At 58.8% G+C, this 57,671-nt stretch carries 40 protein-coding genes and 2 tRNA genes (1 of these 42 running past the window's edge); 17 read left to right on the plus strand and 25 right to left on the minus strand.

The window, feature by feature from the left end:
* Positions 1-170 precede the first annotated feature (170 nt).
* Positions 171-1,304: an AGE family epimerase/isomerase gene (locus tag FGA82_RS12560; protein WP_141127309.1), complete on the plus strand. Its 1,134-nt coding sequence runs from the start codon at positions 171-173 to the stop codon at positions 1,302-1,304.
* A 109-nt stretch (positions 1,305-1,413) separates the two neighbouring features.
* On the opposite strand, the gene FGA82_RS12565 is transcribed toward FGA82_RS12560, so the two are convergent.
* The 9 genes from FGA82_RS12565 to amaB form a co-directional block, all read right to left on the minus strand.
* On the minus strand, positions 1,414-2,319 hold the full coding sequence (locus FGA82_RS12565; protein ID WP_141127310.1) for a cation diffusion facilitator family transporter: 906 nt from the start codon (positions 2,317-2,319) through the stop codon (positions 1,414-1,416).
* A gap of 174 nt (positions 2,320-2,493) precedes the next feature.
* Positions 2,494-3,258, minus strand: coding sequence for an SDR family oxidoreductase (locus FGA82_RS12570; protein WP_141127311.1), 765 nt, complete (start codon positions 3,256-3,258; stop codon positions 2,494-2,496).
* Positions 3,259-4,097: 839 nt separating this feature from the next.
* Positions 4,098-4,814 (minus strand): ABC transporter ATP-binding protein, encoded by a 717-nt coding sequence (locus FGA82_RS12580; protein ID WP_025111825.1) that lies wholly within the window; start codon positions 4,812-4,814, stop codon positions 4,098-4,100.
* Positions 4,811-5,683, minus strand: coding sequence for an ABC transporter ATP-binding protein (locus tag FGA82_RS12585; protein ID WP_016985385.1), 873 nt, complete (start codon positions 5,681-5,683; stop codon positions 4,811-4,813). The genes FGA82_RS12580 and FGA82_RS12585 overlap by 4 nt, the downstream gene beginning before the upstream one ends.
* On the minus strand, positions 5,680-6,981 hold the full coding sequence (livM, locus tag FGA82_RS12590) for a high-affinity branched-chain amino acid ABC transporter permease LivM (protein ID WP_141127312.1): 1,302 nt from the start codon (positions 6,979-6,981) through the stop codon (positions 5,680-5,682). The genes FGA82_RS12585 and livM overlap by 4 nt, the downstream gene beginning before the upstream one ends.
* Positions 6,982-6,984: 3 nt before the next feature.
* A complete protein-coding gene (locus FGA82_RS12595) occupies positions 6,985-7,899 on the minus strand; it encodes an ABC transporter permease subunit (protein WP_008078282.1) in 915 nt (304 codons plus the stop codon).
* Between the two features lie 241 nt (positions 7,900-8,140).
* Positions 8,141-9,274 carry an ABC transporter substrate-binding protein gene (locus FGA82_RS12600; RefSeq protein WP_064117213.1) on the minus strand — a complete coding sequence of 378 codons (1,134 nt, stop codon included), beginning with the start codon at positions 9,272-9,274 and terminating at the stop codon, positions 8,141-8,143.
* Positions 9,275-9,642: 368 nt separating this feature from the next.
* The gene (gene amaA, locus FGA82_RS12605; RefSeq protein WP_141127313.1) at positions 9,643-10,926 is read right to left on the minus strand and encodes an L-pipecolate oxidase; all 1,284 of its coding nucleotides are present in this window, start codon (positions 10,924-10,926) and stop codon (positions 9,643-9,645) included.
* A gap of 90 nt (positions 10,927-11,016) precedes the next feature.
* Complete coding sequence (gene amaB, locus FGA82_RS12610; protein ID WP_007915887.1) at positions 11,017-12,507, minus strand: L-piperidine-6-carboxylate dehydrogenase; 1,491 nt, start codon at positions 12,505-12,507, stop codon at positions 11,017-11,019.
* A gap of 162 nt (positions 12,508-12,669) precedes the next feature.
* On the opposite strand from amaB, the gene FGA82_RS12615 reads away from it, so the two are divergent.
* Entirely contained in the window at positions 12,670-13,566 is an 897-nt protein-coding gene (locus FGA82_RS12615; protein ID WP_141127314.1) for a LysR family transcriptional regulator, read from the plus strand.
* Positions 13,567-13,662: 96 nt separating this feature from the next.
* Here FGA82_RS12615 and FGA82_RS12620 read toward each other — a convergent pair whose 3' ends face one another.
* Positions 13,663-14,472, minus strand: coding sequence for a helix-turn-helix domain-containing protein (locus tag FGA82_RS12620; RefSeq protein WP_141127315.1), 810 nt, complete (start codon positions 14,470-14,472; stop codon positions 13,663-13,665).
* 174 nt (positions 14,473-14,646) lie between these two features.
* On the opposite strand from FGA82_RS12620, the gene FGA82_RS12625 reads away from it, so the two are divergent.
* From FGA82_RS12625 to nadE, 5 genes are all read left to right on the plus strand, one after another.
* Positions 14,647-16,113 carry an alanine/glycine:cation symporter family protein gene (locus FGA82_RS12625; protein WP_141127316.1) on the plus strand — a complete coding sequence of 489 codons (1,467 nt, stop codon included), beginning with the start codon at positions 14,647-14,649 and terminating at the stop codon, positions 16,111-16,113.
* A gap of 134 nt (positions 16,114-16,247) precedes the next feature.
* Positions 16,248-16,517: a hypothetical protein gene (locus FGA82_RS12630; RefSeq protein WP_038360420.1), complete on the plus strand. Its 270-nt coding sequence runs from the start codon at positions 16,248-16,250 to the stop codon at positions 16,515-16,517.
* Positions 16,510-16,764: a hypothetical protein gene (locus FGA82_RS12635; protein ID WP_141127317.1), complete on the plus strand. Its 255-nt coding sequence runs from the start codon at positions 16,510-16,512 to the stop codon at positions 16,762-16,764. Before FGA82_RS12630 ends, FGA82_RS12635 begins: the two co-directional genes overlap by 8 nt.
* Positions 16,765-16,814: 50 nt before the next feature.
* Positions 16,815-18,038 (plus strand): nicotinate phosphoribosyltransferase, encoded by a 1,224-nt coding sequence (gene pncB / locus FGA82_RS12640; protein WP_141127318.1) that lies wholly within the window; start codon positions 16,815-16,817, stop codon positions 18,036-18,038.
* A gap of 4 nt (positions 18,039-18,042) precedes the next feature.
* A complete protein-coding gene (gene nadE, locus FGA82_RS12645) occupies positions 18,043-18,870 on the plus strand; it encodes an ammonia-dependent NAD(+) synthetase (RefSeq protein WP_122599297.1) in 828 nt (275 codons plus the stop codon).
* 153 nt (positions 18,871-19,023) lie between these two features.
* Here nadE and azu read toward each other — a convergent pair whose 3' ends face one another.
* Positions 19,024-19,467, minus strand: a complete 444-nt coding sequence (azu, locus tag FGA82_RS12650; RefSeq protein WP_008078296.1) for an azurin — start codon at positions 19,465-19,467, stop codon at positions 19,024-19,026.
* 340 nt (positions 19,468-19,807) lie between these two features.
* On the opposite strand from azu, the gene FGA82_RS12655 reads away from it, so the two are divergent.
* Both FGA82_RS12655 and FGA82_RS12660 read left to right on the plus strand, forming a co-directional pair.
* On the plus strand, positions 19,808-20,395 hold the full coding sequence (locus tag FGA82_RS12655) for a TIGR00730 family Rossman fold protein (protein WP_141127319.1): 588 nt from the start codon (positions 19,808-19,810) through the stop codon (positions 20,393-20,395).
* 67 nt (positions 20,396-20,462) lie between these two features.
* On the plus strand, positions 20,463-20,651 hold the full coding sequence (locus tag FGA82_RS12660; protein ID WP_034151625.1) for a hypothetical protein: 189 nt from the start codon (positions 20,463-20,465) through the stop codon (positions 20,649-20,651).
* A 205-nt stretch (positions 20,652-20,856) separates the two neighbouring features.
* On the opposite strand, the gene FGA82_RS12670 is transcribed toward FGA82_RS12660, so the two are convergent.
* From FGA82_RS12670 to FGA82_RS12685, 4 genes are all read right to left on the minus strand, one after another.
* Positions 20,857-21,747: a transglutaminase family protein gene (locus FGA82_RS12670; RefSeq protein ID WP_141127320.1), complete on the minus strand. Its 891-nt coding sequence runs from the start codon at positions 21,745-21,747 to the stop codon at positions 20,857-20,859.
* Entirely contained in the window at positions 21,747-24,233 is a 2,487-nt protein-coding gene (locus tag FGA82_RS12675; protein WP_141127321.1) for a circularly permuted type 2 ATP-grasp protein, read from the minus strand. The genes FGA82_RS12670 and FGA82_RS12675 overlap by 1 nt, the downstream gene beginning before the upstream one ends.
* 88 nt (positions 24,234-24,321) lie before the next feature.
* On the minus strand, positions 24,322-27,597 hold the full coding sequence (locus tag FGA82_RS12680) for a DUF2126 domain-containing protein (RefSeq protein WP_141127322.1): 3,276 nt from the start codon (positions 27,595-27,597) through the stop codon (positions 24,322-24,324).
* 453 nt (positions 27,598-28,050) lie between these two features.
* Entirely contained in the window at positions 28,051-30,363 is a 2,313-nt protein-coding gene (locus FGA82_RS12685; RefSeq protein ID WP_007915855.1) for a YgiQ family radical SAM protein, read from the minus strand.
* Positions 30,364-30,569: 206 nt separating this feature from the next.
* On the opposite strand from FGA82_RS12685, the gene FGA82_RS12690 reads away from it, so the two are divergent.
* The 4 genes from FGA82_RS12690 (at position 30,570) to FGA82_RS12705 (ending at position 42,855) form a co-directional block, all read left to right on the plus strand.
* Positions 30,570-32,801 carry a hypothetical protein gene (locus tag FGA82_RS12690; RefSeq protein ID WP_141127323.1) on the plus strand — a complete coding sequence of 744 codons (2,232 nt, stop codon included), beginning with the start codon at positions 30,570-30,572 and terminating at the stop codon, positions 32,799-32,801.
* Positions 32,802-32,865: 64 nt separating this feature from the next.
* On the plus strand, positions 32,866-35,427 hold the full coding sequence (locus FGA82_RS12695; protein ID WP_141127324.1) for a hypothetical protein: 2,562 nt from the start codon (positions 32,866-32,868) through the stop codon (positions 35,425-35,427).
* 266 nt (positions 35,428-35,693) lie between these two features.
* Positions 35,694-38,087, plus strand: coding sequence for a hypothetical protein (locus FGA82_RS12700; RefSeq protein WP_432767147.1), 2,394 nt, complete (start codon positions 35,694-35,696; stop codon positions 38,085-38,087).
* 100 nt (positions 38,088-38,187) lie between these two features.
* Complete coding sequence (locus FGA82_RS12705; RefSeq protein WP_249384243.1) at positions 38,188-42,855, plus strand: NEL-type E3 ubiquitin ligase domain-containing protein; 4,668 nt, start codon at positions 38,188-38,190, stop codon at positions 42,853-42,855.
* Between the two features lie 42 nt (positions 42,856-42,897).
* Here the strand turns inward: FGA82_RS12705 and dnaB are convergent, their stop codons facing one another.
* The 7 genes from dnaB to rnr all read right to left on the minus strand — a co-directional run bounded on the left by dnaB (position 42,898) and on the right by rnr (position 50,192).
* On the minus strand, positions 42,898-44,295 hold the full coding sequence (dnaB, locus tag FGA82_RS12710; RefSeq protein ID WP_008078305.1) for a replicative DNA helicase: 1,398 nt from the start codon (positions 44,293-44,295) through the stop codon (positions 42,898-42,900).
* Between the two features lie 119 nt (positions 44,296-44,414).
* Complete coding sequence (gene rplI / locus FGA82_RS12715) at positions 44,415-44,861, minus strand: 50S ribosomal protein L9 (RefSeq protein WP_003221136.1); 447 nt, start codon at positions 44,859-44,861, stop codon at positions 44,415-44,417.
* A gap of 19 nt (positions 44,862-44,880) precedes the next feature.
* Positions 44,881-45,774, minus strand: coding sequence for a hypothetical protein (locus FGA82_RS12720; protein ID WP_016983782.1), 894 nt, complete (start codon positions 45,772-45,774; stop codon positions 44,881-44,883).
* Positions 45,775-45,810: 36 nt separating this feature from the next.
* On the minus strand, positions 45,811-46,041 hold the full coding sequence (gene rpsR / locus FGA82_RS12725) for a 30S ribosomal protein S18 (protein ID WP_002551829.1): 231 nt from the start codon (positions 46,039-46,041) through the stop codon (positions 45,811-45,813).
* Between the two features lie 29 nt (positions 46,042-46,070).
* Complete coding sequence (rpsF, locus tag FGA82_RS12730) at positions 46,071-46,490, minus strand: 30S ribosomal protein S6 (RefSeq protein ID WP_007915844.1); 420 nt, start codon at positions 46,488-46,490, stop codon at positions 46,071-46,073.
* Positions 46,491-46,797: 307 nt separating this feature from the next.
* On the minus strand, positions 46,798-47,565 hold the full coding sequence (gene rlmB, locus FGA82_RS12740; RefSeq protein WP_141127326.1) for a 23S rRNA (guanosine(2251)-2'-O)-methyltransferase RlmB: 768 nt from the start codon (positions 47,563-47,565) through the stop codon (positions 46,798-46,800).
* Positions 47,562-50,192, minus strand: coding sequence for a ribonuclease R (rnr, locus tag FGA82_RS12745; protein WP_095120626.1), 2,631 nt, complete (start codon positions 50,190-50,192; stop codon positions 47,562-47,564). The genes rlmB and rnr overlap by 4 nt, the downstream gene beginning before the upstream one ends.
* A 225-nt stretch (positions 50,193-50,417) precedes the next feature.
* Between rnr and FGA82_RS12750 the strand changes: the two genes are divergently transcribed.
* The 4 genes from FGA82_RS12750 to FGA82_RS12765 all read left to right on the plus strand — a co-directional run bounded on the left by FGA82_RS12750 (position 50,418) and on the right by FGA82_RS12765 (position 53,536).
* Positions 50,418-50,504 (plus strand) — tRNA-Leu (locus FGA82_RS12750).
* Between the two features lie 181 nt (positions 50,505-50,685).
* Positions 50,686-50,772, plus strand: a tRNA-Leu gene (locus FGA82_RS12755).
* A gap of 188 nt (positions 50,773-50,960) precedes the next feature.
* On the plus strand, positions 50,961-51,971 hold the full coding sequence (locus tag FGA82_RS12760; protein WP_141127327.1) for an extracellular solute-binding protein: 1,011 nt from the start codon (positions 50,961-50,963) through the stop codon (positions 51,969-51,971).
* Positions 51,971-53,536: an ABC transporter permease gene (locus tag FGA82_RS12765; protein WP_141127328.1), complete on the plus strand. Its 1,566-nt coding sequence runs from the start codon at positions 51,971-51,973 to the stop codon at positions 53,534-53,536. Before FGA82_RS12760 ends, FGA82_RS12765 begins: the two co-directional genes overlap by 1 nt.
* 80 nt (positions 53,537-53,616) lie before the next feature.
* Here the strand turns inward: FGA82_RS12765 and FGA82_RS12770 are convergent, their stop codons facing one another.
* The 3 genes from FGA82_RS12770 to FGA82_RS12780 all read right to left on the minus strand — a co-directional run.
* The gene (locus FGA82_RS12770; RefSeq protein WP_141127329.1) at positions 53,617-55,551 is read right to left on the minus strand and encodes a methyl-accepting chemotaxis protein; all 1,935 of its coding nucleotides are present in this window, start codon (positions 55,549-55,551) and stop codon (positions 53,617-53,619) included.
* 140 nt (positions 55,552-55,691) lie between these two features.
* Positions 55,692-56,981: an adenylosuccinate synthase gene (locus FGA82_RS12775; RefSeq protein WP_027921980.1), complete on the minus strand. Its 1,290-nt coding sequence runs from the start codon at positions 56,979-56,981 to the stop codon at positions 55,692-55,694.
* Between the two features lie 54 nt (positions 56,982-57,035).
* Positions 57,036-57,671 carry the 3' portion of an ATP phosphoribosyltransferase regulatory subunit gene (locus FGA82_RS12780; RefSeq protein ID WP_007915833.1) on the minus strand. Its footprint extends 552 nt past the window's final position, so 636 of the gene's 1,188 nt are visible here — the last part of the coding sequence; the start codon falls outside the window, past its right edge — the gene reads right to left on this strand; its stop codon occupies positions 57,036-57,038.

Here is a 57,671-nt window from a genome sequence, read left to right on the forward strand (position 1 = left end):
GAACTGGCCCCTTCGCGAGCAAGCTCGCTCCCACATTGGATTTGTGGCATACACAAAACCTGTGGGAGCGAGCTTGCTCGCGAAGGCGGCCGATCAGACGCCGCATCTCTGATGCCGGTCTCTCTGCTACCATGTCGCGCAATCGCCCCAGCCCGTGACGACGTCCGCCCATGCCCCACGCTTCCCGCTCCACCTCCCTGCCCGAATTGACCGCCCTGTTCGGCGCTGTGCAACAGCACTTCGTCAACGTGATCGTGCCGCTCTGGCAAGGCCCGGGCTGGAACGCCGACATGGCGCTGCCCTACGAGGCGCTAGACGCCGCGCATCAGCCGCTGCCACCGCAACGCTATCGAGCGATGGCCTGTGCACGGCAGTTGTATCTGTTTTCCAGTCTGATCGGGGTTGTGGATAACGCTGAAATCCGTGCGGCGGCGCTGTTCCGCTCGCTGCAACGGCACTTCCATGATGCCGAACACGGCGGCTGGTTCTACAGCATCGACGCACAAGGCAAGCCGCTGGATCAGCGCAAGGACCTCTATACCCACGCCTTCATCCTGTTTGCCTGCGCGCATTACTGGGAGAAGTCCGGCGATCCGTTGGCTGAGTCGACGTTGAATGCGGCGCTGGAAATCATTGGCCGACGCTTTGCCACCGGCGATGGCTTGTACGAAGCCTGCCTGGAGCGCGACTGGATCACCCTGCAAACCGGTCCGCTGCAGAATCCATTGATGCATCTGGCCGAAGCGTTTCTGGCCACCCTGGCGGTTCGCGAAGATGCCCAGACGCAGCAGGTATTGCTGGAGTTATGCACGGCCATGCACAAGCAGTTCGTCGATCCGCAATATGGCGTGTTGATGGAGAAGCCGCTCGGCGCTGTGGATAACTGGTATGAGCCGGGGCATCAGTTCGAATGGTATTTCCTGCTGGAATCGTCGCCGTTGTTGCGCGGTTCGAAACTGCATGCGGCGCTGGATCGGGCGTTTGCCTTTACCGAGCAATACGGTGTGGTGCAGTCATCCGGCGCGGTGCGGGCGATGCTCGATCTGGAAACGGACGGGCGCCCGCGAGACTCGACTCAGCGGATCTGGGCTCAGGCGGAATATCTGCGCGCGCTGACGTTGCGTCAGGGCAGTGAAGCGGTGGTGCTGCGCCAATTGCAGGCGTTGCAGCAGCGGTTTCTGCATGCAGGTGGCTGGCATGAGTGTCGGGATGAATTGGGCGAGGTGAGTCGCAAGGACATGCCTTCTACTACGCCGTATCACCTGGCGACTTGCTATAGCGGCCTGGCTGAATATCTGCGCTGACGGATAAATAGCTATCGCGAGCAGGCTCACTCCTACAGGGGAACGCATTCCAAATGTAGGAGTGAGCCTGCTCCGGGCGGCGATCCGACGATTAGCCGTTATGCGGTCTCTAGGCGATCCACTTCTTGTCCCCGGTAAAGCTGATGGTCAACCAGCGCGCCGCATCCGGCTTGCCCAGCTTCGCCGATATCTCTTCGCGTAACGCGTCCAGCTGTCCGACATTGCTCAACGCATAATCCGCCGGCAACACCACATGAATCTCGATAAACCGCGCCCGACCGTGCTTCTGCACGTACGACACGTAATCGTCGAAACCATGTTCGGATTTCGCCGCCTCCATCACCTGGCGCACCTGATCATCCAGCGTATCCGGGGCGATCCCCAGCACATCGCGCAGCGCCGGGCCAAGGATCTTGAACGCCGGTGGCAACATGGTCAGCGCCAGCACGATCAGGATCAACGGGTCGACATACACCGCCCACTGACCATAGCCCTGAGACTTGAGCAGCAGCGCCGCAAGGAAACTGATCAACAGGCCCACAGACAGCATCGCATCCACCAGCCAACTGATGTTGTCGAACTGGATCAGGCTCGATTTTAGCTTGCGATTGCGGTGCCGTACGTAGAAGAAGTAGGCGAATTCGACCATGGTAAACACCGCGGCATAAATGATCACCAGCCCCAACTCGATGTCGCGGCCACCGTTGATGATGCCGAACACGCCGTTGAGGAACGCGTAGATCGCGATCAACATCAGGAAGCTGCCTTCGATCAGCAGCACCATCGGCTCCAGATGCCAGAACCCGAACTGGAAGCGGTGGTTGCTTTCCTTGGCAATCAACTTGGCGGTGATCAGCATCAAGACCTTGATGAACGTTGCGATCAGCGAGAAAAAACCATCAAACAGGATGGATTGCGAACCTGAAACAAAACCGGTGACGATCCCGGCAATCGCCACGGCGAACATCAGAATGGTCGATTGTTTGAGCAGTGCCTGCTCACCTCGGTTACTCACTTTGACTCCTCGAAAACCTTGAAAACCGCGGGGTGCGGTTGGGTTGTTGCGAGGGGAGTTTACCTTATCGGAATTTATTGCCTGTGGCGGCCCCTTCGCGAGCAAGCTCGCTCCCACATTTGATCGCGGTCTCATGTGGGAGCGAGCTCGCTCGCGAAGAACGATGACGCGGTGTCAGGCCTTATTACGCTCGATGGCAAAACCGGCCCAGGTCTGGCTCACCGGCATCAACTCAAGGCTGTTGATATTGATGTGCGCCGGCGCATTCATCACCCAGAAAATCGTCTCGGCAATGTCCTGTGGCTGGATCGGCTCGGCACCCGCGTAGGTCGCGTTGTAACGCTCCTGATCACCAGCGAAACGCACCAGCGAGAACTCGCTTTCGCACAGCCCCGGCTCAATGTTGCTGACCCGCACGCCGGTGCCCTGCAAATCGCAACGCAGGTTCAGCGAGAACTGTTTAACGAACGCTTTGGTCGCGCCATACACGTGGCTGCCCGGGTACGGATAGTTGCCGGCGATAGAGCCAAGGTTGACGATGCCGGCGCCACGACCATGGGCGATCAGGCGTGGCAGCAGCAAGCGCGTGGCGTACATCAGGCCTTTGACGTTGGTGTCGACCATGGTGTCCCAATCGTCCAGATCGCACTTCGGCGCCGGGTCCACGCCCAGTGCCAGACCTGCGTTGTTGATCAGACCACGCAGTTTGGCGAACGATGGCGGCAGATTGGCAATCGCCTCTTCCATCGCCTTGCGGTCACGCACATCGAGCACCAGGCTATGCACTTCGGTCTGCTTCGACAGTTCGGCGCACAGCGCATTGAGGCGTTCTTCACGACGACCGGTCAGCACCAGTTTCCAGCCAGCCTCGGCAAAACGGCGGGCACAGGCTTCACCAAATCCGGACGTCGCGCCGGTGATAAACAGGGTGTTGGACATCGTGTTCTCCTTGCTTCGGCCGCCGGGGCAGCCCTTGGAATAGAAATTCAGCAGGCAGCATGCCCGCCCGCGCTTTCACGGGCAACACCCACAAGCTGTACAAAAAACAACCAAGCGTACCAACACCATAGCCACCGTGGCCTGTAGCCATGTGCACGCATGTTATCCACAGTCCCTTCCACAGTTTCCGGGGGCAAGTGCAAACACGTAAAGCCGCGCCACACAAGGCTTTGCGTGCGAAATAGAAAGTTTTTTGCTTGACCCTGAAGCGGCGGATGTGCCGGAGATGGCATTTTGCACGACTGACGCGTCAACGCAGTGATTGCGCGAGGCCAGTAATTACGGCCCTCAGCGCAGTCTTTCCAGAGTTTAATCACAGACTTATCCACAGGATTGTTCACCCGGAATCACTGCTATCCGCGACGCTATAAAATGGTTGACAACGAAGACTTCAAGCCCCGCAAAAACGCCTGATCAAAAAACAACCACACACTTGCAGGCCACGGTTTACATGGCGCGCAGCCAGATACACCCACGTTATTCACAGCCAGCTCCACAGCAAACGGGGACAAGTCAAATCTGTGGAAAAACAGCCATTTGCAGCGTCTATATGTCGCGCTTTCACAGCTTGGGGAATTTGTTTTCCACAATTTCATGCAACACTTGAAATCACTGATCAATTCCCTGTAGGAGCTGCCGAAGGCTGCGATCTTTTGATCTTTAAAGACAACATCAAAAGATCGCAGCCTTCGGCAGCTCCTACACAGGCGTGCGGTATGTTTGAGGAATGAAAAAGCCCCGGGACTTGCGTCGCCGGGGCTGTGCATAACGTCGAGGAATCAGTGCCCGCCCAGATAGGCGTTACGCACCTCCTCATTCACCAGCAACTCTTTACCCGTGCCCGTCAGGCGTATCTCGCCGTTAACCATCACATACGCCCGGTCCGACAGCTTCAGTGCATGATTGGCGTTCTGCTCGACGAGGAAAATCGTCATCCCGGTTTTCGCCAATTCGCGCAGGGTCGCGAAAATCTGCTTCACCACAATCGGCGCCAACCCGAGGCTCGGCTCATCGAGCAGCAACAACTTCGGCCGACTCATCAGTGCTCGGGCAATGGCGAGCATTTGCTGCTCACCGCCGGACATGGTCATCGCCCGCTGGGTGCGCCGCTCTTCCAGCCGTGGAAACAGCGTGAACATGCGCTGCATGTCCTCTTTGGCGTACTTGTCGCCAATCGGGATGGTGCCCATCAGCAGGTTTTCCTCGACGGTCATGTCGGGGAATACCCGCCGTCCTTCCGGCGACTGCGCAATGCCGTTGGAAGCGATGTAGTGCGAGGACTTGTGGGTAATGTCGACGCCTTGATAGAGAATCTGCCCGCCCGCCGCCCGTGGCTGACCGAAGATCGACATCAGCAACGTCGATTTGCCGGCGCCGTTGGAGCCGATCAGGCTGACGGTTTCACCTTCGTTGATCTGCAGCGAAACACCTTTGAGCGCCTGGATCGGTCCGTAGAACACGTCGAGGTCTTTGAGTTCGAGGATCGGTCGGGTCATACCAGCTCCTCTTCGTCGGCGCCCAGATAGGCGGCAATCACTTTCGGATCGTTACGGATCGCTTCAGGCCCGCCTTCGGCGATGACGATGCCGTGGTCCAGCACCACGATGTGGTCGGAAATGCTCATAACCATGCCCATGTCGTGTTCGATCAGCACCACGGTCAGATCGTGCTCGTCACGCAGCAGACGGATCATCGCGCTCAGCGCTTCGGTTTCCTGAGGGTTGAGGCCGGCGGCCGGTTCGTCGAGGCAGATGATCTGTGGCCGCGTGCACATGGCCCGGGCGATCTCCAGACGGCGCTGTTGGCCGTAGGAAAGTTCACCGGCGAGACGGTTGGCACAGTCCACCAGATCGACCACTTCCAGCCAGTAGAACGCGCAGTCCAGCGCATCGCTTTCGGCCTTGCGATAGCCCTTGGTGTTGAGGATGCCGGCGAGCATGTTGCGGTTGACCCACATGTGCTGAGCCACCAGCAGGTTTTCCAGCACCGACATTTCCTTGAACAGGCGAATGTTCTGGAAGGTCCGCGCCAGGCCTGCACGGTTCACCAAGTGCGTACCGCCGAACATCTTGTAGTACATGCGGCTGAGGAAAGATTTCGGCGAGACGAAATCGGTCGGTTTGAACGATTCGCCCAGCAACTGGATAACGTTGGTCTGCTGGCCGCGCACGTTGAGTTCGATCTTGCCGCCGGAGGCTTTGTAGAACCCGGTCAGGCAGTTGAACACCGTGGTCTTGCCGGCGCCGTTGGGGCCGATCAAGGCGAAGATCGAGTTGCGTTTGACCTTCAGGCTGACATCGCTCAACGCCTTGATGCCACCGAAATGCATCATCAGTTTTTCAACAGAGAGTACGACTTCACTCATGGCGCAGTCCTCTCATAGTGAATGGCACCTTTGCGTGGAGTGACCCCGGTACGGCTGATGCGAATCAGCCCGCGTGGTCGCCAGATCATCATCAACACCATCAGGATGCCGAACAGCAGCACGCGATATTCGGCGAAGCCGCGCAGCAATTCCGGGGCGACGGTCAGCACGAACGCGGCGATCACCACACCGATGGTCGAGCCCATGCCGCCGAGTACGACGATGGCGAGGATCAATGCCGATTCGAAGAAGGTGAACGAGGTCGGGTTGACGAAGCCTTGGTAGGTTGCAAAGAACACACCGGCGAGACCGGCCGTCGATGCACCGATGGTGAACGCCGAGAGCTTGACCAGCACGTGATTAAGGCCCATCGAGCGGCAGGCGATTTCATCTTCACGCAGAGCTTCCCACGCACGGCCGACCGGCATTTTCACCAGCCGATGCTTGATGTACAGCACGGCCAGCACCACGAGGAACAACACCGCGTAGATGAAGTAGTACTTCACGTCCGGGTTATAAGCGATGCCGAAGAACTCGTGAAACGGCACCCCGCCATCCTTCGCCCGTTTGCCGAACTCCAGACCGAAGAACGTCGGCAGCGGTGCCGGCATGCCATTCGGGCCGCCGGTCAGCGACAACCAGTTATTGAGGATCAGGCGAATGATTTCACCGAAGCCCAGCGTCACGATCGCCAGATAGTCGCCGTGCAGGCGCAGCACCGGAAAACCGAGGATGCACCCGGCAAGCCCCGCCGTGATTGCCGCCAGCGGCAGCACCGTCCAGAAACCCAGGCCCAGGTACTGATAACCGAGCGCCAGACCGTAGGCGCCGATGGCGTAGAACGCCACGTAACCGAGGTCGAGCAGGCCGGCCAGACCGACCACGATGTTCAATCCCAGCCCCAGCAGCACATAGATCAACCCGAGGATGACCACGCCCAGCAGATAGGAGTTGGAGACAAACGGCACGATGATCGCCAGCACAATCAACAGCGGGATGATCCAGCGCAGGCGTGTTTTGTGATCGGCCGGCAGCACATGCACACCGGAACCGGTGCTCTCGAATCCATCGAGAATCTTCAGGCCCTTGGGCGTTTGCAGGAACAGGCTGAGGGCAAAACGGCCGATCATGACGATGCCGATCAGCCACGCTACGCGGGTCGGCTCAAGATTGAAGCTGTAACCTTCGAGTACGACGCCGACAATCGGCCCGAAAACAATCAGGGCAATCAGGCCGGCCAGAATCGCCTCAACCAGGCTTTTTTTGATATCAATGCTTTTTTGAGTGGTTGAAGACATCGCTTACACCTTCGACACAAGAGGACGGCCCAACAGGCCCTGCGGCCGGAAGACCAGAACAAGTACGAGCAGCGAGAAGCTGAACACGTCTTTGTAGTCGGAGTTGACCAGGCCGGAGAACAGCGACTCGGAGATACCGAGAATGATCCCGCCCAGCATCGCACCCGGCAGCGAACCAATCCCCCCGAGTACCGCAGCAGTGAAGGCTTTAATACCGATGACGAAGCCGGCGTAGAAGTCGAACGTGCCGTAGTTCATGGTAATCAGCACGCCGGCCAATGCCGCCATGGCTGCACCGATGATGAACACGTAGGAGATAACGCGGTCGGTGTTGATCCCCAGAATCGAGGCCATCTTGCGATCTTGCTGAGTGGCGCGGCACATGCGGCCGAGCTTCGTGTACTTGATCACGTAGGTCAGCAGCCCCATGCCGACGAACGCGGCCACCAGGATGAAGATCTTGGTGTAAGTGAGCTGAACGAAGCCGGTGCCGATGTCGACGCGCCAGGCGCCGGTGAGCAGCGTCGGAACACCCTGTTGGCGGGCGCCCTGGCTGATCTGGGCATAGTTTTGCAGGATCAGGGAAATACCGATGGCGCTGATCAGCGGTGCCAGTCGGGTGGAGTTGCGCAGGGGTTTGTAAGCGACTCGTTCAATGACCCAGCCATACACCGCCGTAACGACGATGGTGAAGATCAGAGTGCCGAGCATCAGCAGCGGGAAGGATTCAATACCGAAGTACGCCAGCAGAGCCAGACTGATTGCCGCCAGGTAAGCAGAAATCATGTAAACCTCGCCGTGGGCGAAGTTGATCATGCCGATGATGCCGTAGACCATTGTGTAGCCGATGGCGATCAGGCCATAGACCGACCCGAGGGTCAGGCCGTTGACCAGTTGCTGCAGGAAAATACCATCCATAACGCAATCTCACGCAGTGAGAACCTGCACACCTGTGATGTGCGGTTCTTCTAGGAAAAATACAGATTTACGTCGGAGCAATGTCAGCCACGATCAGAACGACCACCCCGGCCCCTTGTGGGAGCGAGCTTGCTCGCGAAAGCGGTGTATCAGCTACCAGCGACGGCGACTGACACCCCGTATTCGCGAGCAAGCTCGCTCCCACAGGGGATCGGTGGGGGTTAACTGATCGCGTCAGCCCTTACTTCTGTTTTTCCAGCTGGTGATATTTGCCAGTCGCGTCCCACTGGTACACCACGTAGTCGGAGACTTTCAGGTCGCCCTTCTTGTCCCAGGCTTTCTCACCCATGACGGTTTTCACCGGATTGGCCTTCAGCCACTCGGCAGCTTTCTCGCCACTGTTGGACTTGGCGCCGTTGAAAGCGGCAGCCAGGGTTTGAACAGAAGCGTAGGCGTACAGGGTGTAGCCTTCTGGTTCGGTGCCGGCCTTGCGGAAGGCATCGACGACGGTTTTACTTTCCGGCAGCAGACGCGGGTCGGCGCCGAAGGTCATCAGCACGCCGTCGACGTATTGCGGGCCGCCCGCGGTGGTCACCAGTTCGTCGGTGACGATGCCGTCATCGGACATGAACTTGACGTCTTTCAGGCCTTCGGTACGCAATTGTTTGACCAGTGGACCGGCTTCCGGGTGCAGACCGCCGAAGTAGACGACATCGGCGCCAGCCGCGCGGATCTTGGTGACCACGGCGCTGAAGTCTTTCTCGCCACGGGTCAGGCCTTCATACAGCACTGGCTTCACGCCGCGCTTCTCAAGCTGAGCCTTGGTGGCATCCGCCAGGCCTTGGCCATAGGTGTCCTTGTCGTGCAGCACGGCAACCTTCTTGCCTTTGAGCACGTCGACAATGTAGTCACCGGCGACGATACCTTGCTGGTCGTCACGCCCGCACATACGGAACATGGCGCTAAGGCCGCGCTCGGTCACTTGCGGGTTGGTGGAACCCGGGGTGATCGCGATCACACCGGCTTCGTCGTAAATTTCCGAGGCTGGAATGGTTGAAGAAGAGCAGAAGTGACCGACCACGCCAGCAACTTTCTGGTTGACCAGGTCCTTGGCGACCGTCACGGCCTGCTTCGGTTCGCAGGCGTCATCGCCCTTGACCAGTACGATTTTCTCCCCGTTGACGCCGCCCGCCGCGTTGACTGCGTCAGCCGCCGCCTGTGCACCCTTCATGTACTGCTCGCCAAATGCCGCGTTGGCGCCAGTCATTGGACCCGCTACACCGATTTTCACATCAGCTTGAGCAAACGCAGAAACACCCAACGCAGTAGCCACTGCGAGGGCCAGAAAGCCTTTCTTGTAAAACGTCTGGGACATGAGGTGGTGCTCCAAGGTTTTTTTTAGTTGGCACTGCGACTTCACTTCACTGAATGCTCTGAGCAAGGGCCGTGCCATCGGTTTTTTATTCTTCAAAAAGTCGCTGCTTTCTTGTTATTTCGACTGTTTCGTTCCCATTTTCATTGGGCGTGCAACCGTCTAAACCGCGGAAGGTAAAACCATTTATTTTTTCAGGCGCAACCCGCACGCGCCATCATTGCAACCGCGGCGCCAAACGACGTGCAACCAGCCTGTAACAGCCCGCGTCACCGAACTGCACACTGCTGGTGCGGGACTGCTACAACCCGCACCATTACAGGCTAGTCGCTACATCGAAAAGCGCCGCTTCCGGCAACATATTTCAACACTCAAATCACAATGCGCAGGCACTGGCCCGCGTGATACAGCGAGAATCCGGCCTCGTACAGGCAACTGCGCAAGCCCACACCCGCCAAGGGCTGCATCGGTGCGAAAGGAATCGGCAAAGCATGAGGATCGCCGTTACACAGGTAGTCGGCGAAGGCTTTGCCGACCACGGTGCCAGTAGTGACGCCACGGCCGTTGTAACCGGTGACGGCCACCAGACCCGGTGCCGGCTCGAACAGGCGCATGAGGTGATCAGGCGTGAATGCGATGCGCCCGGTCCAAGTGCATTCCCACTCGACCGGTTTCAGATTGGGGAAGTAATGCTGCTGCACGCGGTCGGCCCAAGCCTTGAGAAACCACGTCGGTTTCTGATTGCCATTGCCCAGGCTGCCGAGCAACAAGCGCCCTTCTTTGTCACGGCGGATGCTGCTCAATACTTGGCGTGTATCCCACGATCCCTGCCCGCCCGGGAGGATTTCCTGGGCGGCGTCTTCGCTTAGCGGCACCGAAGCGACCTGATAGTAATAACCGGGGAAGAAGTTGCGCTTGAGTTCGGTCCAGTCGCCTTCGGTGTAGGCGTTGGAGGCGATGACCACTTGTTCGGCCAATACTGAACCGTGCTCGGTCTGCACTGACCAGTTCGAGCCCTGACGCTCAAGCCGAGTGACCGGCGAATGATCGAACATTTGCCCACCGAGACCGCTTACCGCATTGGCCAGCCCGGTGACATACGCCATCGGATTGAGCGTACCGGCGCGGCGATCGAGCAAAGCCGCAGCGATCTTTTGCGTGCCGGTGGCTTGTTCGCAAGCCTTGCCGGTCAGCAGTTCGACCGGCGCACCACGGCGTTTCCATTGTTGTTCACGACTGCGCAGATCCGCCTCGCCCTTGGCGTTGTGCGCCATGTGCAACGTGCCTTCGCGGCGTAACTGGCAATCGATGTTGTACTTGTCCACAAGGCTGAACACCAGTGCCGGCGCGGCCCCGAGCATGCGGTTGAGCTGGCTGCCAACCGCCTCGCCGAAACCGGCCTCGATCTCGTCCGGCGGGATCCACATGCCGGCATTGACCAGCCCGACGTTGCGCCCCGAACCGCCGTGACCGGCGCGATGAGCCTCCAGCACACAGACGCTTTTGCCTTTTTCCAACAGATGCAGCGCCGCCGCCAATCCGGTGAACCCGGCGCCGATCACACAGACATCGACTTTGACTTCGCCCTTCAGCGCGGTGTTATCCGGCCTTTGCGGCGTAAGCTTTTCCCACAGACATTCTTCGCGTAACGGCATTGCCAAGCTCCTGTCGGAGCAGCTGCAAGCTTTGAGCTACAAGCAGCAAGCCGATCTGCTTGTAGCTTGGGGCTTGAAGCTCGCTGCTGCTTAATCGAATGTGATGCCCTGCGCCAGCGGCAACTCTAACGAGTAGTTCACGGTGTTGGTTTGACGGCGCATGTAAGCGCGCCATGCGTCGGAACCCGACTCACGACCACCACCGGTTTCTTTCTCGCCACCAAACGCGCCACCAATTTCCGCACCGCTCGGGCCGATGTTGACGTTGGCGATGCCGCAGTCGCTGCCGACCGCCGACATGAACTGCTCGGCTTCGCGCACATCCGTGGTGAAGATGCACGACGACAGGCCTTGTGGCACAGCGTTGTTCAGGCGCAGCGCTTCCTGGAAGTCGCTGTAACCGACCACGTACAGAATCGGTGCGAAGGTTTCGCTGCAGACCACGTCACTCTGCTCCGGCATTTCAACGATGGCCGGCGACACGTAATAGGCGTTAGGGAACTGATCTTCGAGCTGGCGCTTGCCACCAAACACCCGACCGCCCTCGCTCAACGCCTGCTCCAGCGCGTCCTGCATGTTTTCGAAGCTGTGTTTGTCGATCAGCGGGCCGACCAGATTGCCTTCCAGCGGGTTACCGATACGCACTTTCGAGTACGCGGCTTTGAGGCGGGTGACGATTTCTTCTTTGACCGACTCATGGGCGATCAAACGGCGCAAGGTGGTGCAACGCTGTCCGGCAGTGCCGACGGCGCTGAACAGAATTGCACGTACCGCCATGTCGAGATCGGCACTTGGGCCGAGGATCATCGCGTTGTTGCCGCCCAGTTCCAGAATGCTGCGAGCAAAACGAGCGGCAACCTTCGGCGCCACTTCACGACCCATACGTGTGCTGCCAGTGGCGCTGATCAGCGCGACACGCGGGTCATCGACCAGCGCTTCGCCTGCGTCGCGACCACCAATAATCACCTGGCAAAGATTCGCTGGGGCGTCGGTGAAATTCTTCACTACACGATCAAACAGTGCCTGACAGGCCAACGCGGTCAGCGGGGTTTTCTCTGACGGTTTCCACACCACCGGGTTGCCGCAGACCAGCGCCAGCGTGGTGTTCCACGCCCACACTGCGACCGGGAAATTGAACGCGCTGATGACCCCGACCACGCCCAGCGGATGCCAGGTTTCGCGCATGTGGTGGCCCGGACGCTCGGAAGCGATGGTCAAACCGTACAGCTGACGGGACAGACCCACGGCGAAGTCGCAGATGTCGATCATCTCCTGCACTTCACCGAGACCTTCCTGAGTAATCTTGCCGGCCTCCCAGGAAACCAGTTCGCCGAGGTCGGCTTTGTATTCACGCAACACTTCACCAAACTGACGCACCAGTTCGCCACGACGCGGGGCTGGCACCTTGCGCCACTGCTCGAACGCATGATCTGCGCGACTGATGTGCTGCTCGACTTCGGCCGGGCCTTCCCAGTTCACGGCGGCGATGCGGCTGCCGTCGATCGGCGAATGCACCGGCACTTTGCCGTTCTGGTAAAGGGCCGGGTTCACACCAAGACGATCAAGCAATGCGGCAACCATGGGTCACTCCTCAAGCAAAAAACTGAATGTGTGCGGGCGCTTTTTCGCGACCGGGCAGGCCTTTAGTTGTAGCGTCACAATGGCGAGGCAACAAACGACCTTTACGCGAGATATCATTCCGTTTATTCATGCAGCGCTAGAAAGACAAGAAAAGGATCGGCCATGCTGAACAAACGCCACTTGCCCTCGTTCACTGCATTGCAGTGCTTCGAAGCCGTGACCCGGCACTTGAGCTTCACCCGCGCCGCCGAGGAACTGAACCTGACCCAGAGCGCGGTGAGCAAGCAGGTCGCGCAGTTGGAAGAACTGTTGCAGCATTTGTTGTTCCGCCGCGTACGTCGGCGTTTACAAATGACCCCGGCCGGGGATTTGTACTTGGTCGAAGTACGAAAAATTCTCTCGCAAGTGGAGATGTCGACGCATTACCTGCGTTCCTACGGCGGCGAAACTGAAGTCCTGCGCGTGTCTACACCATCGACATTCGGCGCGCGCTGGCTGGTGCCGCGCCTGAAAGGCTGGCGGCTGCGCCATCCGTCGATTCATCTGGATTTGTGCAACGAGCAGGAAGCGGATGATCTGCTGCAAGGGCGCAGTGATCTGGCGTTTTATTTCGGTCAGGGCTCACGGCCGGGCACGGAGTGCCTGAAGTTGTTCGGCGAAGAACTGGTGCCCGTCTGTGCGCCTGGCAGCCTGCCGGACACACCGTTTACTGACCCGACGCAACTTACCGATCTGGTGCTGCTGCAAAATGCCTCGCGCCCACAAGCCTGGCACGACTGGTTCGACAGTCAGGGTTACCAGACCGAACACAGCTATCACGGGCCGCGTTTCGAAACCTTTTATATGTGCATTCGTGCCGCGCAGGTCGGCTGCGGTGTGGCGCTGTTGCCGCGGTTTCTGGTGGAAGAGGAATTGGCCGACGGCAAACTGGTCATTCCCTTTGAGCATGCCATGCCCAGTACCGACGCTTATTACCTGGCGTACCCGGAGCATGCGGCGGAAGTGCCGAAGGTGCGCGACTTCGTCAAATGGATGCTGGAGCAGATCGACAATCCCTGATCGATCTCCCCGTAGGAGCTGTCGAGTGCAACGAGGCTGCGATCTTTTGATCTTAAAAGGCCGACATCAAAAGATCGCAGCCTGCTATGGGTTCTGTCAGGCGATAACAAACAGGCCCTCAACAACCTGAGCCTGAGCCAGACGCGCGCGCAGATCGTCATCGATAGCGCAATCATCAGGCTTGTACAACCGAACGCGTCGATAGGCATCGACGCGATTGATTTCCTGTCCCAGATATTCCCAGACAACCCTTGAGCACGCTGGAGCACGATGATCCGCCGCTGAAACCCCTATTTTCAAACCATTGAGCCGTGTAATACAGCTTTTAAAACTTGGGATGAGAATGGTCTGGCTGATTTCGTTGGAGGTAAGCGACTCATAGTCGATGAAAAACAAGCGATCACGCAGGTAATAAGCAACACCCAGATATTGATACCGTTCAAAATCTTCCCCCGCCCCGGCTATCTGTAAGCGCTCGTTTCTCTCGTAGACGACGTCATCCCCCTCCCCCCGCACATGCACGAGCGAACACAGAATGGAGCCGGGGTCAGTCATTGCGTGGTAATACTCGTAGTAATAACCGATGTGGGCTTTCAGTTCCGCTGAGGACTTCTGACGCAGATGCTCATGCATTATCTGTGGCGCAGTTACCTCGCCCAAGGCTGGGTTCTTACGGGCTTTCACGCCAATCAGGTTGATGAATTGCTCCGTTGGAAGTCCAATCTCAAACTCCTCCACACCAAAGAAGTCGCAGATTCGTTTGAGATTAAAAGGTGTCGGAACGCTTTTCCCACAAAGGTACTTATTGAATTGCCCACGATTAATGCGAACTTTCCTACAAACCTCCGCGACAGATCGGTAGTGACTACACAGCAGTCTCAAGTTTGCCGGAAGAAACTCACACATACAGTAATCCAACAAAAATCAAGAAGAGGCAACCATAGCAGCAACTCGCATCACTTTTAAGCAACTTGCGAAATTGCGCCGGATGAAATATGGCTGGATATTACGACATCTGAAAGCCTTCAGGACTGACGACACCATTAATTCGCCAGCACTCTATATAGCAAGGAGCTTTGAATGCTAGACGTCATCAACGATTTTTTGTCGGGCAAGGTATTAATACCTTTAGTTCTTGGATTGGGAAGCTATTTCACTATCCGATCGGGATTTGTCCAGATTAGATATTTCCGCCACATGTTCGGTGTTTTACACGGAAGTTGGCGCGCAGGCAGCCATCAATTGAGTTCATTTCAGGCACTCACACTCAGTCTTGCCGGACGCGTGGGCACCGGCAATATCGTTGGGGTCGGGATTGCCGTCAGCATGGGTGGGCCCGGCGCCGTATTCTGGATGTGGATGACCGCACTTTTGGGTATGTCAAGCAGCCTCTTCGAATGCACGCTGGGCCAGCTCTATAAACGCAACGACGAAAACGGTCTCTATCGAGGGGGTCCGTGTTGGTACATCCAGCACGGTCTGGGCAAACGCTGGCTCGGGATAATAGCGGCTGTATTAATGCTGGTGACCTTCGGCTTTGCAATCAATGGTCTCGAGTCCCATGCAGTATCTCACTCGCTAAAGGATGCGTTTGGTCTGCCACCCATGTGGTCAGGACTCGCACTTTCCTTGATGCTGGGAGTCGTCTTCATCGGCGGGATAAAGCGCATAGCAGCAGTAGCCGACCTTTTGGTTCCTATCAAGGTCCTCGCCTATATCGGCGTAACGGGCTACGTGTTGATTCTGCAGTTCGATCAAGTTCCGACAATGCTGGTCACCATTGTCAAAAACGCCCTCGGCCTGGATGAGGCGCTTGGCGGTCTGATTGGCAGTGCAATCATCATGGGGGTCAGACGCGGAGTATTTTCCAACGAAGCAGGTCTGGGAAGTGCTCCCAACGTTGCGTCAGTAGCGACGGTCAGTCATCCGGTTGCACAGGGCGTCGTACAAGCACTGAGTGTTTTCATCGATACATTCGTGATCTGCACATGCACTGCACTAATGATTTTATTATCCGGTTTCTACACTCCGGGCCTTGAAGGTGACGGTATCGCTCTGGCACAAAACTCGCTGGCAGCCGTTGTAGGAGAATGGGGGCGGATGTTTATCAGCGTGGTGCTTGCGTTGTTTGTATTCACGGCGATGCTTTACAACTATTACTTGGGAGAAAACAGTTTGCGCTTCATGTTTGACGAACCTCGCAAAGTGCTGATTCTCTATCGCGCGCTGGTGTTGACTCTAGTGTTCTGGGGATCGGTCGAAGATCTTTCCACTGTTTTGGCTTTTGCAGATATCACCATGACGTTACTGGCACTCGTCAACCTGATAACGATGGCCTTGCTTTTCAAGATATGCCTGCGCATCTTGCGTGATTACGATGACCAACGCCGCGCTGGAGTCGAGACACCCATTTTCGATTCAAAATTATTTCTTGATCTGGATCTTGATCCTGTGGCGTGGCCACCGCTAGCTTGCCGCTCAAGCACAATGAAACTTGGCGAGTCCTCTGACTCCCCGGAAATCAGCAAACAGATTGCTCAGGCATAGATAGAACAGATGCAGAGCCATTAAACCAGGTAATGGCTCTGCAGAAGGCAAACCAAAAAACCCAATCTTCAAACTAAAACAATATTAGATTCCTCGATCTGTCACGTCTAAAACAACCTGAAGGAGCTTATCCCATGAATCGATTTCATCCGCTCAAAGCAAACGCAACTAATATCCCCACCTTCTTTATAGACTCGCACGCCGCACCTGATCAGTTATTTGAAGACGCCTGCTTCAGAATCCGCGCCGCGGCCAGTCTCTTGGAGACTTTCACATCAGTCACCATTAAAGGCACCAACGACTCCGACTTCTATCGCCTGATACTTCCTGCCTATGTATTACTTCAGGATGGCGTTGATACGCTGGAACAGATCTCCTTCAAAGGAAGTTTCATCCATGTATAAAATTGCCACCAACGAAATGATAAGAGCTGCCATGATTAAAGCAGTTGAAACCAAGCTGATACCAAGACACTCTCTGCTCGCCGAGTATATAAAGAGCTGGGACTGTCTTGAACAAGTGCTTCAAGCCGCACTTGAGGTACAACCGAAAATGAACAATTTTTGCGGGCTAAGGTGTATGGCCTCAGCGGATCTTTCACCTGAAATCAAAAAAGCACTGGCAATCCCCACCGCTGATATGCGCCACTAGCGCCATTGATTGAGACCGCGCACAGGCGCGGCGCACCTGGAGACCCCGTTATGAGCGAGAGTGTGTTTGCCGATCGCATCGTGCAGAACCTGCTCGACACCGACTTCTACAAACTGACGATGATGCAGGCGGTGCTGCACAACTACCCCAACGTCGAAGTCGAATGGGAGTTCCGTTGCCGTAACAGCGAGGATCTGCGCCCGTATCTGGCCGAGATCCGTTTTCAGATCGAGCGGCTGGCCGAGCTGAGCCTGAGCGCCGATCAACTGAGTTTTCTTGAGCGCATCAGCTTCCTCAAACCGGACTTCCTGCGTTTCCTCGGGCTGTTCCGCTTCAACCTGCGCTATGTGCACACCGGTATCGAAAACGGCGAGTTGTTCATCCGTCTGCGCGGGCCGTGGCTGCATGTAATCCTCTACGAAGTGCCATTGCTGGCCATCGTCAGCGAAGTGCGCAACCGCTATCGCTACCGCGAAACCGTGCTCGAACAGGCGCGGGAACAGCTCTATCGCAAGTTCGACTGGCTGACCGCCAATGCCTCAGCCGATGAGTTGTCGCAACTGCAAGTCGCCGATTTCGGCACCCGTCGACGCTTTTCGTATGGCGTGCAGGCTGAAGTGGTGAATGTACTCAAACACGACTTCCCCGGGCGCTTCGTCGGCACCAGCAACGTGCACCTGTCGCGGGAACTGGACATGAAGCCGCTGGGCACCATGGCCCACGAATGGATCATGGCCCATCAGCAGCTCGGTCCACGGCTGATCGACAGCCAGATCGCCGCGCTCGATTGCTGGGTCCGCGAGTATCGTGGCTTGCTCGGGATTGCGCTCACCGATTGCATCACCACCGATGCCTTCCTAGGCGATTTCGACCTGTTTTTCGCCAAGCTTTTCGACGGTCTGCGCCACGACTCTGGCGACCCTGTGGTGTGGGGCGAAAAATGCATCGCTCACTATCACAAGCTCGGCATCGACCCGATGAGCAAGACCCTGGTGTTCTCCGACAGCCTGACCCTGCCCAAGTCGCTGGAGATCTTCCGCGCGCTGCACGGTCGGATCAACGTCAGCTTCGGCATCGGCACCAACCTCACCTGTGACATTCCGGGTGTCGAACCGATGAGCATCGTGCTTAAAATGACTGCCTGCAACGGCCAACCGGTGGCGAAGATCTCCGACGAGCCAGGCAAGTCCCACTGCAAAGACCCGAATTTCGTCGCCTACTTGCGACACGTGTTCCAGGTTCCTGCCGATTCCCGTCTATCTAGCAAGGAGTGAATTCATGCAAGCCGTACAGCGTGAGATTGCTGAGCAGCTCAAGGTGCAACCGCCGTTCGCCGACTACCAGGCCCTGCAGGCCGAAGTCGCCCGACGCATTGCCTTTATTCAGGATTGCCTGGTCAATTCCGGGCTCAAGACGCTGGTGCTGGGCATCAGCGGTGGTGTCGACTCGCTGACCGCCGGCCTGTTGGCCCAGCGCGCGATGCGTGAGCTGCGCGACCAGACCGGCGACAACAGCTACAAATTCATCGCCGTGCGCCTGCCGTACGAAACCCAGTTCGATGAACACGATGCCCAGGCCTCGGTGGATTTCATCGCTCCGGATGAGCGCCACACGGTCAACATCGGCCCGGCGGTGAAATCGCTGGCCAGTGAAGTGGCGGCTTTTGAGGGCAAGCACGCCGTGTCGGTGGACTTCGTGCTGGGCAATACCAAGGCGCGGATGCGCATGGTCGCCCAGTACACCATCGCCGGCGCCGCGCACGGGCTGGTGATCGGCACTGATCATGCAGCGGAAGCGGTGATGGGGTTCTTCACCAAGTTTGGTGACGGCGCTTGTGATCTGGCACCGCTCAGCGGTCTGGTGAAGAATCAGGTGCGGGCGATTGCACGCAGCTTTGGCGCGCCGGAGTCGTTGGTCGAGAAAGTGCCGACGGCGGACCTTGAGGATCTGTCGCCGGGCAAACCCGACGAAGCGTCCCATGGCGTGACGTACGCCGAGATTGACGCGTTCCTGCACGGTGAGCCGGTGCGTCAGGAAGCGTTCGACATTATCGTCGCGACTTACAACAAGACCCATCACAAGCGCGTGATGCCATTCGCCCCGTGAGTTGAAAGCCCCCTGTAGGAGCTGTCGAGTGAAACGAGGCTGCGATCTTTTGATCTGGCTTTGAAGATCAAGAGCAAAAGATCGCAGCCTTCGGCAGCTCCTACAGAAAACAAAAAAGCGTCCCGAGAGACGCTTTTTTTATGCCTGACTCAATTACTTGACGGTAATGGTGCCTTTCATCATCGATATATGGCCAGGGAACGAGCAGAAGAAGCCGTAGCCACCATCAGCAATCTTCGCAACGTCAAAGGTCAGCGAGTCGGTTTCCTTGGCGCCGATGATCTTGGTGTGAGCGATGATGCGTGCATCACCTTCCGGTAGGTAGTTCTTGTCGATACCGGCGGCCAGGCCAGCGGTAGCGATTGGCTGCATGTCAGCTTCTTTGCTGATCACCAGGTTGTGGCCCATGACGTTCTTCGGCAGGCTGCCGGAGTGGGTCAGTTCAACGGTGAAGGTTTTGCAGCTCTTGTCGATCACGATTTCCTTGGTGTTGAAGGACATCTGATCGGTGGAGTCAACGGTGGTTTTGCACTCGGCAGCCATCAATTGGCTGCTGGCCAGCGCCAGCAGGGATACCGCAACAACTTTGGAAAACATGGTGAATCTCCAAGGCAGGGTTAACAAAAACACGAATGGTGGAAAGACTGCCTGAAATCTTCGCAAGTTCCTATGACTTGAGTCAAAAATTGTATACAACTTTCAGGCTATGACACTCATCGACACAATCTAACGGCCAGATTCCCCGGCCGGCCCTATGATCGGCGCATCTACTGAGACGGAGTGCCTGTCATGTTCTTTAACGGTCTGTTGTGCAGTTTGCTCGCCGCCTACGCCTGTGGCGCCAGCGGTACGTTTGAATCGCCTGAACGCGAAGTTTAGGCCTTGGATCACGGCGTGCCAGCCATTACCCTGTGACGGATTGACCCAGGAGGAAGGCATGTCTCTGAAATCCGTGTGTGTATTTTGTGGTGCCAATGCTGGCACTGATCCGGCTTACACCGAAGCCGCCATTGCCCTTGGCCGGGCTTTGGCCGAGCGTAAACTGACCCTTGTCTACGGCGGTGGCGCCGTGGGTTTGATGGGCATCGTTGCCGATGCGGCACTGGCTGCCGGCGGCGAAGTGATCGGCATCATCCCGCAAAGCCTGATGGACAAGGAAATCGGCCACAAGAGCCTGACGCGCCTGGAAGTGGTTGAAGGCATGCACGCGCGCAAGGCGCGCATGGCTGAACTGAGCGACGCCTTCATCGCCCTGCCCGGCGGCCTCGGCACGCTGGAAGAGCTGTTCGAAGTCTGGACCTGGGGCCAGCTCGGCTACCACGGTAAACCTTTGGGCCTGCTGGAAGTGAACGGTTTCTACAGCAAACTCACCGCTTTTCTTGACCATATCGTCGGCGAAGGCTTCGTTCGAGCGCCACACCGTGACATGCTGCAAGTGAGCGAGTCGCCGCAAACGCTGCTCGATGCCCTGGACAACTGGAAGCCGACCGTCACGCCAAAGTGGGTCGACCAAAAACCCGGCTAACCACCGGGCACCGATACAGGGCAGAATACGCGCCGCTCAACCTCACCTTCGACCAAGAGGAACGCCCATGGCCAAACCCAATTACTCCTTCGCCAAACGTCAACGAGACCTGGCAAAGGAACAGAAGAAAGAGGAAAAGCTTCAGCGCAAGAAACAAACCGCTGAAGAAGCAGCACTGAACCCTGAGGGTGAAGTGGCACCGGAAGATGATGTTGATGCAACCGAAGCACCGAAAGATCAGGCGCCCGATGCCTGAGCCCCACCGGGTTTGATGATCGAATCAGACCCTGCGGATTTGTGACGGGGCTGGCGGTTTCACTGCCGGCCCTCACAGCCTTCCCCGAAATACCCAATTCCCCCTGTAGGAGTGAGCCTGCTCGCGATAGCGGTGTGTCAGCAGCAAATATTTCCACTGACACACCGCTATCGCGAGCAGGCTCACTCCTACAGTTTGATCGTCGCTAATCCAGCGGCATCACGGTAACGCGCACTTCCGGGTCGTGATTGCCGCCGCCAAGGATCACCCCGCGCAACGGTGACACATCGGAAAAATCCCGCCCCCACGCCAATGTAATGTGCTCCAGCGCCGGTTGCACATTGTTGGTCGGATCAAAATCCACCCATCCCAGCACCGGACAAAATACCGACACCCACGCATGCGACGCGTCGGCGCCGATCAAGCGTGGCTGCCCCGGTGGCGGCTGTGTCAGCAAATATCCACTGACATAGCGCGCCGCCAATCCTCGCGAACGCACGCACGCCAGCATCAAATGGGCGAAGTCCTGACAAACCCCGCGTCGCCGCTCCAGCACCTCCACCAGCGGTGTCGCGACCTGGGTTGCCTCGGCATCGAAAGTGAATTCGCTGAAAATCTTCTGCATCAAGTCCTGCACGCCCAACAGCAACGGCCTGCCTGCCGGAAAACAACTTTGCGAGAATTCGACGAAACTGCGTTTCAGATGCACGTACGGTGACTGGAACCGGTAGCGACAGGCTTCGAGCAACTCAGCGGACAACGGCTGACTGCTGTACGTCAGCGCATCGCGGGTCAGCTCCCAGGCGGGTGACTGATTAAAGTCCAGCGCCGGCCGCGCCAGCACTTCAACGGTGAGTTGTGCATTGACCTGCAATTCGTCATGCGGCCGCTCAAACGCCAATCGGGTCAGCGGATTACCAAACACATCCAGCTCATCGCGCCGCGCTGTCGGGTCCGGGCTAATCAGCAATTGCTGCTCGGTGCAGCGCTGCCAGCCGCATTCACGCGGCCACAGGTGCGCCAGTTGCTGCGCCAGGGAAACCGGGCTGTCGTAGTGGTAACAGGTGTCATGGAAGATCTGGTATCGAGCATTCATCAGACAGACACCGTGCGTTGGCTGACGTCATCGACATGGGCGAAATGGCGCAAGGCCAGACGATCCGAGACCTGACCGCTGGCATCGGCAATCTCTTGCAGCAGATCCGCCAGACCATTGAGCGCCGCTCGTACGCTGGCCTCCCCGAACAATGGATTCTCCAGGCAACCCAGATCAAAACGCGCAAGACGCTCGACCAGCTGCGGCAACCCCGCTTCCCGTGGGACACCGAAGTCATCATTCAAACGCTTCAACGTGCGGGTCACCAGCTTCAACTGGAACAACACCGCGTGCGGGTTCTGCTCGTCCAGCAGCAACAGGTCGAGCACCGGAATCAATTGCGCCACGGCCAGGTAACGCGAGCGGTAGGTGATGCTGCTATTGCCCAACTCCAGCAGCCACTCCAGGCCCGCCTGATCGAAAGCACCGGCGCCACGCAGAAACGCCGCGAGGCTGCTGCTGAGAAACTGCAGTCGCTCGATGCGCCGGCCAATCATCAGAAAGCGCCAGCCTTCGTCGCGAGTCATGTCGTCGAGGGCAAATCCGGACAGCGCCGCCAGCGACATCACCAGCCGGTTGAGAAAATCCAGCAGCTCGCCGAAGTCGGGTTCATCGGTATCCAGGTCCATCGCTTCGCGCTGCAACTCCACCAACGCCTGCCAGTTCTCGCGCGAGAGCTTGCCACGCACCTGCGAGGCCGCCCACTGCAAACGCTGCAGGTTGGAACGCAGACTGAACGACCAGTCCTCACCCAGCAGCGCTGCCAACAGGCGCTCAGGGAGTTCACCTTCGTCCGGCAGCAGCGTCAGCCGCTCACCGAGGTCGACCGCCGCCTGCAACGCTTGCGGGTCATCACCATCGACATACCGTGCGAGCATGATCCGTAGCAGTCGCGCACTGTCGTCACAGCGCTCACAGTAACGGCCGAACCAGAACAGGTTCTCAACGACTCGCGACGGGAGATAAGGGTCGCGGCGCACCAGATCGTGCACGCCGACGTTTCGCTGACTCTTCCATTGCTCGCCACTGGGTGGGCGATCACCGAGCACCCAAGTGTCCTTGCTGGCGCCGCCGCGCTGCATCGATACCACTTCGGCATCGGCCTCGGCGGCCACCCGGGTCAAACCACCGGGAAGCACACGATAACCCTCACCACTGGCCACGGCGTACATACGCATGCCGATGGCCCGTGGTTGCAGTTGACCGTTTTCCGCCTGCCAGATCGGCGCGTGGGACAATTGAGCCAATTCTTGCGCAACGTAGGCATAAGGGCGCGCCTGCATGCGTTCGCCAAGCGCCTGACGCTGTTTTTCACTCAGATCACGGCCCAACACGGGCGCGAAGCTTTGTGATGGGAACGCTGGTTTGATCAACAGTTCTGGCAGCTTTTCCAGCGCCTGCGCCAACACCGGCGCCTCGCCGCACCACCACGTCGCAATCGACGGCAGGATCAAATCTTCGCCGAACAGGTATTGGTTGATCTTCGGTAAAAAACCCAGCAACCCAGGCGATTCCAGCACGCCACTGCCCAATGCATTGCCGACCAGCACGCGGCCCTGACGCACCGCTTCGAGCAGACCGGGAACACCGAGCGCCGAATCCGTACGCAGCTCCAGCGGATCGCAGAAATCATCATCGAGCCGGCGCATGATCGCGTGCACCCGGCGCAGACCGCTGAGGGTTTTCAGGTAGACCGTGGCATCGCGCACGGTCAGATCGCCGCCCTCCACCAGTGGATAACCGAGCTGGCGAGCCAGATACAAATGTTCGAAATAACTTTCGTTGAAGCGCCCCGGTGTCAGCAGCACGACCAGCGGTGCGTCATCGTCACACGGCGCCTGTCGCGTGAGAGTTTCCTGCAATGTGCGGAAGAACCCGGCCAGATGCTGCACCTTCAGATCGCGGTACAACTCGGGAAAGGCACGGGACACGATGGTGCGGTTTTCCAGGGCATACCCGGCGCCCGATGGCGCTTGTGTGCGATCGGCAGTCACCCACCAGCGCCCGTCCGGCGTACGTGCCAGATCCACGGCGTACAGGTGCAGAAATATCTCTTCCGGCGGCGCGATATGCTGACACGGCCAGAGAAAATTGTTGTGTCCAAAGACCAGCTCTGCCGGCAACAAACCTTCGCTGATCAGCCGTTGCGGGCCATACAAGTCCGCCAGCACAGCATTGAGCAGGCGCGCACGCTGGGCGATGCCTGCCGATAATTGCTGCCACTCATCGGCGGCAATCACGTGGGGCAGCAAATCCAGCTCCCACGGCCGGTCCGCACCTTTCGGGTCGGCATAGACGTTATAGGTGACACCATTTTCCTGAATCTGCCGCGCCAGCAATGCCTGCCGCTGCACCAGTTGCGCCGGCGTGCTGCGCTGCAACTGATCGAACAGCCGCCGCCAGTGCGGGCGCACCGCGCCACTGCCGTCGAGCAGTTCATGATAAGTGCCCGCCGTAAGCGGGTAGCGGTCTAGCAGGTCAGGCATGGAAAGCTCGGCAGACAGCAAGGAACGGTCAGACTAACGCAGGCAGATGACGCGCGGATATACGAAAAACCCGCGTGTCGCGTAGGCCTTAGAAACGTCGTAAATCGATTGTCATCGGTAACTCGTCACTGATTTCCACGTTCGGTACAGGAAGTTTCCCCGGCGTGTGTCCGACGCGGAAGAACCGCGCCATACGCCGGCTCTCCGCTTCGTTGGCGTTGACTGGCAATGTCTCGTAATTGCGCCCGCCCGGATGGGCGACATGGTACTGACAACCGCCCAGCGACCGCCCCATCCAGGTATCGAGCAAATCGAACACCAGCGGCGCGTGCACCGGGATGGTCGGCTGCAAGCAGTTAGCCGGTTGCCACGCGCGATAACGCACCCCAGCGACGAACTCTCCCACGCGTCCGGTCGGATGCAATGGCACGGCGATGCCATTACAGGTCAGCAGATAACGCTGCGGCGGCAGCCCTTTGAGTTTGACCTGCAAGCGCTCCAACGATGAATCCACGTAACGCACCGTGCCGCCCGCCGCGCCCTCCTCGCCGAGGACATGCCACGGTTCCAAGGCCTGACGCAATTCGAGCTCGATACCGTTGACGGCGTAATCGCCGACCTTGGGAAAACGAAATTCCAGATGCGCGGCGAACCATTCTGCCCGCAGCGGATAACCGGCGTTGTTCAGTTCGACGATGACGTCGGCGAAGTCCTGCTCGATAAAGTGCGGCAGCAAAAAACGGTCGTGCAACTCGGTGCCCCAGCGCGCCAGTTTCGGCGGCGCATAGGGTTCGCGCCAGAAACGTGCGACCAGCGCCCGCAGCAACAGCTGTTGAGCGAGGCTCATGCGCGCGTGCGGCGGCATTTCAAAGGCACGCAGTTCCAGCAAGCCGAGACGCCCGGTGGCGCCGTCCGGCGAGTACAGTTTGTCGATGCAGAACTCGGCACGGTGCGTATTGCCGGTGACGTCGATCAGCAAATTACGCAGCAGTCGATCGACCAGCCACGGTGCGCATTCCTCGCCCGGCTCGGGCATCTGCGCGAAAGCGATTTCCAGTTCGTACAGCGCGTCATTGCGCGCCTCGTCAACGCGCGGCGCCTGCGACGTCGGACCGATGAACAAACCGGAAAACAGGTATGACAGCGATGGATGGTTATGCCAGTAACTGATCAGGCTGCGCAGCAGATCCGGGCGACGCAGAAACGGTGAGTCCGCCGGCGTCGCACCACCGAGAACGAAATGGTTACCGCCGCCGGTGCCTGTGTGGCGGCCGTCGATCATGAATTTCTCGGTGGTCAGGCGAGTTTGTCGCGCTTCTTCATAAAGAAACTCGGTGCGCTCGACCAACTCGTCCCACGTCGCCGACGGTTGCACGTTGACCTCGATCACACCCGGATCGGGTGTGATGCGGAAATTGCTCAAGCGCTGATCAGCCGGCGGCTCGTAGCCTTCCAGCAGCACCGGGCAATGCAATTCCTCGGCGGTGGCCTCGATGGCCGCGACCAGTTCCAGATAATCCTCGACCCGCTCCAGCGGCGGCATGAACAGGTACAAGCGGCCCTCGCGAGCCTCGGCGCAGAATGCAGTGCGGGTCAGCCAGTCAGCGGACTCGTCGATTTTCGGCGCGCGTTCGTCAGTCGCAGCCGGTTCGCCGTGACGGTTGAGCTGCGCCGTTTCCGGCAGATCAGGGAAGTCCTGATTCGGATCCTGTGGATGAATAAACGGATACTCGGCGGCCTTCACCCACGGCTGCGATCCCAACGGCAGGCGATAGCCCAGCGGCGAATCCCCCGGCACCAGTCGGCAATGTTCGTCACGCAGATACCAGCGCCCGCTCTGCCATTGGTCGCTCTTGGCCGTGCGCGCCAGAGGCAGCACCTGGCCAATCACCTTGTTCAACCCCTGACTGAAGACCTTGCGCAGTCGCGCACGCTCAAGCGGCTCCTCCAGACGTGGATCTTCGGCGCTGACGTTGCTGGGTAATGTGCCCTCGCGCCAGAGGTAGTAGAAATTGTCCTCGTAGGCCGGGAAGACAAAACGCGTAGGCAGTTTCAGGCGTTCGGCGACACTGGCGAGGAAGCGCCCGGCCAATTCGCCATTGGCGCCGTAATCCTGTTGCTCGTCGGCGATCAAAGCATCGTTGTGCCAGATCGGCACGCCGTCACGGCGCCAGTAGCAATTGAGCGACCAGCGCGGCAGTTGCTCGCCGGGATACCACTTGCCTTGGCCAAAATGCACCAGACCTTTCGCAGCGTAATGTTTGCGCATGCGCTGGAACAGTTCGGCAGAGAGCCGGCGCTTGTCCGCGCCTAACGCAGCGGTGTTCCACTCGGCGCCATCCGGGTCATCGATGGAAACGAAAGTCGGCTCGCCGCCCATGGTCAGGCGCACGTCATCCGCCAGCAGGTCGGCATCGATCTGCCGGCCGAGCGCCTGAATCGCCAGCCATTGCTCATCGGTGTAGGGCTTGGTGACGCGCGGCGCCTCCCAGATCCGCTCCACCGACATTTCATGGCTGAACTCACATTCGCACGGCTCGACCAAACCACTGATCGGTGCCGCCGAGGACGGATCGGGACTGCAGGCCAACGGGATATGCCCTTCGCCGGCAAACAGCCCGGAAGTCGCATCGAGACCGATCCAGCCCGCGCCCGGCAGATACACCTCGCACCAGGCGTGCAGGTCGGTGAAGTCGACTTCAGTACCGGACGGACCGTCGAGGCTTTTCACGTCGGCGGTCAATTGAATCAGGTAGCCGGACACAAACCGTGCGGCCAACCCGAGGTTGCGCAGCAATTGCACCAGCAGCCACGCCGAATCCCGACAGGAACCGGAGGCATGTTCGAGGGTGTGCTCCGGGGTTTGCACGCCCGGCTCCATGCGGATCAGGTAACCGATGTCTTCGCTCAAGCGCTGGTTGAGCGCCACCAGAAAATCCACCGCCGGCAGCGGCGTGCGGTCGATGGCGTCCAGATAGGCTTTGAATTTCGGCGTCAACGGCAGGGTTTCGAGGTATGGCGCCAGCTCCTTGCGCTCATCGGCGGCGTAGGAAAAAGGGATTTTCTCGGCGTAGGGCTCGAGGAAGAAGTCGAACGGATTGAACACCGCCATCTCGGCGAGCAGATCGACTTCGATGCGCAACTCATTGGTTTTCTCGGGGAACACCAGCCGGGCGAGGTAGTTGCCCTGCGGGTCTTGCTGCCAATTGATGAAATGCTGCTCGGGCGAGACTTTCAGCGCATACGACAGAATCCGCGTGCGGCTGTGGGCAGCCGGGCGCAGACGAACGATCTGCGGGCCGAGTTCGACAGCGCGGTCGTAGCGGTAATGCGTGACGTGATGCAATGCGACATGAATCGACACGGCGTGCCTCCTGCGAGCCTAAGCGTATTCGAAAGCGCGCAAGACTTATGCCATGCACAGGCTTGGGCGCTTTCCCGGAATGCTTAAGGCAGTACAGCACCAAAATCGGGCGATGCGGGGAAATGGTTTGGGCTGATTGCACGCAAATGTTGCGAAGAGCCCCTCACCCTGGCCTCTCCCAGAGGGAGAGGGCCAGGGTGAGGTGGCCGTTGGAGATACGCCGACGTGAAAGCCTTGAGTCGAATCCGAATTTTGAAAAGCATGGAGATTGATCGTTCCCACGCTCTGCGTGGGAACGCAGCCCGTGACGCTCTGCGTCACACCCATGCTCGACATGACTCCGGGGGAAGGCTGGAACGCGGAGCGTCCCTGAGGCACTCCCACGCAGGAGCGTGGGAACGATCAGCAAAACGCCAACCCGAAGGTTGGCGTTCTGTTCAGCTCAAGCGATGTTTAGCGCGGTACGACCGGCTTGCGCGTCGGCTTCGGCCCTTTGCCTTTCGCGGCGTCCTTGCGCTCCTTGGCCGCCTGCTGGTTGCGGGCAAACGCCGCAGCCTTGGCCTGTTCACGCTTGTCCCAAGGATTGCCACCATCACTGGCACGCGGCGGCAGGCCGGTGTGCTGGGTGAGGATCTTGGTGGTCTTCTCTTTGCCTTCCTTCGCCACTTTATGGCTGCCGGCCGGTGTCGAGTTCTTGCGACGGGCGCTCTGGTAGCTGTCGGTAGCCGGCTGGTGCGTCGGGATCAACTGATCCTTACCCGAACCAATCAGATCACCACGGCCCATGCGAATCAGCGCTTCACGCAGCATCGGCCAGCCTTTCGGGTCGTGATAACGCAAGAATGCCTTGTGCAGGCGACGCTGCTCCTCGCTCTTGACGATGGTCACGCCGTCGCTCTTGTAGGTGACCTTGCGCAGCGGGTTCTTGCCCGAGTGGTACATCGCGGTGGCAGTGGCCATCGGCGACGGGTAGAACGCCTGCACCTGGTCAGCGCGGAAGCCATTGCCCTTGAGCCACAAGGCCAGGTTCATCATGTCTTCGTCGGTGGTGCCCGGGTGGGCAGCGATGAAGTACGGAATCAGGTACTGCTCCTTGCCCGCTTCCTTGGTGTACTTCTCGAACATGCGCTTGAACTTGTCATAGCTGCCAATGCCCGGCTTCATCATCTGGTTGAGCGGACCTTCCTCGGTGTGCTCCGGGGCGATCTTCAGGTAACCACCGACGTGGTGAGTCACCAACTCTTTGACGTACTCCGGCGACTCGACCGCGAGGTCGTAACGCAGGCCGGAGGCGATCAGAATCTTCTTCACACCCGGCAAGGCACGAGCGCTGCGGTACAGCTGAATCAGCGACGAATGGTCGGTGTTCAGGTTCGGGCAGATGCCCGGAAACACGCAGGACGGCTTGCGGCACGCGGATTCGATTTCCGGTGTCTTGCAGGCAATGCGGTACATGTTCGCGGTCGGGCCGCCGAGGTCAGAGATGACACCGGTGAAGCCTGGCACTTTGTCGCGGATCTCTTCGATTTCGCGAATGATCGACTCTTCGGAACGGTTCTGGATGATCCGGCCTTCGTGCTCGGTGATCGAGCAGAAGGTGCAGCCGCCGAAGCAGCCACGCATGATGTTCACCGAGAAACGGATCATGTCGTAGGCCGGGATCTTCTCCTTGCCGTACGCCGGGTGCGGAACACGTGCGTAAGGCATGCCGAACACGTAGTCCATTTCTTCAGTGGTCATCGGAATCGGCGGCGGATTGAACCAGACGTCGACTTCGCCATGCTTCTGCACCAGCGCACGGGCGTTGCCCGGGTTGGTTTCCAGGTGCAGCACGCGGTTGGCGTGGGCATACAGAACCGCATCGCCACGGACCTTTTCAACCGATGGCAGACGAATCACGGTCTTGTCGCGGGTCATGCGCGGGCTGGCCAGGATCTGTACGACCTTGGCCTCCTGCGGATCTTCGACCGGACCTTTTTCCTGCTCGATGGCGCAGGCCTGGGTGTCCTGAGTGTTCACGTACGGGTTGATGATCTTGTCGACCTTGCCCGGACGGTCGATGCGCGTCGAATCGACTTCGTACCAGTCTTTCGGCGTATCGCGACGAATGAACGCGGTACCGCGCACATCGGTGATGTCTTCGATCTTGTGCCCGTAGGACAGACGCTGGGCGACTTCGACAATCGCGCGTTCGGCGTTGCCGTACAGCAGGATGTCGGCGCTGGCGTCGATCAGGATCGAGTTACGCACACGATCCTGCCAGTAATCGTAGTGGGCGATGCGGCGCAGCGAGGCTTCGATGCCGCCAAGGACGATCGGCACGTGCTTGTAGGCTTCCTTGCAGCGCTGGCTGTAAACCAGGCTCGCGCGGTCCGGACGCTTGCCGGCCATACCGCCTGGCGTATAAGCGTCGTCGGAACGGATTTTCTTGTCCGCGGTGTAACGGTTGATCATCGAGTCCATGTTGCCCGCCGCAACCCCGAAGAACAGGTTCGGCTCGCCGAGCTTCATGAAGTCGTCTTTGGACTGCCAGTTCGGCTGCGCAATGATCCCGACGCGAAAACCCTGAGACTCCAGCAGCCGGCCAATGATCGCCATGCCGAACGACGGGTGATCGACGTAGGCATCTCCGGTAACAATGATGATGTCACAGGAATCCCAGCCAAGCTGATCCATCTCCTCCCTGCTCATCGGCAGGAATGGCGCTGGCCCGAAACATTCGGCCCAATATTTTGGATAGTCAAATAACGGCTTGGCTGCTTGCATGTCGACGACCGGTGTTGAAGTGAAAAATCGCGGGCGCGGAATATAGCACAAATTTTGACCAATTCCGACGGCAATGGTCGGTTTCTCTTACAGCCTTCGCGGTCACATCTTGCTCGGCAATCGGAGACGAAAATCGTCAATCAAATCAGACACTCATCGGCCAGCGCTGACGCTGGCTGATGTGACAACCCTTCAAGGATGAAGAAATGTCACCAAAATTGCCTGCCAAGGCCACCCGCAGGAGCGACGCCGGAACGCGTCCCTCGCCATCAATCGCCACCCCTGCACGTCCTTCCGTCAGCACACCCCACGTCGGCACTGATAGCCCGTCGATCATCAGGCCGGGAGAAGCATCCATCAGCGTCGACAGATCCAGTGGCTCTCAACCTGCCGTCATCGTCAGCCGCAACGAGTCCGGCGCGGCCATGGTATCCACTGCTGTACGTCGACCGCTGCAGGATTACTGGATAGCCAGCGAGGCCCCCCTTCCGGCTGCCGACACTCAGGGCTTTCGAATTTTCAAGGGGCGTCGCTACGTCGAGGTGTCAGGCGGGCACCTGGTGCAGGTGTTGATAGACCCCAATATCGGTCTGTACCGAGCGAGGCTGGCAAGCGAGCGAACCCCCTCTGGTCCGTTATTGATGCGTGACCCTGACAGCAAACTCTGGCAGCCGCTGGAGTACTCGAAGGGCAAATTGCCCATTCGCCCGATGGACGATCTGAACCATGAGCTGGACGTCCACTTCAAGCAGGTAGAGGAATCGGCGGACGCGGCGAAACTGCTACAGCTCGCCTGGCACGCCCGAGAGGGGAAAGAAGGCGAGAGAACCGCACTGGTTCAATACGAGGTGCAGTGTCACCGCCATCTGGCGATTCTGCAAAAGGCCCTCGACTTCTACACAAAGGAACAGGTGTCGCTGCTGATTTACAAAGGACCCGGCGAATATGAAGCCGAGTTCCTGAAAATTCAGCAGAGGCAAATTGAAATCTACACCCGGCTGATGCGGGCCGGTGATTGGCGCAAACAACTGGATATACCGCCCGGGAGTCAACTCACGCTTGATCATCATCGTTCGATCGCGGGTTACTTGAAGGGCAAATTGATGCTGCTGCAAAAACGTCAGGCCATTGTCGATGAAGTTCTGAAAAAATCGCGCTATCTGGAAAGCGATTTTACAGAAATGGGTTACGACCCCATGGAGATACACGAAAACACCGCGGACTGGCTCCACGCAAAAAGCCAGTTGATGGCCGCTGATCAGCACGACCGCGCGCCGATCTTTCTCTCGTTGTCGTTTTCCGAAACCACTATCGCCTTCCGCAACATCGACAACATCCCGCTGCAATCGCGCATGCCGGTGCTGAGCGACCTGCTAGAACAGTGCGCCTCGGTCCGCGCTTCGTTTGAATTTCTCGAAGTCCCGAACGACGCTGCCCACACTGTCGCACGGCTGGACATGATCAAGGCCGTCAAGGCGTTCGAAAACACGCTGGAGCAGCGACTGGCGCTTTATCACCAGGATCTCGAAGACATCGCCTCATTGCCCGTCTCGGAGGAGTCCATTGACTTCGACTTTATTCCGGCGCAAGGCAAAGATCAGCCAGCGGCGGCGCCCAGACGCATGTTTCGCAGCAAGCACCACGGTGTCGACCGGATTCGAGTCGGCCAGGCGCGGCGCAGCGAAATTGGCGAAGAGCTGATCGATGTCATGCACCCCCACCGCCCCGCCGAAGTCTTGCAGACGTATGAGCGACGGGAGGGGCAGTGGCGTCGGGTAATGGCCGCTCAGGAAAAAAACCTGTCGATCCTGACCCGACAGGCACAGCAGCATCTTGAACAGACAGACCTGTATTTGCGCCAAGCCTGGCAGGACGAAGCCGCCAGACACAACGCTTCGAGCATCGTCGAATTTCTGGGTGGAAAAGCCGAGGCTCTTGATGATCTTTGCCTGCAGATGGAAGGTGCTCCCAATCCTGCGACTCTCGATGTCGCGTCTTTTCTTCAGCGCCTCACACATGACAGCCAACGCCTGCGCAATGAAGGCGAAGCGATTCGCATCCGACTGTACAAGGACAAGCACTATCTGAGCGCCGACCGGGTCGTGTACCTGCTCCGGCACGATGAATTGCAAGTAAAGCGACCCCAAAGCCGCGTGACGCTCGGTAAAGCGCAGAAAAAAGACTTTCTCGACGTCTACTCGCTGCACGACAAACGCACCGATGAGCCCTTGTGGGAAGTCCATTTCCACTATGGAAAAAAGGACAGCCCGGTCATGGCGTTCAAGGACACGGGGGGGCACTTGAAAACCCTTGAGCAGGCCCGTTCGGGCATCGTGTCCCAACGTCGGGATGAACAGGCCGGGCGTCCGCATGTCGCCATCTGGAGGCTGAACCTCGACCGTAAAACAGCGCAGAAAATCTTCGACCTGGCGTCGTGAAACCCATGCTGAACCGCTGTTCCACCTATTCTTCAAGGATGAAGAAATGTCACCAAAATTACCTTTGAAGGGCGTCATCACTGTCGATGTCCATCCACGTCCCGGCGAACCGGCGGTCGTGTCTGTCCCGCGCCCGTTCGTTCAAGCCGGCGCCCCACCCGCGCGCACCGTCTCCACGCAGGGCAGAACCGCAGTGGCTGCTGATCTCGATGCCATCACACCAATGCCCTCGGTCGTAATCAGTCAGCCCCCCTCGCCGGCAAACCCTCAGCCTGCAGTGAAGCTGACGCTGGAGCATTATCGAATCGACGAACAGACTGTGTTGCCCGGTCCCGACGCAGCAGGATTCAGGATACTCAAGGGCCGTCGCTACGTTGATGTATCGGGCGGTGCCATCGTGCACGTTGCGGCGGATCCTCGGACCGGTCTCTACAGGGCGAGGCTGCCGAGCGAGCTGACACCCTCCGGACCGACGCTTCTGCGTGATCCGGAAAACCTGCTCTGGTATCCCCTGGAGATGTTCGCGCCGATCACCTTTCCCTTGTCCGGCACGCGCCTGCAGGCGTTTGCCACGGACCTGGATTTCAGCGCTGCGCCACTCGCCGGGGATCACCTGCATCGTTACGCCAACAAACTCTATGTGGTCATCGACGACCTCGCCTATCAGGTCTTGCATGATCTCGATGCATCCTCGCCGGCAATGACCGTCATGCGCATCGTGCGTCCCGAAGATCCCGTGGCTGCCGACCCCGGGAATGTTTACGTCGCGACCCGTCCGGGAAGATCGGAACCGATTGTCTTTGATGTCCTGGACGGCTGGCAGGGGACGCTGGTCGGTGGGGCGGGCGGCATGCGGCGAAAAGTGGAACAGAGTGGCACCGTGCAAGCGGCGGATCTGCTGTTCCAGCTGCAGACCCTGGATCTGCAGTTTGATCAGGCGATGGCTGCAGGAGAGCGTCTGCAAATGCTTTGGCGAGCAGTGAAAGGTACGGAGCACGAACGCAATGTATTGGGGCGCCTCGAAGCGCACCACCAGCGCGAGCTGGCGCTTCTGGAAGAATCACTTCAACTGCACAACGAGCAAAAGGCGCAGATCGTTGCGGCCAGAGGCCGTACTGTCTATCGAGACAAAATGGTCATGCTGCAAAAGGGCCGAATGCTGACGTACAACCAGCTCATGATTGCCAGCGACTCCTGCAAATTACTCGACGGACCGATCTTCGGCGGCCCCGTGTCGGAGCATCCGGCTGTCGCGGCGCACCTGTCGAGCAAACTGGTCATCCTGAAAAAACGCCAGGCCATCGCCGAAGAGTTGACGAACAAGTGGCATGTGTCGCCAGACGAGTTGCAAGAAACTGCATTCGACCCGATCGAGTTGCACGACCACGTAGCCTTTTGGGTCTATGCCAAAAGCCGGCTGCTGCTCGATGAGCATGCGACGGTCGATGTCAACAATGCCAATGCCCGATACCTCGCCTATTCATTTGGTCAGGTAACGTTTGCATTCCGGGCTCTCGACAGCATTCCTGCCGAGGCGCGTATCTCAGTACTCAGTGACCTGCTGGATCAGACATCTGCCATCAGGGTGTCATACGAACATCTGCCCCTGCCGCCCGGCCCGGAGCATGTCAGCTCGCGCAGCGAAATCGTCGAGGCCATGCACGCTTTCGAAAGCACGCTGGATCAGCACCTCAATCGGTATCACCACGAGCAGGAGACAACCCCAGCATTGCCACCGCACGAACAACCCATCGATTTCGATTTCATCCCGCCCCAGCAGCAAAACCAGCAGGCGGCAGTGCCGAGAAAAATGTTCCGCAGCAAGCAACACGGTGTCTACAAGATCCGCGTCGGCCGGCCACGCCGCACTCACGCTGGCGAAGAGGTGATTGATGTGGTCAACCCCCATGATCCGACTCAGGTCATGCACACCTATGAGCGTCGGGAGGGAGAGTGGCGCCGGCAAGTGGCCAGACAAGAGAAAAACCTGTCGACCCTCACCGATCAGGCCACCGCATTGCTCGATCAAACCGAGCCCCGTCTTACTACCGCCCTGCGCGATGAGAGGGCGAAGGTCAACGCCAACAGCATTGTCGAATTCCTGACCGAGCGCGCTGACCATCTGGGCGATCTGGCCCGGCAAATCGAGCGCGCGCCGAATCCGGGCAACCGCGAGATTGCGCCTTTGCTGCAACGGCTGAACCATGACAGTCAACGTCTGCTCGATGAAGGCCAGGAGATTCGCGTACGCCTGTACAAGGACCCTGCCTACCTGAGCGTAGATCGGGTCGCGTTTCTCCTCAGCCATGGTCATCTCGGCGTCAGCCGTACTCAATCGCGGGTGCAACTGGGCAAGGGCAATAAGAAGGATTTCCTCGACGTCTATGCGCTGAACGACCGACAAACCGGCAAGACACTCTGGTACGCGCACTTTCACTACGCCGAAAAAGACACGCCAGCGCTGGACTTCATGCAGCGCCGCGGCCACCTGAAAACCCGTGAGCAAAACCGCTTGGGAACGTCATCGCAACGCCGGGATGAACAGGCCGGTCGCGCGCATGTGCGGATCTGGCGAGAAGACATCGACCTGTCGACCGCGCAGAAAATTTTCCAGCTGGCCTCATAAAACGGCCTGTCCCTGGGCCAAATGCCAGGGACCACTTTTCAAGGATGAAAAACATGGTTTCAAGAACGCCCGTCAGGGGCAGCACTTCAGTCCAGGTGCATACGCGCCCGCATCAAACGCAAGAGGTGACCGTTGCGCGCGTTGACACCGGGCCTCGATTCGACTCAGACATTCCGGGCACCGGCCGGTATGGGCCGACAACAAGACTTGACGCTGATGCCGATCCGGATGCCATCCGGCAGGTTCCGACCGTCAGAATCGAAACGGTGTTGGCTCACACGGAAAATGTGCCAGCAGTACAGCAATCGATCGAGCATTACCGTATCGCCGTTGCGACGCAGTTGCCGGCGGCGGATGGCGAAGGGTTCAGAACGCACAAGGGCCGCCGCTACGTCGACATGGTCGATGGCGGCACCGTGCTGATCGGGCTGGATGCGGGCACCGGCCAGTACCGCGCCAGACTCCCCAGTGAACGGGCGCCTTCCGGGCCGCTGTTGCAGCGCGAGGCTGACAGCGGCTTGTGGCACTCGTCACGTTCGGATGGTTCCGCCACCGCATCATTGAGCGAAACCAGCCTGCAAGCTTTTCGCACGGGTCTGGATTTCAGCGCTGTGCAACCCGACAGCGATGGGGTGTTCCGGCATGGCGGCAGGTGCTATGCGCTGATCCACAATCACGCGTATCAGGTCATGCTCGATGTCGATGCCTCCAGCCCCAGGCAAGCGGTGTGGCGCGTGGTCAAGCCGCAGGACCCGGTGGCTGCCGACAGCGAAAATCTCTATCGCGCCAGCCGCAGTGGTCTGACCCGTGCCGTTACGCGCAACGAGAACAATGACTGGGTGGCGGCATCTGCGGGGCTGCGGGGTGGCATGCGGCGTGGCCAAGAACGCGCGACGGCGGATCTGCCCGTGCTGTTGCAGCAATACGTGCCGATTCAGAATGCTCACGCTGCACTGACCGAATCCGTCGAGCGCTATGACGTCCTGTGGAGCGAAGCCCGAGCACTGCCTGCGGGCAGCGCGGCGCAAGCCGAAAAGCTGATCGCTTTAGAAGTCCATATGCTCAAGCACATCAGAAAACAAACCGAGTTTGTGCAGTCGCTTATCGACAACAGGACCTGGCTGGTGCGCCTGAAAACGAGTGCAAGATTCAAAGAAGAGCTGCAGACCTTCCGCATTGAAAGAGTGGAATACCTGAACCGGCTCATGGCTGTCATGGATTTGCGGACCCGGCCGACGGAGTTGAATCTGAGCGCCGAAACCTGCAGAAAATGCATCGCCAATCTGCACAAAAAACTGAAGTTCCTCGAAGAACGTCAGGTCGTGATCGAACACATCAGAAAGGCCAATCCCGGGGCGGCGCCGAAACTCGCCGAGCTCAGCGCGCAGGTGCCCAGTGCCGAGCGCATCAACTTCAACAAGCTGACCCTGTACGTTCACCTGCTTGCCGGCACGCCTGACCATTCGCCACACCTGACCATGCCTTCGCTGTCATCCATCGATCTGCTCACCGGGGACCTGGCCAACGTTCCCGAACGCGAACATCCCATGGCGCTGGTCTTGACCCTCGAACAGCTGAAAAACGACAGGAGCCGATTTGAACGGCTGCTGGCCGCCAATAGCCCTGACACCGGGTACATCAGGGAAATTCTCGCACTGATTGGTCCATTCGAAACCCGTATTGAAAACCGGCTGACGGACATCTTCGACTCGTTCGATGGCGACACCGTACTGCCGAGGCTTGATCAGGACATCGACTTCGACTTCATCCCGCCGCAACCCGTCGACAGCGGGCAGGCCCATCCCGCTCCGGCAAGAAAAGTATTCCGCACGCGCCAGCACGGTACTTACCGATTGCTGGTAGGCGATACCGAAACGGCTCGGGACGGCAGCGTCACCATCAAGGTTGCCGATCCTTTGCGCCCGGACCGCCAGCCCCTGCGCTATGAAAGAAGACAAGGTGAATGGCTGCCGGTACGGCAACCGATCACTCGCGCAGCCAGACCGCAACTCATTGACGAGGCCAAGCGTTTGCTCAACGGCGTCGGTGAACACATCGCTCTGGCCAAGGCTCATCAGGCCAGACAATACAACCCGACGGACATCATCGAGGATCTGGGCAAGGCCACCGACCAACTCAACGAACAGGCCCGGCGCCTGGAGCACCACGAATCGACGGCAGCCAATTCCGAGATCAACACGCTGGCCACGCGCCTGCGCACGGCCGCCGACTCGCTGACCGCGCAAGGACAGGAAGTCCTGGTGCGGATGTACAAGAACAAGGACGTGCTGGACATTTTGCGACTGAACTACCTGATCGATCACGCTGAGCTCAGTACCGTCAAAACGGTTGATCGCAAACAACAGGGCAAAGGCAAGGACAAGTCGTTTCTCGATGTCTATTCGATCCGGGACCGCGTCGACGGCGCGCCGTTGTGGGAAGCGCACTTTCACTATGACAAACACGACAGCGAACCACTGAATTTCACCATCAGGGGCAGCCATCTGAAAACCCTCGAACAGAGCAGGCGCGGCATCGAGTCCCAGCGCCGCGACGAGCAGGCCGGCCTGCCCCATGTCGCCATCTGGCGCCAGACCTTCGATGGCAAGACAGCAACAAAGATATTTGCACTGGCCAGCCCGGCTGCCGTGCCCGAGTGAAGGGCACTGGCATTAGACGATCAATCAGGCAATGACGCCGCCCCTGCCATCAGCTCCGATTCAGGTGAGCTGATGTGCAAACTACAAGGATAGAAAAGACATGCCCGTTAAATCGCCTCCCAAAGGCAGCAGTTCCGGTAACACGCCGGTTCGACAACACGATTTGCCAGACGTGGACACACCGCGCCTCGACTTGCCCACGCGTACCGATGTCGATATCTCGACGCCGGGCGAGCATTCGCCGCGACCAGGAAGATTACCAACGCAAGCCGACATCGACGCGATCGAACCGGCCCCCATCATCACGGTCCATCAACCCACAGTGCCGCTTGAAAGTCCGCGCTCGCTGAATTATTCGCTGGAGCACTACTGGGTTCCATCTGCCATCGGTTTGTCGGATAGCAATGCTGACGGTTTGAAAACGCACAAGGGTCGCCAATACGCCGACGTGCCCGGTGGCATCGTGCTGGTTGGCAGAGATCCGGACACTGGACTGTATCGGGCCAGGCTGCCCAGCGAGTCCAAGCCCTCGGGACCTGTGCTGCTGCGCGATTCCAGCTCAGGTGTCTGGCATGAGCTGGAACAGTTCGAGCCGATCGGTGTGCCGTTATCGGCCACCCGCCTGGAGGCTTTCCGTACACCGCTGGACTTCAGCAACGTTGAACGTGGCAACGATGGACTCCACCGCTTCAACGGCAAACTTTATGCGGTGATCGATAATTTCAGTTATCAGGTACTGCACGACATTGACGCTTCGACCCCGTCGACAGCGGTGATGCGCATTGTCCGTGAACAAGATCCGGTAGCCGGCGACGGTACCAATACCTATATCGCCACCCGCCCAGGGCGGTCGGAGCCGATTATTTTCGATGCCCGCGAAGGCTGGCTGGGCACCGAGGTCGGTGGTGCCGGCGGGATGTTCCGTAGCGAGTCAGGCAGCCCCGCGCACCCCGGTCTGCTGCAACGGCTTGCCACGGCGATCAATCAATTGCGCACACCAGAGTCCCGCGCGCGAAAACTCTTCCCGGCCCTCAATGACGAGGAAATTACACAGCTTCTGCGCTCGCAAGGCGATGATGTGCGCGGTTATCTCAGCCAACGCGAGGCCAGGTACAAATCGCTCAAGGCGGATCTCGATTCCTGGATCAAGAAGACTTCTTCGCAAGCGCCCACTGAAGCCGCACATCCTTCGGTGGAACGCGCCGCCGAAGAAGTCAAACGCTGCTGGAAACGGCAGACCGGGACGACGCTGAAACTGGATTTGGGGGATGCGATCCTTGCGCCGCTGACCGCTGATTTCAGCCATGTGCGGACGCTGGAGCTGAACGCGGTCACCTGGTCGGACACCGCTGAGACATTTCTTGGCAGTTTCCCCAACCTCGAAAAACTGTCAGTGACCCACTCCACCCTGGATAAGCTGCCGCCGGGCATCGCGCAGAAGTCCGGTCTCAAGGCTCTGGATCTGAACTCGAACCGCATCGAGTTGAGTGAGCAAACGGCGTTGAGACTGGGAGCGCTCAACCAGCTCGAGCACCTCGATCTGTCGGGCAACCCGCTGGGTAGAACACCGGACTTCAGCGGCATGGCACAACTCCAGTCATTGAACCTGAACAACACCCGACTGGAGCAATGGCCCAGCGGTTTACAAGAGCAAGTCACGCTGGAGGTGGTCGACTTGCGCAACAACCAACTGCGCGAAATTCCACAGGCGATCCTCAACCCGCCAAGCGATCAGCTCTTGGCCATCGCCCGTATCAACGCGGTTACGCTGATAGAAGGTAACCCCTTCCCTAACGGCTATTGGCGATCGCTCGAAGTGTATTGGCGGCGCGTAGTGGCCGAGTATCCGGCTATGCGCACCGGCTCCCGCGCAGACGCTTTCAGGCTGGATGGGGACATCCCTGAAGTGGCGATGGTGCGGCGCATGTACCCGGACAAGGATCTGCAAGCTGCCAGGGAGTATCTGATCGGCTTGGGTGATGGCGCCGAAGATCAGATCGCCCAACGCCTTGCCGGTTTCGACTTACTGGAAACGCAACTGCAAGCCTACATAGCCGACAGTCAAACCGGCCCAGCCAGCGCCATGGGGCCGGAACGAATCAACGCAACGCGCCTGGCAAGAATCATCAGAGGCTGCTGGCTGGGCGAATCGGACGGCGTCCTGAAACTGCCTCCGCTGTACGGACCACTGCCCTTGCTGACCGTGGACTTCAGTCATGTCAAATCCCTCAGTCTCGACTCGATTGTCTGGTCGGATACCGCCCATACGCTTCTGTCCAACTGCCCCAACCTGGAAAGCCTGACCATTGTCCATTCCGGCCTTGATAAATTGCCCGGCAAAATTGCCGAGATGGACAAACTCAGCTCTCTGAACCTGCGTTCGAACCGGATAAGACTGGATGAGCAAAGCGCTTTGGCGCTAAGTGGACTGCACCAGTTGAAACAGATCGATCTGTCCAACAATCAGTTGCGCACACTGCCCGACTTCAGCGCCATGTCCGGGTTACAGACCTTGAACCTGAAAAACACAGGTATCCGTCAGTGGCCTGACGGGCTGCTGGACAAAGTCGGCCTGACCAGCCTGGACCTTCGTGACAATCGCTTGAGCGAAGTCCCCCAGGCGAACCTCAACCCGGCACCCGAGACACTCTCAGTCGTCGCGCGGATCAACAATGTCACGCGGCTAGAAGGCAACGACTTCCCCTCTGCTTACTGGAGAAAATTCGACATCTACTGGCGACGCCTGAAAGAGTCTCACCCTGAGCTGATGGAGCCGGCCACTCCCGGCGCGTTCGACAGCGAAAACTCCAGGGCGCAGCGCTATCGAAATCTTTACCCGACCAAGAGCATCAAAGAGTGCCGGGAGTTCATCTGGAATCAGGACAGTGGCACCGTTGCACCACGCTTGCTCGCGTTGGAGCAAGAGTTTGACCTGCTGAAAACCCAGCTCGACGATTGGGTTTTTTCCGGGGGCGGCAATCGGCTGCGTTACGTTCGGGCCAATCAGCTGCAAATCAATGCCACAACCCGTAATGACCGCACCACAGCCCGCGAGCGAATCATCATTTGCTGGCGACGTGAGACGGCGCAGAAGCACGCCTTCGACGGCACGCCGATCGGCCTGGAACTGGATTTGAGCGGTCTGACGTTGCCGACGCTGCCGGATCTGAGTATCGACTTCAGCCATGTTGGCTCACTCCGGTTGAGCAGCATGAATCTGACGGCGTCTCCGGAAGGTTTCCTCACCCGTTTTCGCCATGTGCGCTGGCTGGACATGTCGAACAACCGGCTCAGGGACCTGCCCCCGGCGGTTGGAGAAATGCACGGTATGACGCGTCTGTTTTTGCAGCACAACCAACTTGAGCTCACTGCAGATGCGGCGCAGATACTGGCCGGGCGTATCACGCTCAGAGCACTCTGGATAGACAACAACCCGCAACTTGGCGTGATCCCGGATTTCAGTCAGATCACCGACATGCGCGAGGTCAGTCTGAGCAGCACGGGTATCACACAATGGCCGACCGGACTGTTTGATCAACCCCTACTGACCAGAATCGATCTGAGCAACAACCGGATCACCACAATTCCTGACTTTGTTGCCGCGCCCGCCCCGGAGCGTCTGGCGCATTCGGTCCAGGTCAACAGTGGCACTCTGGTGAGCAACAATCCATTGTCTGCTGCCACACCCCTGCAGTTGCTCGCCTACAGTGAGCGACTAAGGTTAGCCGGGACGCCTCTGAACCGTACACCCAACCTGATCTCGACGGCTGTCACTGTTGCACGACGCGCAATTGCGAGAGACACCATGGAGCCGGATCCGCGATGGACTGCGGGATTGTCCGTCGAGCAAGCAGCCGCCAGAAAAACTCAATGGCGTACGTTGCGCGAGCAGGAAGGCTCGGATGGCTTTTTCAACATCCTGGCGAGCCGCGTCCACCATGCCGATTTCCGGCGCCAGGTCTGGGACGTGATCGATGTCCTCACCGAAGCCAGTCCGCAGTCACGAACCTTGCGCAGGGAGCTGTTTGATCGTGCGTGCGAAGCCGGCTGCACCGACCTCGCCGCCGCGACCTTCACCGATCTGCAAATCCTCGCCATGACCCACAAGGCTCGCGTACAGGCCAGACAAGATATGAATGGCGGGCGATTGGTTGAGTTGTCCAAAGGCTTGTTTCGTCTGAAGCACGTTGACGGGTTTGCGGCGGCAGAGATCGCATCGAGCAGGGCAATCATTGACGATCCGGCAACATCCCGAGAGCAGCGAAACAGCCATAGCCTGCGCATACGCGATCCCCATGAAATGACCATGGCCTACCGCTTCGGCCTCAAGGATCGGTTGCAATTACCGTTTCAACCGCAGTCACTTTCCTTTATCGGCATGGCCGGCGTCACTCCGGCCGTGCTGGATGTGGCTTATCAAAAGGTCATTGCCTTGAATGGTTCGCCCGAAGAGTTTCAGGCGCTGGTATCGATGGATTTCTGGCAGGACTTCATCATTCACAAATACCAGGCGCAATTCGATGCGAGCCGCCAGCCGTTTCAGGATCGGCAAGAGATTCTGGACAGCCAGTCGTCGCAGCGCCTGCTGAGCGAGGCGCAATACAATTCACAAACCGATGATGTGACGGCGCAGTTGGCGATTGTCGAAGCGACTTTGATTCAGACCCTGACGCGGCAGGAGCTGCAGCCTCGAGCAACCATCGAGACGACTTCTGCCAACGTCACGCCTGCGGATGAAACTGCGGGGCCGAGCGGCGCAACGGTGTAATCGATTCCGCGTAACAGCAGGTCGAATGACTTCGGCCTGCTGTCACTCGTCGTCGTCGAAGTTGTAACTGCCCGGCGCAAGGTTTTCGAAGCGCGTGTACTTGCCGATAAACGCCAGACGGATAAAACCGATCGGGCCGTTACGCTGCTTGCCGATGATGATTTCGGCGATGCCCTTGTGCTCGGTTTCCGGGTGATACACCTCGTCGCGGTACACGAACATGATCACGTCGGCGTCCTGCTCGATCGCTCCGGATTCGCGGAGGTCGGAGTTGATTGGCCGCTTGTTCGGTCGTTGCTCCAGGGAACGGTTGAGCTGAGACAGCGCCACCACCGGGCAATTGAATTCCTTGGCCAGAGCTTTCAAGGAACGCGAGATTTCAGAAATCTCGTTGGTCCGGTTGTCGCCGCCGGAACCTGGAATCTGCATCAGTTGCAGGTAGTCGATCATGATCAGACCGATCTCACCGTGTTCCCGCGCCAGACGCCGGGTACGTGCACGCATTTCCGAAGGGCTGATACCGGCGGTGTCGTCGATGAACAGCTTGCGGTCATTGAGCAGGTTGACCGCCGAGGTCAGGCGCGGCCAGTCGTCATCCTCCAACTGACCGGAACGCACCTTGGTCTGGTCGATCCGGCCAAGCGAGGAGAGCATACGCATGACCAGCGATTCACCTGGCATCTCGAGGGAATACACCAGCACCGCCTTGTCGCTGCGCAGTACGGCGTTTTCCACAAGGTTCATCGCGAAGGTGGTCTTACCCATCGATGGACGACCGGCGACGATGATCAAGTCAGCCGGCTGCAGGCCACTGGTTTTCTCGTCGAGGTCGGTGTAACCGGTAGACAGGCCGGTGATGGCGTTGTCGGTGTTGAACAAGGTGTCGATGCGGTCGATGGCCTTGGTCAGCAAGTCGTTCACACCAACAGGGCCACCGGTTTTCGGCCGGGCCTCGGCAATCGCGAAGATCTGCCGCTCGGCTTCATCGAGGATCTCCTCGGCGGTGCGGCCTTCCGGGTTGAAGGCGCTGTCGGCAATCTCGGTGCTGATGCCGATCAGTTGGCGCAACGTCGCGCGCTGGCGAACGATCTGCGCATAGGCCTTGATGTTGGCGACGGATGGCGTGTTTTTCGCCAGCTCGCCGAGGTAACCGAGGCCACCGACTTGCGAAGTCTGACCTTCCTTGTCCAATTGCTCGGCAAGGGTCACGACGTCAATCGGGGAGTTCTGATCAGCCAGTTTGGCGATCGCACGGAAGATCAGGCGGTGGTCATGTCGATAGAAATCGCCGTCGGAGACTTGATCGAGCACGCGTTCCCAGGCGTTGTTGTCCAGCATCAGACCACCGAGTACAGCCTGTTCGGCCTCGATGGAATGCGGCGGCACCTTCAGGGCAGCGGTTTGCAGATCGTATTGCTCGGGAGCGGAGATATCGTTCATGGCCACTTGTGTTGTTTGGAAAAACAGGGAATTCAGAAAGACAAAGGGCACGACCTGTAAACAGGATCGTGCCCGATGTTAACCGTCTGACGGACAAGCCGCCAGCCGATCAGTGTTGCTTAAGCTGCTACCACGACAACGCGTACGGTGGCTTCAACTTCGGCGTGCAGGTGCACAGCCACGTCGAATTCACCCACGTTGCGGATGGTGCCGTTCGGCAGACGAACTTCGCTCTTCTGCACTTCAACGCCGGAGGCGGTCAGTGCGTCAGCGATGTCGTGAGTACCGATCGAACCGAACAGCTTGCCTTCGTCGCCAGCGGTGGCAGTGATGGTCACTTCCAGCTCGGCCAGTTGGGCAGCACGGCTTTCAGCCGATGCTTTACGGTCTGCAGCAGCTTTTTCCAGCTCAGCACGACGCTCTTCGAACGCAGCCAGGTTGGCAGCGGTCGCAGCGGTAGCTTTGCCGAAAGGCAGCAGGTAGTTACGGCCGTAACCGGCCTTAACGTTTACTTTGTCGCCCAGGTTGCCCAGGTTGGCGATTTTTTCCAGAAGGATCAGTTGCATGTGGAAATCCTCTTAACTTTTAACCTTCACCGTTCGCGTTATCGGTGTCTTTCGACACGTGACGACCGCGAAAATCAATCAGGCTGTCGACAATGGCCAGGACCACGAGCAACGGATAGATCAGCTGCATGAACAACAGCAGCGTGACGTACAACCCCACCAGCCAGAAACCGGCCAGTCGCTTCTGCCCGACCAGCCCGTGAATCAGGGCAAGTCCGGCGAACACCAGCGGTACACTGCACAACGGCGTCAACATGGCCATCTGTGCACCGAGATTCGGGCCCAGAAGCATCAACGCCAGCAGCAACATCGCCGGCCCCAGCGGGATCCGGATGGCGCGAAACTCGCGACCAAAACCACCCGGGTTGTACAACAACGCCTGCCAATGCCGCCCGACAATCAGGCTCAGCACGCTGACGATTTGCAACAAAGCCGCAATCAGTCCGGTCAGGACTGGTGCAATCAGGGACGCGAAACGCGCTTGCTCATCGACCGACAATTGCTTGTAGGTCTCACCGAGAAGCGCTGGCATGACCTTTATCAAGGCCTGCGCGAGCATCTCGATCTGGGCCGCAAACGCAGCCCCGAGCACCACCGAAAACACCACCCCAATCACTACGCTGACCAGCAGCGTGCGAACCCAGGACTCACTCGCGCGCAAAACCAACGCAAGTCCCGAAGACCCCAGCAGCACCAGAAGTGCCCGTGGGTCATCGGCATACAGCCACCAGATCAATGCCGGCAGCAGCCCCAGAGACAGAACACCCAGGGCGTCCGTCAGTCCGCGCCGCAGCAGCACAAGGCTCCCGGCGGCAGCGCCCAACCAATACAACAACGGCAATGTTGCACATCCGGCCACCACGAGAGTGGCCTGCATACGGCCTCGCATGATGAACTCAGCTAAGGCACGCATGCATTCAATCCTTTGCTACTTGTCGACTGCCCGGTCTCAGCGGCCGTGGCTGTCGGTGTAGGCCAGCAGGGCCAGGAAGCGGGCGCGCTTGATAGCGGTGGCCAGCTGACGCTGATAACGAGCTTTGGTACCGGTGATGCGGCTTGGAACGATTTTGCCGGTCTCGGATACGTAGGCTTTCAGAGTGTTGAGATCTTTGTAATCGATCTCTTTCACGTCTTCAGCGGTGAAACGGCAGAATTTACGACGACGGAAGAAACGTGCCATTTGATAGGCTCCTTAATAAGGTCCGTGGATTACTCGTCAGCGTTATCGCTGTCGTTCTCTTCGCCTTCAGCGCTTTCAGCGCCTTCGTGCTCAGGACGATCGCGACGCTCACGGCGCTCACTGCGGTTTTCTTCAGCCTTGAGCATCTCGGACTGGCCGGTAACGGCTTCGTCGCGACGGATGACCAGGTTACGGATCACTGCATCGTTGTAGCGGAAGTTGTCCTCCAGCTCGGCCAGGGCCTTGCCAGTGCACTCAACGTTCAGCATCACGTAGTGAGCCTTGTGAACATTGTTGATTGCGTAGGCCAGTTGACGACGGCCCCAATCTTCCAGACGGTGGATTTTGCCGCCGTCTTCTTCGATCAGCTTGGTGTAACGCTCTACCATGCCGCCGACTTGCTCGCTTTGATCCGGGTGGACCAAAAAGATGATTTCGTAATGACGCATGAATGCTCCTTACGGGTTGTAGCCTGCCGCTCAAAAACGGTCAGACAAGGAGTGAATGACACTTATGGACTTGCTGGCGCGGGGCACATGCGTGCCTGCCGTCACAGCAAGGGGCGCAATTGTAGAGAAGGGATAGAAGAGGTGCAAGGCAATTGGTGATTATTTGAACAACCACCCATTTATGCCACACCACAAAACACTGTGGGAGCGAGCCTGCTCGCGAATGCGATATATCAGGCAACATTATTGTCGTCTGACACACCCCTTTCGCGAGCAGGCTCGCTCCCACATTTGAATCGTGTACGACTCAGGATTTCTTCGCGCCAGCCTTGGCTTTTGCACCGCGCTGGCGCTGCGCTTCGAACAGGCAAACGCCGGTGGCTACGGACACGTTGAGGCTGCTGACGCTACCGGCCATCGGCAGCTTCACCAGATAGTCGCAGTGTTCACGAGTCAGGCGACGCATGCCTTTGCCTTCAGCGCCCATGATCAGAATGGTCGGGCCAGTCAGATCCTGGTCATAGATACTGACCTCCGCCTCACCTGCCGTGCCGACAATCCACAGACCGCGCTGCTGAAGTTTTTCCAAGGTGCGAGCGAGGTTAGTCACTGCAACCAATGGAATAACTTCCGCCGCGCCGCAAGCGACTTTACGCACGACCGGCGTCAAAGTTGCCGACTTGTCTTTCGGCACGATCACCGCCAGCGCACCGGCCGCATCGGCCGAACGCAGGCAGGCGCCGAGGTTGTGCGGATCGGTCACACCGTCGAGCACCAGCAACAGTGGCGCACCTTCGGTACGGTCGAGCAACTCGTCTAGCATTGCTTCGCCCCAGACCTGGCTTGGGCTGACTTCCGCGACCACACCCTGATGCACGCCTTCAACCCAGGCATCCATTTCGCGACGTTCGGCCTGGCCGACCTGAACGCGATTTTCGTTAGCCAGTTCAACCAGGGTCTGCACGCGCGGATCGTTGCGGCTTTCCGCCAGCCAGATCTGCTTGACGCGCTTCGGGTGGTGACGCAGTAACGCTTCTACCGCGTGAACGCCGTAGATTTTTTCCAACTGACTCATGACTTCGCCTTCGGTTTACGTGCCCCGCCGCTTTTGGCTGGAGCCGAACCCGCTTTTGGCGGGCCTTTACGGTGTTTGCTCGGTTTCGCTGGCTTGCCGCCGGAGGCCTTTTCAGGCGCCGACCGTCCAGTCTTTCCCCCGGACGCCGCTTTACCACCGTTTTTAGCGTCGGAAAGCAGAGCTTTCTTCATTTCACGGCTTTTGCGCAGCTCGGCGTTCTTCGCCACAGCGTCGCTTGGGCGATAGGCTTCGGCAGCCTTTTCTTTGGCCGGACGACGACCAGCGGTTTTCGCTGGAGCCGCTTCGGCTTTTTCCTTCGCGGCGGGCGCGGCAGTTTCAGCACCACGCTTTTTGCGACCGATCGGCGCGCTGATGGTTTTTTCGGCCATCTCGAAGTCGATCTTGCGTTCGTCGAGGTCAACGCGCATCACGCGCACTTCAACGGTATCCCCAAGACGGAAGCTGCGACCGGTGCGCTCGCCCGCCAGACGGTGATGCACAGGATCGAAGTGGTAGTAATCGCCCGGCAGCGCGGTGACGTGCACCAGGCCTTCGACATAGATATCGGTCAGTTCGACGAACAGACCAAAACCGGTCACTGCGGTGATCACGCCCGGGAACGATTCGCCTACGCGATCCTTCATGAACTCGCACTTGAGCCAGTTCACAACGTCGCGGGTCGCTTCGTCGGCACGGCGCTCGCTCATCGAGCACTGCTCGCCGAGCTGCTCCAGCGCCGCTTCGTCGTACGGATAGATGCGCGCCTTCGGAATGGTCATCGCACCGGCACGACGAACGTGCGGGGTGTCCTGTTTCGAATGGATCACGCTGCGGATTGCTCGGTGGGTGAGCAAATCCGGGTAACGACGGATCGGCGAAGTGAAGTGGGTATAGGCTTCGTAATTCAGGCCGAAGTGGCCCTGATTGTCGGCGCTGTACACTGCTTGACTCAGCGAACGCAGCATCACAGTCTGGATCAGATGGAAATCCGGACGATCCTTGATGCTCGCCAGCAATGCCTGGTAGTCCTTCGGCGACGGGCCGTCCTTGCCTTTGTGCAGGGACAGACCGAGTTCGCCAAGGAACGCACGCAGCTTTTCCAGACGCTCCGGTGGCGGACCATCGTGAACGCGGTACAGCGCAGGAATTTCGTGTTTCTTGAGGAATTCGGCGGTGGCCACGTTGGCCGCCAGCATGCATTCTTCGATCAGCTTGTGCGCATCGTTACGGGTGGTCGGACGGATTTCGGCAATCTTGCGCTCGGTACCGAAGATGATTCGGGTTTCCTGCGTTTCGAAATCGATCGCGCCACGGACGTGACGAGCCGCCAGCAGCACCTTGTACAGCGCATAAAGCTGTTTGAGGTGCGGCAGAACGTCGTTGTACTCACCGCGAAGCTGACGCGCCTCGGTGATTTTCGGCGTTTCCAGCATCGCGCTGACTTTGTTGTACGTCAGACGAGCGTGGGAATGGATCACCGCTTCATAGAAGCAGTAGTCGGTCATTTCGCCGGACTTGGAGATGGTCATCTCGCAAACCATGGCCAGACGATCGACGTGCGGATTCAGCGAGCACAGGCCGTTGGACAGCTGCTCAGGCAGCATCGGCACGACGCGCTCGGGGAAATACACCGAGTTGCCACGCACTTGCGCTTCATTGTCCAGCGCCGAGCCAATCTTCACGTAACTGGAAACGTCGGCAATCGCCACGTACAACTTCCAGCCGCCAGAGAACAGGCGCAGCTTGCCCGGTTTGGCTTCGCAATAAACAGCATCGTCGAAGTCGCGGGCATCTTCGCCGTCGATGGTGACGAACGGCAGATGGCGCAGGTCGACACGCTTCTCTTTGTCTTTTTCTTCGACTTCCGGCTTGAGCTTGGCGGCTTCTTTCAGAACGGCTTCAGGCCAGACGTGCGGGATATCGTAGGTGCGCAGGGCAACGTCGATCTCCATGCCCGGCGCCATGTAATTGCCGACCACTTCAACCACATCGCCTTGCGGCTGGAAGCGCGGCGTCGGCCAGTGGGTGATTTTCACCTCGACGAACTGACCAATCTGCGCGTTGGCGTTGCGGCCCGGGGTGACCAGCACTTCTTGTTGAATCTTCGGGTTGTCCGCGACGACGAAACCGATGCCGCCTTCTTCAAAGTAGCGGCCGACGATGGTTTCGTGAGCACGCGATACCACTTCGACGATCACGCCTTCGCGGCGACCACGACGGTCGAGACCGGAGACGCGCGCCAACGCACGATCACCATCGAACACCAGACGCATTTGCGCCGGGCTCATGAACAGGTCGTCGCTGCCGTCGTCCGGGACGAGGAAGCCGAAACCATCACGGTGACCGCTGATGCGGCCGAGGATCAGGTCGAGCTTGTCTACCGGCGCGTAAGTGCCACGGCGGGTGTAGATCAGTTGAGCGTCGCGCTCCATGGCGCGCAGGCGGCGGCGCAGGGCTTCGATCTGGTCTTCTGTGGTCAGACCAAACTCTTCGACCAACTGCTCGCGGGCAGCAGGCGAACCCCGATCGGCGAGGTGCGCCAGGATCAGTTCGCGGCTAGGAATAGGGTTTTCGTATTTTTCCGCTTCACGAGCGGCCTCGGGATCGAGGGACTGCCAATCGGCCATTAGAGAGTTTTCACCTTGTCTATATGCGGGTTAGTTTGGCATAGGCGCCATGAAACGGGAAATTTCCGACTCTATAAGGCGCAACTGAGGGCTTGTATCGACGCTCAGAAGCTGTTTTGAACACCGCTGGTAAAAAAAATCATATTTTTTGCTGACAGGGGTTTACAGTTAAAAAGACGCTCCGTATAGTGCGCGCCATCGACGACGCACAGCGTTGCCGATACTGCCCAGATGGTGAAATTGGTAGACACGCCAGCTTCAGGTGCTGGTGACCTTACGGTCGTGGAAGTTCGAGTCTTCTTCTGGGCACCAATTTCGAGCTTGAGACTAGATCAGTTTCAAGGCTCACACAAAAACCCGCGAAAGCGGGTTTTTTGCATTCTAAGCCCGGGTTTTCTTAAAACTGATTTATTAAAATTAAATCAGGGGTTTACAGATCAAAACGCGCTCCGTATAGTGCGCCACATCAACAGCGGCAACGCTCGCGATGATTGCCCAGATGGTGAAATTGGTAGACACGCCAGCTTCAGGTGCTGGTGACCTTACGGTCGTGGAAGTTCGAGTCTTCTTCTGGGCACCAATTCAAATTCAAGGTTACGATCTTGAATTTCACAAAAACCCGCGAAAGCGGGTTTTTGCGTTTCTGGCTTTCAGAAATCCATCACTACGCCTATCAAAACGCCAACTCCACCGCAAGGCGCACTTGAGAAACAATATCGTTTATCATTGTTGCAAGTTTTTGCAATGCGACAGTGAGGAACCCCGCGAATGACGTTTCGAAATACCCTGCGCCGAGGCCTGACCTTCACCCTCCTCGGCCTGGCGCTCGCCACTCCCCTCACCCAGGCTGCCGATACGGTTTCCCTGACTCTCTATAACGGCCAGCATAAAGAAGTCGGCGACGCGATCGCCAAAGCCTTCGAAGCCAAGACCGGCATTCACGTCAACGTGCGCAAAGGCAGCAGCAATCAACTCGCCAGCCAGATCATCGAAGAAGGCGACCGCTCCCCCGCCGACGTGATCTACACCGAGGAGTCGCCACCGCTGAACAATCTCGGCGAACTGGGCCTGCTGGCCAAGACCGACGACGCCACCCTCGCCGTTTTGCCAGAAAAATATGTCGCTGGTAACGGCACGTGGATCGGCGTGACGGCGCGCGTTCGTGTGGTCGCCTACAACCCGAAACTGGTCGATGAAAAAGACCTGCCGAAATCGGTCATGGAATTCTCCGATCCACAATGGCAAGGCAAAGTCGGTTTCGTACCGACCAGCGGCGCGTTCCAGGAGCAGGCTGTGGCGATCATCAAGCTGCACGGTCGCGATGCCGCCGAAGAATGGCTCACCGGCCTGCGCGCATTCGGTAAAACCTACAGCAACAACATGGTCGCCCTCAAAGCCGTGGAAAACGGCGAAGTCGCCACCGTGCTGGTGAACAACTATTACTGGTTCGCCCTGCAGCGCGAGAAAGGCAAACTGGATTCAAAACTGCATTACTTCACCGGCGGCGACGTCGGCGGCTTGATCACTGTATCGAGCGCGGCCGTGCTGAAATCCAGCAAACATCCCAAAGAAGCCCAGCAATTCCTCGCCTATATGGCCAGCGAAGAAGGTCAGCGCGTGATCACTCAGACCACCGCCGAGTATCCACTGCACAAAGGCATGGAATCGGATCGCGGGCTCAAGCCGTTCAGCGAACTGGAAGCGCCGAACGTCACTCCGGCCGATCTGGGCAATGCCGAAGAAGCGCTGGAACTGGAACGCGAAGTTGGCTTGAACTGATGACCGCATCGTTATCCGCCCCCGCCGCGCGCGGGGGTTACGTACCAAAGCGCAAGCGGCCATCGATCTGGCTAGTAATGCCGGTGTTGCTGCTGGTAGTACTGAGCTTGCTGCCGCTGGCCTACGTCGGGCTCAAAGCCTGGCAGGCCGGCTGGGCCGAGGCGCTGCATTTGCTGTGGCGCCCGTATGTATTCGGTCTGCTGCGCAACACCTTGGCATTGATGGTGGGCGTGACGATCACCTGCGGCGTGATCGGCCTGTCGCTGGCATGGCTGTTGGAACGCAGCAATTTGCCAGGGCGGCGCCTGTGGGGTGTGATTCTGTGCCTGCCGTTCGCGGTGCCGGCGTTTGTCAGCAGCTTCACCTGGGTTTCGTTGAGCGCGCAGTTCGAAGGGCTTGGCGGGGCGATTCTGGTGATGAGCCTGTCGAAGTACCCGCTGATTTTCCTGCCGGTGGCGGCGACGCTGCGCAATCTCGATCCCTCTCTTGAAGAATCGGCCCGCACCCTCGGGCAGAATCGCTGGGGCGTGTTTTTTCGGGTCACCCTGCCGCTGCTCTGGCCTTCACTACTGGCGGGTTCTTTGCTGATCGCCCTGCACATGCTGGTGGAGTTCGGCGCTCTGTCGATCATCGGCCTGCAAACCTTCACCACGGCGATCTATCAGCAATTCGAACTGGAGTTCAGCAACGCCAACGCGGCGATGCTGTCGGCCGTGCTGCTGGCGCTGTGTCTTGTGTTGCTGTGGCTGGAGTTGCGCGTACGCGGCAAGGGTCGGCATGTGCGCACCGGGCAAGGCGCCGCGCGCCAGGCTGAACAGGTTCGACTAGGGCCATGGGCCACGGTCGGTCAGTTGTATTGCCTGATGCTGGCGGTTGTCGGCAGCGGCATTCCCCTGGGAATGCTGGCGTATTGGCTCGCGGTCGGTTCGTCGGCGGCTTTTCCGGTGGCCGCGATTACTGAAGCTTTGCTCTCGTCTTTGGCGCTTTCGCTAGGCGGCGCGGCGTTGTGCCTGGTGCTGGCCGTGCCGGTCGGCTTGCTGGTGGTACGTTACAAAGGCCAACTGGCGATTTGGGCCGAGCGCTTGCCGTATCTGCTGCATGCCCTGCCAGGATTGGTCATTGCGTTGACGCTGGTGTATTTCGCCCTGCATTACGTGCCGGCGCTGTACCAGACTTCGGGATTGCTGCTGATCGCTTATGCGTTGTTGTTTTTGCCGCTGGCGCAGGCACCGATTCGCACAGCGCTGAACAAGGCTGCGCCGCAACTGGAAGAGGCTGCGCGCACGCTGGGGGCTTCGTCGTTCACGGCGTTTTGTCGGGTGACGTTGCCGATTATCTTTCCGGCATTGGGCGCGGCGTTTGCGCTGGTGTTTCTCGATGCGATGAAGGAATTGACGGCGACGTTGCTGTTGAGTCCGACCGGGCTTAACACGTTGGCGACCGAGGTATGGGCGCATACCGCGAATGTCGAGTTTGCGGCGGCGGCGCCTTATGCGGCGTTGTTGATTTTGGTATCGGGATTGCCGGTTTATCTGCTAACGACGCGGATGTATCTGAGCCGCTAAAAGATCGCAGCCTGCGGCAGCTCCTACATGGGATTTCGCGTTTCAATGTAGGAGCTGCCGCAGGCTGCGATCTTTTGATCTTAAGCCCTGAACTGTCCCAGGCTTGCCTTCAGTTGCGCCGCCAGACCATCCAGCACCTTGCCACTGGCCGTGGTTTCCACCACCGCCTGCGCCGCTTTCTCGGCCTGCGCATGAATCGTTTCGACCCGCCCACGCACAGCCTGCGCGCCCTGCGCCTGATGCGCCGCAGCCTGGGTCGCTAGACCAATCGCCGCATGCACCTGCTCAACCGAAGCCTGCACCGATTGCTGCAACCGCGCGCTGTCGCGCAACACCAGCAAGCCTTCGCTGGCCTGACGCCCGGCCTGACCGATCGCCTCGACCGCTTCACGCGCGCCCTGCTGCAACGCGACGATGTGCGCTTGAATATCGCCAGTAGAGCTTTGCGTTTTGCTGGCCAACGCCCGCACTTCGTCGGCCACCACCGCAAACCCGCGCCCGGTCTCACCGGCACGTGCCGCTTCGATGGCCGCGTTGAGCGCCAGCAGGTTGGTCTGCTCGGCAATCCCGTGAATCACCGTCAGCACCACTTCAATCTGCTCGCTCTGCTGCGCCAGCCGCTCGATGACTTTTGCCCCGGTATCTACCTGTCCGGCCAGCGCTTCGATCAGGCTGCCGACCTTGGCAGAGGTGCGGGTGTTTTCGTCAGTCGCCTGACGAATATCCACCACCTGCTTCAACGCAGCCTGCATTGCATGGCTTTCCGACTGCGCCTCATCAGCCATTTGCGACAGCGCGCGCAGGCTTTCCGCCACTTCGTCACGCTGCATCCCGGCCGCCGCATCCGCCCCGGCATTACGCAGGGTCATGGCACCAATCTCGACACCGGTACGCTGCGCGACATCGCCCGCCTCGCGCACGATCGGCTGCAACTTATCCACAAAGCGATTGACCGCTGAGGCCATGTCGCCGATTTCATCTTTGCTGTTGATCTGCACACGCTTGGTCAGATCGCCCTCGCCCGCCGCCAGATCATCCATCGCGGCATTGAGCATCTTCAGCCGATTGACTACGCGATGGCCGAGCACGACCGCGAGCAACAGCAGCACCCCGCAACCGACCAGCGCCAGGCCCATGCCGATCCGCCAACGCAGGGTTGCTGCCGCTTCCTGGACGGTATTGGCTGTATTAGCTTTCATCTCGACGGCCGTAGACTGCGCCGATTGCAGACGCGCCTGCATGGCCTTGGCGCTGTCCGCTGCGGCGCCTTTGAGGCTATCGCCGACCAGTTGATCACTGCTCGCGATCAACGCCGAGAAGCGCTTGTCCAGTGCCGCCAGATCGGTTTCCACCGAGGCTGTGGACACACCCATCAGGACCTTGCCGATTTCTACGCCATTGGGATTGATCGAGGCTTCAAGGTAGTAAACCGACGGATCGTTCTTGGCCGCATCCAGCACTTTATCCAGCGCACGCTCGCCTTGGCCCTTTTCCAGCAAGGCCTTGTTGATCGGGTTTTCGCGGTTGAGATAACGGGTCAGGTGCTGACCGGTGGCATCGTCGTACACCACAAACAGCACGTTGGGATTGCGCTGGGCGCGCCGGGCGAACTCGGACAGGGTCGGAACGTCGCTGTCCCACATGGCGCGCGGTGCCACCGAGGCGAGCAATTGCGCCATGTCATTGGCTGAATCCTTCAGATCCTTTTCCAACGTCGCACGCAACTGCGCTTGCTCGTCTTTCAGTCGCGAAGACAGGCCGGCAGTCAGCCGCTGACGGGTACTGGCGGACAAGGCGTCCAGGCTTGAGGTGACTTCACGCCCGGCCTGCTCCAGCTCGCCGGAGAGTTTCTGACTGTCGGCACCAAGACGCACTGCCAAATCAGCTTCCAGCGCCGTGACGGTGCTCCGCGTCAGGGCAACCGCCACCAACACCTGCACCAAAAGGGCGATACCAAGGGTAACGAACACGGGCCGCAACAAACGGCTTTGTAACAGTGAGAGAACGGCCGACACTGTGAATCCCTCTACTTCTGACGCCATTAATTTGATGGCACTCTTGTAGACAGATTCACAGCAAAGGTCATGCCGTCCAACAGGCATAAACGACAAAGGCCCCGATTAAGGGGCCTTTGTGTTTTTACATCAACGACTTATCAAGCAAACGGATGACGCAGAACGATGGTTTCGTTGCGGTCCGGGCCCGTCGAAATAATGTCGATCGGCGCGCCGATCAACTCTTCAACGCGTTTGATGTAGGCACGAGCGTTAGCTGGCAGCTCTTCCAGAGTCTTGGCGCCCACGGTCGATTCGGTCCAGCCCGGCACTTCTTCGTACACAGGCTGCAGGCCTACGTAGCTGTCAGCGTCGGTCGGCGCAACGGCGTTGCCCTGCGCATCTTTGTAGCCGACGCAGATGTTGATGGTTTCCAGACCGTCGAGTACGTCCAGCTTGGTCAGGCAGATGCCCGAGATGCTGTTCACATCGATCGCGCGACGCAGGATAACGGCGTCGAACCAGCCACAACGACGGGCACGGCCGGTGGTCGCGCCGAACTCGTGACCTTGCTTGGCCAGGTGCGCACCGACTTCGTCAAACAGCTCAGTCGGGAATGGGCCCGAACCGACGCGAGTGGTGTAAGCCTTGGTGATGCCCAGGATGTAGTCCAGGAACATCGGGCCAACGCCGGAACCGGTCGCCACGCCACCAGCGGTGGTGTTGGAGCTGGTCACGTACGGGTAGGTACCGTGGTCGATGTCGAGCAACGAACCCTGGGCGCCTTCGAACATGATGTCTTTGCCGGCGCGACGCAGGTCGTGCAGCTCAGCCGTCACGTCGAGCATCAGCGGCTTCAGCAGCTCGGCGTATTCCTTGCACTCGGCCAGGGTCTTTTCGAACTCGATGGCCGGTTCTTTGTAGTAACCAACCAGCATGAAGTTGTGGTAATCCACCAGTTCACGCAGCTTGTCTTCGAAACGCGGCATGTTCAGCAGGTCGCCAACACGCAGGCCACGACGCGCAACCTTGTCTTCGTAAGCCGGGCCGATGCCGCGACCGGTAGTACCGATCTTCAGCTCGCCACGGGCCTTTTCACGGGCCTGGTCCAGCGCCACGTGGAAGGACAGGATCAGCGGGCAGGACGGGCTGATACGCAGACGCTCACGCACCGGTACGCCTTTCTCTTCCAGCTTGGTGATTTCGCGCAGCAAGGCGTCAGGTGCAACTACCACGCCGTTGCCGATCAGGCACTGCACGCCTTCGCGCAGCACGCCCGAAGGAATCAGGTGCAAAACGGTTTTTTCGCCGTCGATCACAAGGGTGTGACCAGCGTTGTGGCCACCCTGGTAGCGCACTACGGCGGCAGCATGTTCGGTCAGCAGATCAACGATCTTGCCTTTGCCCTCATCACCCCATTGGGTGCCCAGGACTACGACATTCTTACCCATAACACTTGTCCTCATTCGCGCAAACTTGGTGCCGGCGATGGCCGGCAGGAAAACTCAAGAAGCCAGTGGCGATACTTGCCAAAGCCCGTTCTGCTGAATCAATTGCCGGTCGCAGTCCGCATCACGGGCGGCGGCCAAAGGTTGTCCAGGCAACGCCTGAACGACACGCTGACCCTCACTGCGCAACTGGCAAACCTGCTGCCAGAGTGCCGCATCCGTACTGTCAGGCATCCAGATACCGCCAGACGGTAGCTCGATCTCAGCACGCCCCAGGGTCACCAGGGTTTTCAAATCGGTGGAAAAGCCAGTCGCCGGACGCGCACGACCAAAATCCGCGCCGATGTCGTCGTAGCGACCGCCCTGAGCGATGGATTGGCCAACGCCCGGTACGAACACCGCGAACACCACACCGGTGTGGTAGTGGTAGCCACGCAACTCGCCCAGATCGAAGTACAGCGGCAACTCCGGGAAGCGCGCCGACAGACGCTCGGCGATCGCCAGCAAATCTTCAAGTGCCGCCAGCACCGGCGCCGGCGCATTGGCCAGACGCTCACGGGCAGCACTCAACACTTCACGGCCGCCGCACAGATCGACCAGCGCGCGCAGCATGCCGGACAAGTCGGCCGGCAAGCCTTCGGTCAAGGTAATGACCTCGTCGATGGCCTTGCGTTGCAACGCATCGAACAACTG

The organism is Pseudomonas fluorescens (assembly GCF_005938625.1).
GTDB lineage: Bacteria > Pseudomonadota > Gammaproteobacteria > Pseudomonadales > Pseudomonadaceae > Aquipseudomonas > Aquipseudomonas fluorescens_BD.

Coding starts and splice junctions, on each gene's coding strand:
- FGA82_RS12560 (WP_141127309.1), top strand. CDS start 171: ATGCCCCACGCTTCCCGCTCCACCTCCCTGCCCGAATTGACCGCCCTG.
- FGA82_RS12570 (WP_141127311.1), bottom strand. CDS start 3,258: ATGTCCAACACCCTGTTTATCACCGGCGCGACGTCCGGATTTGGTGAA.
- FGA82_RS12580 (WP_025111825.1), bottom strand. CDS start 4,814: ATGACCCGACCGATCCTCGAACTCAAAGACCTCGACGTGTTCTACGGA.
- FGA82_RS12585 (WP_016985385.1), bottom strand. CDS start 5,683: ATGAGTGAAGTCGTACTCTCTGTTGAAAAACTGATGATGCATTTCGGT.
- livM (WP_141127312.1), bottom strand. CDS start 6,981: ATGTCTTCAACCACTCAAAAAAGCATTGATATCAAAAAAAGCCTGGTT.
- FGA82_RS12595 (WP_008078282.1), bottom strand. CDS start 7,899: ATGGATGGTATTTTCCTGCAGCAACTGGTCAACGGCCTGACCCTCGGG.
- FGA82_RS12600 (WP_064117213.1), bottom strand. CDS start 9,274: ATGTCCCAGACGTTTTACAAGAAAGGCTTTCTGGCCCTCGCAGTGGCT.
- amaA (WP_141127313.1), bottom strand. CDS start 10,926: ATGCCGTTACGCGAAGAATGTCTGTGGGAAAAGCTTACGCCGCAAAGG.
- amaB (WP_007915887.1), bottom strand. CDS start 12,507: ATGGTTGCCGCATTGCTTGATCGTCTTGGTGTGAACCCGGCCCTTTAC.
- FGA82_RS12615 (WP_141127314.1), top strand. CDS start 12,670: ATGCTGAACAAACGCCACTTGCCCTCGTTCACTGCATTGCAGTGCTTC.
- FGA82_RS12620 (WP_141127315.1), bottom strand. CDS start 14,472: ATGTGTGAGTTTCTTCCGGCAAACTTGAGACTGCTGTGTAGTCACTAC.
- FGA82_RS12625 (WP_141127316.1), top strand. CDS start 14,647: ATGCTAGACGTCATCAACGATTTTTTGTCGGGCAAGGTATTAATACCT.
- FGA82_RS12630 (WP_038360420.1), top strand. CDS start 16,248: ATGAATCGATTTCATCCGCTCAAAGCAAACGCAACTAATATCCCCACC.
- FGA82_RS12635 (WP_141127317.1), top strand. CDS start 16,510: ATGTATAAAATTGCCACCAACGAAATGATAAGAGCTGCCATGATTAAA.
- pncB (WP_141127318.1), top strand. CDS start 16,815: ATGAGCGAGAGTGTGTTTGCCGATCGCATCGTGCAGAACCTGCTCGAC.
- nadE (WP_122599297.1), top strand. CDS start 18,043: ATGCAAGCCGTACAGCGTGAGATTGCTGAGCAGCTCAAGGTGCAACCG.
- azu (WP_008078296.1), bottom strand. CDS start 19,467: ATGTTTTCCAAAGTTGTTGCGGTATCCCTGCTGGCGCTGGCCAGCAGC.
- FGA82_RS12655 (WP_141127319.1), top strand. CDS start 19,808: ATGTCTCTGAAATCCGTGTGTGTATTTTGTGGTGCCAATGCTGGCACT.
- FGA82_RS12660 (WP_034151625.1), top strand. CDS start 20,463: ATGGCCAAACCCAATTACTCCTTCGCCAAACGTCAACGAGACCTGGCA.
- FGA82_RS12670 (WP_141127320.1), bottom strand. CDS start 21,747: ATGAATGCTCGATACCAGATCTTCCATGACACCTGTTACCACTACGAC.
- FGA82_RS12675 (WP_141127321.1), bottom strand. CDS start 24,233: ATGCCTGACCTGCTAGACCGCTACCCGCTTACGGCGGGCACTTATCAT.
- FGA82_RS12685 (WP_007915855.1), bottom strand. CDS start 30,363: ATGCAAGCAGCCAAGCCGTTATTTGACTATCCAAAATATTGGGCCGAA.
- FGA82_RS12690 (WP_141127323.1), top strand. CDS start 30,570: ATGTCACCAAAATTGCCTGCCAAGGCCACCCGCAGGAGCGACGCCGGA.
- FGA82_RS12705 (WP_249384243.1), top strand. CDS start 38,188: ATGCCCGTTAAATCGCCTCCCAAAGGCAGCAGTTCCGGTAACACGCCG.
- dnaB (WP_008078305.1), bottom strand. CDS start 44,295: ATGAACGATATCTCCGCTCCCGAGCAATACGATCTGCAAACCGCTGCC.
- rplI (WP_003221136.1), bottom strand. CDS start 44,861: ATGCAACTGATCCTTCTGGAAAAAATCGCCAACCTGGGCAACCTGGGC.
- FGA82_RS12720 (WP_016983782.1), bottom strand. CDS start 45,774: ATGCGTGCCTTAGCTGAGTTCATCATGCGAGGCCGTATGCAGGCCACT.
- rpsR (WP_002551829.1), bottom strand. CDS start 46,041: ATGGCACGTTTCTTCCGTCGTCGTAAATTCTGCCGTTTCACCGCTGAA.
- rpsF (WP_007915844.1), bottom strand. CDS start 46,490: ATGCGTCATTACGAAATCATCTTTTTGGTCCACCCGGATCAAAGCGAG.
- rlmB (WP_141127326.1), bottom strand. CDS start 47,565: ATGAGTCAGTTGGAAAAAATCTACGGCGTTCACGCGGTAGAAGCGTTA.
- rnr (WP_095120626.1), bottom strand. CDS start 50,192: ATGGCCGATTGGCAGTCCCTCGATCCCGAGGCCGCTCGTGAAGCGGAA.
- FGA82_RS12760 (WP_141127327.1), top strand. CDS start 50,961: ATGACGTTTCGAAATACCCTGCGCCGAGGCCTGACCTTCACCCTCCTC.
- FGA82_RS12765 (WP_141127328.1), top strand. CDS start 51,971: ATGACCGCATCGTTATCCGCCCCCGCCGCGCGCGGGGGTTACGTACCA.
- FGA82_RS12775 (WP_027921980.1), bottom strand. CDS start 56,981: ATGGGTAAGAATGTCGTAGTCCTGGGCACCCAATGGGGTGATGAGGGC.